The sequence below is a fragment of the Arenibacter palladensis genome (genome assembly GCF_900129275.1).
Taxonomy (GTDB): domain Bacteria; phylum Bacteroidota; class Bacteroidia; order Flavobacteriales; family Flavobacteriaceae; genus Arenibacter; species Arenibacter palladensis.
The window spans coordinates 61466-119136 of record NZ_FQUX01000002.1 but is presented as its reverse complement, the minus strand read 5'-3'; the positions used below and the strand labels follow the sequence as shown (position 1 = coordinate 119136).

The window sequence follows — 57671 nt, the reverse complement described above, 5'->3', positions numbered from 1 at the left end:
TTTCCGTATTTGGGTCCGCGCGTACAAAGCCTGGTGACAAATATTACGAATTGGCGGTAAGTGTGGCCAAGAGCATTGCCGAGGCCGGGTATGGAATTATTACAGGTGGTGGTCCAGGGATAATGGAGGCCGGGAACAGGGGAGCACATTTGGCAGGGGGCACCTCTGTCGGCTTGAACATTGATTTACCTTTTGAGCAACATGACAACCCTTATATTGATGGGGATAAAAGTTTGGATTTTGATTATTTCTTTGTCCGTAAGGTTATGTTCGTAAAATATTCCCAAGGCTTTGTGGTTATGCCTGGCGGTTTTGGTACGTTGGATGAACTTTTTGAGGCAATTACACTTATACAGACGAACAAAATAGAAAAATTCCCTATTATTTTGGTGGGCTCGGAATTTTGGAGTGGATTAATGGACTGGATAAAGGATGCCATGCTTAAAATGGGAAACATTAGCCCTGGTGATCTGGATTTGATACAAATCGTTGACACGGAAAAGGAAGTGGTGGACATTATAGATTCCTTTTACAAAGGCAATATATTGAGTCCTAATTTCTAAACACAAGATCCTTGAAGAAGTTGGAATACATTCGGAAACCTATTTTGTTGTTGATATTTTTATGTATCAATGGTCTTTCTATAGCCCAACATTCCAATAAACTTACGGCCACCTTGGACGTAGAAAGTAAAACCTTCAATATACAGCAGGAGATTATTTACGAAAATAATTCCAAGGATACCTTGGGGTTTATTTACTTTAATGATTGGGCCAATGCTTATGCGAATAAAAACACGGCATTGGCCAAAAGATTTTCTGAAGAATTTAAAAAAGGGTTACATCTAGCCAAGGACGAAGAAAGGGGAAATACCAAAATAACAAGTACCGTTGATGATAATTATCAAGGTTTGGATTGGGAGTATGCCCCTGGCAGGGATATTATTAAAATTAATCTGAACCATCCCCTGCCCCCAAAAGAGTCCGCTAAAATATTTATTACCTATAAGGTGAAGTTGCCTTCAGATAAATTTACCACCTACGGATATGATAACAGGGGTGGTTATTATTTAAAGGATTGGTACCTTACCCCTGCAGTTTATGATGGGGAATGGCACTTATATTCCAACAAGAATTTGGAAGATCTTTATACGGATATGGCCAATACGTCCATAGAACTCATTATACCCCAAAATTTATTTGCCGTCTCTAATTTTCATGAATTGGGCAAGAACCAGGAAGGGGATATTCAACATGTATATTTTCAGGGAATCAATCAAAAAAGTGGGGAAATCATTATTAGACCTTCCAAACAGTTTGTAAAGCATGTAACACCAGAGATCACCATATTTACAGACCTGCAGTCCACAAAGTACGATGAGATTTCTTCTGGGATATCCATCAATCGGGTAGCAAAATATATTTATGAAAATTTGGGGGATTTTCCACACAAACAATTACTGGTCTCCGAATTGGATTATAATAAGGATCCATTATATGGAATAAACCAACTCCCCAGCTTTATTAGGCCTTATGAGGAACAGTTTCAATTTGAAATGAAGTTTCTGAAAACAGCTCTCAATAGCTTTATAAAGGAAACCATGTTCCTGGATCCAAGAAATGAAAAATGGGTTACCGATGCTATTTTGAATTATCTAATGATCGGTTTTGTAGAGGAATACTATCCAGATCAAAAACTGTTGGGCAAATTATCCAGTATTTGGGGGGTACGAAATTTTCATTTGGCCAAAATGAATTTTAACGAACAGTATCCGCTGCTCCATATGTTGTCGGCCAGAAGAAATATTGATCAGTCCCTTACTACTCCCAACGATTCGCTCGTAAAGTTCAATCAAAAAATAGCCAACCGGTACAAGGCTGGGTTGGGATTGGCATATTTAGCCGATTATACAGGTAAAGAACATGTTGACCGCAGTGTGAAGGAATTCTACATCAACTATAGATTAAAACCAACCACAGCGGCAGATTTTAAATTTATAGTGGTAGAAAACTCGGACAAGGATATTAATTGGTTTTTTGATGAATATGTCTCAACAACACAAAAAATCGACTTTAAAATTAAAAAAGTCCGTAAAATGGAGGATTCTTTGGTGGTCATCTTAAAAAATAAGGAAGGCACCAATGTACCCATTTCACTTTTTGGGATAAAAAACGATACCGTAGTTTCAAATTATTGGTTTACGGATATAACAGATCAACAGGCCTTTAGAATACCAAAGAACGGGGAAGATCGTTTGGTTTTAAATTATGATCAGACCATCCCGGAATTTAACCAAAGGGATAATTGGAAATCTTTGAACGGCTTCTTTTCAAGTAACAAAAAGCTGAAGTTTCAGTTTTTTAAGGATGCCGAGGACCCTTACTACAATCAAATTTTTTATGTACCGGTATTGGGATTCAATAAGTATGACGGACTATCACCTGGCATGCGATTACACAACAAAACTTTATTGGAAAGGCCATTCGTTTTTGATCTGGCACCTACCTATGCCCCTAATGAAAAGACTTTTGTTGGTTATGGCAAGTTTAATTTCCGTAAATATCACGGTAAAAGCGGTCTGTACGTTACCAACTATTCCCTAAGGGGATCTACTTCCCATTTCCAGGAAAATTCGCGCTATAGTACCGTGAGTCCGTCTATAGGTTTTGGTTGGAGGCCTAGCAATCTTCTATTGAACAAAAGGGAAGCTTTGATATTTAGGTCTATTAGTGTTTTTAGGGACATAGATCCAAATTTACAGAGTTTAGGACTGGAAACAGATCCTGATTATAATGTGTTCAATGCAAAATATTATAATACCCACAATAATATAATCAATTATCTTTCTTGGTCTGTGGACGCGCAGTATTCCGATAAATTTACCAAGCTTGCGTATGAATTGGAATACCGGAAACTTTTTGAAAACAATAGGCAGTTTAATTTGCGATTTTTTGCCGGTAAGTTCCTAAGAAACGAAACGGCTGGAAGTACGGATTTCTTTAGCTTTTCCTTGGATAGGCCTACAGACTACTTGTTCGATTATGAATACTTGGGAAGATCTGAAGGGTCTGGAATATATAGTCAACAGATCATAGTTGCGGAGGGCGGTTTTAAATCCAAATTGGAAAACCCATTTGCCAATGATTGGATGGCAACCGTTAATACCAGTGTAAATATATGGCGATGGATAGAAGTATATGGTGATCTTGGTTTTGTGAAAAATAAAGGGTTAAAAGAACGCTTTGTATACGATTCCGGTATTCGTTTAAATTTGTTGACAGATTATTTTGAACTATATTTTCCATTGTACTCCAACAATGGTTGGGAGATTTCACAACCCCAATACGATCAAAAAATCAGATTTGTCATAACCTTTAGTCCAAGGACATTAACCGGATTATTTACTAGAAAATGGTTCTAAATAATTAATATATTCTCAAATATCGACACTATTATTACGATATTCTTAATAATTAAAAATACACCTCGATTTTCTTTAAAGAATTATTAATTATTATCCTCCACTATTGGTTGCAAAAACCATATTGATTTGATATTTTTGCGATAAACCATCAATAGCGTAATGAATATAGATTCCGAAGCAAGCAACGATATTTCATTTGACGATTTTCAATTACAAATATTGAAAGACTATGAAATAGCAGTTACGAGCAGGGAATGTAGCCTTTTGGGCAGAAGGGAAGTTCTGACAGGAAAAGCGAAGTTTGGAATTTTCGGGGATGGTAAGGAGCTTCCGCAATTGGCCATGGCCAGGTCTTTCAGGGATGGCGATTTTAGGAGCGGTTATTACAGGGATCAAACCTTTATGATGGCTTTGGGGCTACTTTCCCCAAAGGAATTTTTCCACGGCCTATATGCCACCACCGACATAACCAAAGAAACTATGAGTGCCGGAAGGCAAATGGGAGGTCACTTTACCACCTATAGTATAAATGAAGATGGCAGTTGGAGAGACCTCACCAAACAAAAGAATAGCAGCGCCGATATTTCCTGTACTGCAGGACAAATGCCAAGATTGCTTGGCTTGGCCCAGGCATCCAAAATATATAGGAACGTAAAGGTCAAAAACAGCGCCAAATTTTCCGATAATGGAAACGAAGTTGCCTGGGGAACCATTGGAAATGCCAGTACTAGTGAAGGTGTTTTTTTTGAAACAATAAACGCGGCCGGTGTATTACAAGTACCCATGGTAATTAGTATTTGGGACGACAACTACGGTATTTCCGTTCATGCAAAACATCAGACCACCAAGGAGGATATATCAAAAATCTTAATCGGTTTTCAAAGGGACAAGGACCATAAGGGCTATGAAATCTTAAAAGTTAAGGGTTGGGATTATACGGCCTTGATCCACGCCTATGAAAATGCTTCCGATATTGCCAGGGACGAACATGTACCTGTGATAATCCATATTACCGAACTAACACAACCACAGGGACATTCCACTTCGGGCTCGCATGAGCGTTACAAGAGTGAGGAACGTTTGCAGTGGGAAAAGGAAAATGACTGTAATAAGCGATACAGGGAATGGATATTGGAAAATAAAATTTCCACGGAAGAAGAATTAAAATCGCTTGAAAAGAACATAAAAAGGCAGGTTCGAAGTGCTCGAAAAGAGGCCTGGGAAGAGTTTTTAAGACCTCATAAGGAGCAGAAAAGAACGTTGGTGAACTTATTGGAAAATGCTGCCAATTCCAGTATGAACAAGCTTTTTATCACCAAATTAAAAAACGATCTAATCGCCATTGAAGAACCCATAAAAAAGGATATGGCTTCCAAGGCCAGAAAGGCAATGCGATATTTATTGGGGGAAAGCAGCAAGGAAAAAGATCTTTTGGCTGCATGGACCAAGAACTTTTTGGAGGAATCCCAAACCAAGTTCAGTTCCCATCTGTACAACGAGCAGAGCAACAATGCCTTGAATGTTACTGAGGTGAGACCGACTTATGATAAAGATCCCGAGCAAGTGGATGGAAGAATTATCCTTAGGGACAATTTTGACTCCCTTTTTGAAAGATATTCCCAAGCATTGATTTTTGGTGAGGACAGTGGCACCATAGGAGATGTGAATCAGGGCTTGGAAGGATTGCAAAAGAAATATGGAGAACTTCGGGTTGCAGATGTTGGTATTAGGGAGGCCAGTATAATTGGGCAAGGAATAGGAATGGCGTTGAGAGGATTACGCCCCATTGCGGAAATCCAATATTTGGATTACATATTTTATGCGCTTTTTACATTGACGGATGATTTGGCCACACTACTGTACAGAACGGTAGGGAAACAAAGAGCTCCGTTGATCGTGAGGACCCGTGGGCACCGATTGGAAGGAATATGGCATTCCGGTTCGCAAATGGGTGGATTGGTCCATTTACTGCGCGGTATGTATATTTTAGTGCCTAGGAATATGACCAAGGCAGCTGGTTTTTACAACACCCTTATGAAAGGAAACGAGCCGGCCCTGTTGATAGAGAGTTTAAATGGATATCGTTTAAAGGAACCTAAGCCAAATAACCTCGGGGATATATGTACTCCGATCGGAATTGTTGAAGTGGTTAGGGCCGGAACAGATATTACCTTACTTTCCTATGGTTCTACCTTAAGAATAGTATTGCAGGCCGCTGAAGAACTTAGGGAAGTGGGTATCGATGCGGAAGTTGTGGATGCCCAGAGCCTATTGCCGTTCGATTTACGACATGATGTACTAAAGAGCATTAAAAAAACAAATAGGTTGTTGGTTATAGACGAAGATGTTCCGGGAGGTTGTTCCGCCTATTTAACACATGAAATTATTGAGAAACAAGGTGCCTATAAATATTTGGACAGTGCCCCCCAAACACTTACAGCAAAGCCCCATAGGCCGGCCTATGCCACCGATGGGGACTATTTCTCAAAACCCAATTCCGAGGATATATTTGAAAAGGTATATTCCATAATGCACGAGTCCAATCCTACGGATTTTCCTAAATTGAGATAACCTGAGCGCTATTTTAAAGTTTCTAAAATATTGACCATCATATTTCCTTTTGTTATTAATAAAGTAATGGTTACTTTTATGCGCTTTAAATCTATTAATTTTTTATAAAACCTACCCCCCCCAAATGAAAGACCTAGGCCTACTATTTCTGCGCATTTCTTCGGCTATTTTAATGATGACCCACGGACTACCTAAATTTCAAAAACTTATTAGTGGTAATTTTGAATTTGGGGATCCCATTGGTATTGGTGCTGCCCCTTCCCTATTTCTTGCGGTTTTAGGGGAATTTATTTTTCCAATTTTGGTTATTATTGGTTTTAAAACACGTTGGGCAACAGTTCCTACTATAATAACCATGTTGGTCGCTGCATTGATCGTTCATGGTGCTGATCCCTTCAGTGTAAAAGAGAAGGCTGTTTTATTTTTGGTTGCCTTTATCTCAATACTTATGTTGGGTCCTGGAAAATATAGCTTAGACAAGAAGTAGTTCCTACTAAATATAAGTTTGTTGTAGCCTAAGCTTAACGCTTCCTTGGTTTTATACCAAAAGGGTTATTCCAATGCATTCCATATAGACACCTTTGATTAGTTTTCTAGCTATAGGACCAATCAATCCATACCGAGCCTAGAATATTTTGATCAATAGTTCTTTAAGTAAGTCTGCCTGTGATATATTAGAACCTACACCTTTGCCCTTAACATCCAATTCCCTTAAGCCGGAAATAATTTCACTAACGCGTCTCATGGGATAATTTCTAGCTGCTGTCTGAATTTCAGAAACAAAAAATGGTCTAATGCCCAGGGCAGTGGAAACACTCTTAGGGGAGTGATCCTTTAAACCGTGATATGAAAGCAATTGTATAAAAAAAGAGTACAAAAGGGTTACTGTTAGGACAAATGGATTGTCCTTTGGATTTTGGGCAAAATAATTGACAATTCTAGTTGCTTTTTCAACGTCTCTTTCCCCTATTGCTTTTTTTAGTTCAAAATTGTTGTAATCCTTGCTAATTCCAATATTGGATTCAATAACTTCTGGGTTGATTTCAACTCCTTTAGGGACAACCAAACACAATTTCTCCAATTCCTTATCAATCTTGCCCAAATCGGTGCCAAGGAACTCGACCAATAGATTGGCCGCCTTGAAAGTAATGCCGTAGCCCCGTGAGTGCAAGGATTTTTTGATCCAGTCCCCTACCTGATTTTCGTATAGCTTTTTACCTTCAAATATTACTCCCGACTTTTTAATGGATTTATATAGCTTCTTTCGCTTATCCAGCTTATTGTATTTATAACATAATACAAGGATGGTGGAAGGTTGGGGCTGATCGGCATAGGAAACAAGATTTTCAATGGTACGGGAAAGATGTTGTGCCTCCTTCACTATGACCACTTGGCGTTCTGCCATCATAGGATATCTCTTGGCATTACTAACGATGTCCTCGATGGTAATTTCCTTACCGTAAAGAACCACCTGATTAAATCCACGTTCTTCTTCGGTAAGGGCATTTTTTTCTATATACTCCGCAATCTTATCAATATAGTATGGTTCTTCACCCGTAAGAAAATATATTGGTGCTATATCTCCTTTTTTTATATTGCTTACAATTTGTTTTACCTCATCCATCTAAAAAAAATCATCAACTTTGCACAATGCAATCATTAAACTATCCGTCCTATCCCTTTCGATTCAAAAATAGGGAAAATAAAATCTATATTTTTGATGTGATACGCAAAAAATTTGTGGTTCTACAACCTGAAGAATGGGTAAGACAGCACGTAGTGCATAATCTAATTTCGGACAAGAATTATCCTAAGGCGCATATCAACGTGGAAAAGCAACTGCTTATAAATAATCTAAAAAAAAGATACGACGTGGTGGTCTTTAATCCAAACGGTAGTATTGAAATCCTGGTAGAATGTAAATCGCCCGAAACTAAAATTGACCAAGTGGTTTTTGACCAAATCGCCCGATATAACCTTTTGCTCAAAGCCAAGTATTTAATGGTCACCAACGGCTTGGATCATTTTTTTTGTAGTATGGATTTCGAGAGGGAGCAATATAGCTTTCTCAAGGACATTCCGGAATATAGACCTAGATAAGGGAGAGTAGCTATACCCAATTTTCCAATATAAATTAGGGACCGTGGATAGTGGTTGTCAAAATATTCATGGTCAATTATAAATTATTTCTTTACATTGCCAACTTAATCAGAACCTCTTAATTTGAATATATGCCTGTTATTTTGGGCATTATAGAAAATGTTGAAAATAGCAGTAGTTATACTTAATTGGAACGGGGAAGCACTTTTGGAAAAGTTTATGCCGTCCGTTACGGAATTCTCCAAGGAGGCTGATGTATATGTCGCCGACAATGCCTCTACAGATGATTCTATCGCCTTTCTTAAAAAGAATTATCCAGAGATAGGTATCGTCCAAAACTCGAGCAATGGGGGTTACGCCAAGGGATATAATGATGCCTTGCCCCACATAGAGGCAGATATATATTGCCTTTTAAATTCAGATGTGGAAGTGACCAAGGATTGGCTTACCCCAATAATAAAGGAATTTGAGGACAACCCTTTGGCATCCATAATACAGCCCAAAATATTGGATTATAAAAATAAGGCCCAATTTGAGTATGCCGGGGCCGCAGGAGGCTTTATTGATAAATATGGTTATCCTTTTTGCCGGGGGCGTATTTTTAATGAATTGGAAACGGATAATGGACAGTACAATGACGGAAAGGAAATATTTTGGGCTACAGGAGCATGTTTGTTTATCAAGGCGGATGTATTCCGGGAACTGAACGGATTTGACGAGGATTATTTTGCCCATCAGGAAGAAATAGACTTATGCTGGAGGGCTAAAAATAAGGGTCACAAGGTTTATTATGTCGGAGAATCGGAAGTATACCATTTAGGTGGCTCCACCTTAAGTAGCATGAATCCGAAAAAGACTTTTCTTAACTTTAGAAATTCCCTTTTTTCGCTTGTTAAAAACCTTCCCGCACGAAAAGTATTTCCAATAGTCGTCTTAAGATTGGTTTTGGATGGCTTAGCGGGACTGAATTTTATTTTTCAGGGTAGGTTTAAGCATTTCTGGGCAATAATAAAGGCCCATTTTAGTTTTTACAAAAATTTTTGGACTATCTACAAAAAGAGGGAAAACGCCTGTTTTACAGGGGATTATTATCTAATAAAATCTATTGTTTGGGCTTATTATATAAATCATGTAAAAATATTTAACAATTTAGTAAAAGATTAACTAAATTGGTCTCGCAAAATATTGCGTTTTATATAATTTTGCGAACATTAAAACGAACTAATTAAATTATAAATTATTAATTCTATTATCATAACTATGAGAAAAATCATTTTAGGCTGTTTAGGTATTACCCTTTTGTTGTCTTCATGTGTGTCACAGAAGAAGTATGCAGATATGGAAGCCAAGGCAAAAGAAGCACAAGATTTATTAAATTCCGCGACAGTTAAATTAAATACTTGTTTAGAAGATAAGGCTGCTGCAACTTCAAAAATGCAGACTTTGGAAGATCAGAATGCCTTCCTTAAAGCCAACAACCAAGACTTAATTAACAATATGGGTAACCTTACCACTCTTACAAGTAAAGGTGCCGATAACTTGGAGAAATCTTTGGAAAGTTTAAAAGAAAAGGATCTAACTATAAGAAAACTTAACGATGCCATTACTAGAAGGGATTCTGTAAACTTGGCTTTGGTACAAAGTTTAAAAGGTGTTCTTGGAAACTTGGATGATGAGGATATTGAAATCAGTGTAGAAAAAGGAGTTGTTTTTGTTTCTATTTCTGACAAACTTTTGTTTAGAAGCGGAAGCTTTAACGTAACTCAGAGAGCTAAGGAAATTTTAGGAAAAGTTGCTCAAGTGGTTAACAACAAACCAGATTTCGAATTTATGGTTGAAGGTCATACCGATACTGATCCATATAACAGCGGTGTATTATATGACAACTGGGATTTAAGTGTGAAGCGTGCTACTTCAGTTGTACGTATTTTACAAAAAGATTACGGTGTTGATCCTAAGCGTATGACTGCTGCAGGAAGAGGAGAATATATTCCTGTTTCCCCAACAGACAAAGCTAAGAACAGAAGAACACGTATAGTTGTACTTCCAAAAATTGATCAATTCTACAGCATGATCGAAGAAGGGATGAAAGATCCTAAGATCAACTAAGAATAACATATTCAACTTAAAAAGCGACCTTATGGGTCGCTTTTTTTTTGTTCTAAATGCAGTTAAAAATTTCTTTCTTCTTAAAAGATATCCAAACTCCCCTTTCCTTCCCTGACCACTATGGGTTCATCTTCAGAAAGATCTATTACCGTTGAGGCCATGTTGTCCCCATAACCCCCATCAATAACTATATCTACAAGATTTCTCCATTTTTCATAGATCAATTCCGGATCGGTAGTATATTCCAAAAGCTCATCCTCATCGCGAATGGAGGTGGAAACGATAGGGTTTCCCAGAGCTTCTACCAAAGTCCTGGCAATGGAATTATCAGGAATACGGATACCCACCGTTTTTTTCTTTTTAAATTCTTTGGGCAGATTGTTGTTCCCGGGAAGTATAAAGGTATAAGGTCCTGGTAGGGCACGCTTTAGAATTTTAAAGGTAGAGGTGTCTATTTGTCTTACGTAATCAGAAAGGTTACTGAGATCGGCACATATAAAGGACCAATTGGCTTTGGCCAATTTTACTCCTTTTATCCGCGCTATTTTTTCCAAGGCTTTGGTATTTGTAATATCACAACCTAGGCCATAGACTGTATCTGTAGGATAAATAATCAGCCCACCTTTACGCAGAACATCCACAACCCTCTTAATTTCCTTAGGATTAGGATTTTCAGGATATATTTTAATAAATTCAGACATATTATTGGTTCAAAATAAACGTTATCAATATAATAAATAATGTTTTATGTATAAGTTTCAGTTTATCCTACTTCTTGGATTCCTCTTTGTAATTTGCCATTCCTGTACGGAAGATCCAGTTGAAACCGGTACTGGCACATTGGAGGCCAAGAATATTATCGACTTGGAATATGGTTCCCATACCCATCAAAAATATGACATTTATCTTCCAAAAAACAGGACTAGCGAAACTAAAGTTCTGATTTTGGTACATGGAGGTGGATGGAATGCTGGTGAAAAATCGGAAATGAATGCCTTTAAAGATTTTATCAGGGAACAATTGCCTGACATAGCTGTGGTAAACATGAATTATAGATTGGCAGATGAAAACAATCCGCCCTACCCCATGCAAATCAATGACATAGGCCAATTGGTACAGGAATTATACGATAGAGCGCAGGAATTTCAGATTTCTAAAGAGATCGGATTTATTGGTTCTAGTGCCGGGGCACACCTTTCATTGTTGTGGAGCTATGCTCACGACACCAAAAAACAAGTCAATATGGTCTGCAGTATTGTTGGGCCTACCAACCTTTTGGACGAGGCATATATAAATACTCCCAATCAAGTTCTGAGGACCCTTTTGGATCAATTTGGAAATGATCCAGAGGTTTTGGAAGAGGTGAGTCCATTATACCAAGTAAAATCAACTTCTCCGGCAACTATATTGTTTTATGGAGCACAGGATCCGCTAATTCCCAATTCACAAGGAATAAGCCTAAAAGATAGATTAGTGGAACTAAATGTGGAACACCAATTTACACTGTACCCCAATGGAGGTCACGGCTGGGTTGGGTTGGACCTTTTGGATACTTCCATTAAATTAAAGGCTTTTATCCAAGAGCATTTATAACCTATCCTAGAATACCAGGTGTACACATGGTGCCCTTCGGAATCAGAGAACTTCCAATTTGGCAAACCTTAGTAAAAGCTTTTTAATGTCTCCCTTATCAAATTTAATTTCAGCTTTCCTATCATTTCCTACCCCTTCAATTTTCAGCACTTGCCCCCTTCCAAACCTAGTATGGTTTACCAAGGATCCTTCTGATAAATTCGGGTCTACCGCATTGGTGTTTCCAACGGGAGTACTGAGTTCGGGTTTTAGTTTACGGAGTTTTCGCAACTGATTTTCATTGGGCTTAACACCGCTGGGAGGTGTGCCTTGTACCGGTTTGTTCTGTCTCAATCTACTTTTGTCAACATCGCCAAAAATATCAACATCAATTAAGGGAGTGTATCTAGATTTCTGAACAGGTGTCAGGTTTTCAATATATTTTTCATCAATTTCTTCAATAAATCTACTAGGTTCAGCATCTACCAATTTGCCCCAACGATATCTATTTTGTGTATAGGTTAAATAGGCCTGCTTTTCCGCCCTGGTCAGGGCTACATAGAATAGGCGTCTTTCCTCTTCCAATTCACTCCTAGTATTCATACTCATTGCAGAGGGGAAAAGATCTTCTTCCATCCCTACAATGTAAACGTGAGGAAATTCCAGTCCTTTTGCCAAGTGAATGGTCATTAGAGCCACCCGGTCATCATCTCCGGTATCCTTATCTAGATCTGTTGCCAGTGCCACATCCTCCAAAAACTCCCCTATGTCGCCCTTGGCATCGGCCAATTCCTTTTGTCCTTCCACAAAATCCTTGATACCGTTCAACAACTCCTCAATATTCTCCATCTTGCCAATTCCCTCTGGAGTACCATCTTTTTTGAATTCCAATAAGACTCCGGATTTTTTGGCAACATGCTCTGCCAAGGTAAAGGCATCGGCACTTTCGTTCATGATCTGGAAGCTCTTGATCATGGCTACAAAGTCTCCCAATTTTCTTTTGGTACCGGAATTGATCTTTAAATCTATCCTTTCAAGGTTGTCCATAACCTCAAAAATTGAGCGATTATAGTGATTTGCGGCAACGGTAAGCTTATCCAATGTGCTCTGTCCAATGCCACGTGCCGGAAAATTGATAATACGTTTAAGTGCCTCTTCGTCCTTTGGATTGATGACCAATCTTAAATAGGACAGTACGTCCTTAATTTCCTTTCGTTGATAAAAGGAAAGTCCACCATAAATTCTATAGGGTATATCCCGTTTTCTAAGGGCATCCTCAATGGCCCTGGATTGTGAGTTGGTCCTGTACAAAACGGCAAAATTGCCATTGGGCAATTGATTCTGCATTTTATTTTCAAAAATGGATCCTGCCACAAATCTACCTTCCTCCGCATCCGTAGGGCTTCGGTGAACCTTTATTAATGGACCTTCGTCATTGGAGGTCCACACCACCTTTTCCAATTGATTTGTATTTTTGGAAATTATGGAATTGGCAGCATTCACAATATTTTTGGTAGACCTGTAGTTCTGCTCCAATCGGTACATTCCCACATTGTCGTAATCTTTTTGAAAATTTAAAATATTGCTAATGTTTGCCCCCCTGAAGGAATATATACTCTGGGCATCATCCCCTACCACACAAATATTTTGGAACCTGTCCGATAGTGCCTTAACGATCAAATACTGGGAATGGTTGGTATCCTGGTACTCATCTACCAGAATGTACCTAAACCTATCCTGATATTTGGCCAGGACTTCAGGGAATCTTGTAAGTAGTTCATTGGTCCGCAACAGAAGGTCATCAAAATCCATAGCACCCGCCTTAAAGCAGCGATCTACATAGTTCTGATAAATTTCTCCCATCCTAGGACGCTTGGCCATGGCATCTGCCTCTACCAAATCCGGATTGTTATAATATGCCTTTACGGTAATGAGGCTGTTCTTATAGGAAGATATTCTATTTTGTACCTGCTTGTATTTATAAATATCCTTGTCCAGGCCCATTTCCTTTATAATAGCGGATAGAAGGCGTTGGGAATCTTGTGTATCGTAAATGGTGAAATTGGAAGGATAGCCCAATTTGTCCCCATCGAACCTTAATAGCTTTGCAAAAACGGAATGAAAGGTACCCATCCATAGGTTCTTGGCTTCCGAGGTACCCACAATATCAGCAATACGCTTTTTCATTTCCCTTGCTGCCTTATTGGTAAAGGTCAGCGCCAATATATTAAAGGAATCCACTCCCTGGCTCATTAAATAAGCAATACGGTATGTCAATACCCTTGTCTTACCGGAACCGGCCCCTGCAATCACCATTAAAGGCCCGTCCTTATGCAAAACGGGAGCCTTTTGGGCTTCATTTAATTCGTTAATATAGTTCTCCAAAACGTATGTAGATATTAAGCTCGTTACGATCGGTGAATTTAACCATAAATAGCCTTATCAAAAAATCAACTTTAATATTTGTGATAATCCAACCGAGTTAATAGTTCTAATTTGAATATATTTATCCTTTAATACCAATTTTATGGGAAGTAATTCTTTTTATAATGTTACCCACTGTAAAACTATTAAAAACTATGTTCAATGTTTAAGAGAATTAAATCTTAGGCATCTAAAATTTTAAATCCCATTTAGTTGTATGAAGTTATATTTGATTCTACCAATGCTTTTATGGTTTTTGAACTCCACGGCCCAGAAATACAATTTTGAAAAGGAATATAAGGCTATTGAACCGAAGGTAATCGATTGGAGGAGGGATTTTCACCAAAATCCGGAACTATCCAATAGGGAGTTCAATACTGCTGAAAAAATAGCGGCCCATTTAAAATCCTTGGGGCTGGAGGTACAAACCGGAGTAGCCAAGACTGGGGTGGTTGGGATCCTTAAAGGCAATAAAAATGGAAAGGTAATCGCTTTAAGGGCTGATATTGATGCCTTACCCGTCACCGAAAGAAACGATCTTGCGTTTAAATCCACTGTTACCTCGGAATTTCTAGGTCAAGAGGTAGGTGTTATGCATGCCTGTGGTCATGATACCCATACCGCCATTCTTATGGGAGTTGCGGAAATCCTGTCCAAAAATAGGGACAAGATTAAAGGAACCATTAAGTTTATATTTCAACCCGCCGAAGAAGGTCCTCCTCCTGGGGAAGAAGGTGGAGCACTATTAATGGTTAAGGAAGGGGTTCTTAAAAATCCGGATGTGGATGCTATTTTTGGACTTCATATCAATTCCGCTACTCCAGTTGGGGTGATAAGGTATAAAACTGAAGGACTTATGGCGGCAGTGCAACGATTCGTTATTCGGGTAGAGGGAAAACAGACCCATGGCTCACAACCATGGAAGGGCATAGATCCCATTCTTATCAGTGCCAAGATCATAGATGGACTACAGACTATTATTAGTAGGGAAGTTGACCTTACCAATGAAGCAGCGGTAATCAGTGTAGGCAAGATTACAAGTGGTGTCCGTTTCAATATTATCCCCGAAACTGCGGAAATGATCGGAACCATAAGAACCTTGGACTACGACATGCAAAAACAGATTACCGAGAGAATGAAAGAAATGGTACCCGACATTGCCAAGGCATATGGCGGTACGGCCACTATTGAGATAAAAAGTAATACGGACATCACTTTTAACAATCCCGATTTGGTGGTGCAAATGTTGCCTACCTTAAAAAGGGTTGCCGGTAAGGATAATGTGCAAATACAAAAAGCCGTTACCGGAGGTGAGGATTTCTCCTATTTTCAAAACGAAGTACCTGGTTTCTTTTTCTTTTTGGGCGGCATGACCCCAGGAAACACGGCTTCTTTTCCACATCATACGCCCGACTTCAGTATAGACGAAAATGGAATGATTCTTGGGGTAAAGGCGCTTACGGAAATGAGTTTGGACTTTCTGAACCAATAATGTCTTTGATCAATTTATGAAGATGCTTAATTTATTATTGGGACAACTATACTTTGGAATCAAGCCTTATTTAGTATTCCATTATTCCTAAAATCGTTCAAGTCATCATTAAAAAAATAATTTAGAAAATGGATTCAATGTTAAACACCCTAGCTAGCCTACCATGGTGGGCATGGGTAATAGTGTTTTTAGCTTTGGTAGCTATAAGGGATATCTTTGTACAGAAAAATCACACCATTTCACATAACTTCCCTATAGTAGGACATTTAAGGTATTGGCTAGAGAGTATTGGCCCTGAGATGAGACAATACTTTGTTGCCAACAATAGGGAAGAACTTCCTTTTAACCGTATAGAAAGAGGTTGGATCTACGCCTCGGCGAAAAAGGAAAACAATTACGAAGGCTTTGGAACGGACAGGGACATTTATGCACATCAACATATTTTTGTCAAGAACCAAATGATGGCTTATAAACTTCCTGGAAGTCACCCTAACATAACCGATCCTTGTTTTTTACCCTGTGCCAAAATCATTGGATCTTACAACAAACGTAAAAAGCCCTATAGGCCTGCATCCGTAATCAATGTCTCCGCCATGAGTTTTGGGTCCTTATCCGCTGCTGCGGTAGATGCCATGAACAATGGAGTAAGAAAATCGGGAGCTTATCAGAATACAGGTGAAGGTGGACTTTCCCCCTATCATAAACAAGGTGGGGATGTTATATTTCATTTTGGAACTGGATACTTTGGTGTACGAAGTGAAGATGGTAATTTTTCTATGGATAAAATGAAGCAACTGGTTTTGGACAACCCTTGCATCAAGGCCATTGAAATTAAAATTTCACAGGGTGCAAAACCAGGTAAGGGAGGGGTATTGCCAGCCGCAAAGATAACCCATGAAATCAGCGAAATAAGGGGCGTTGTTATGGGCAAGGATGTATTGTCACCAGCTACCCATTCCGCTTTTAATTCCGTACCGGAACTAATGCAGTTAATTGAAGATATCGCCGAACAAACAGGCCTGCCAGTCGGCATAAAAGGAGCCATTGGCAAATTGGATCAGTGGGAGGAATTGGCCAAATTGATGATAGAAACTGGAAAGGGACCTGATTTTATAACTGTTGATGGAGGTGAAGGAGGAACGGGAGCTGCCCCTCCAAGTTTTGCCGACCATGTATCCTTGCCTTGGGTATACGGATTTTCCAGTCTTTATAAATTGTTTAAAAACTACGATCTAACAGAAAGAATAGTGTTCATTGGAAGTGGAAAATTGGGTTTCCCTGCAAAAGCGGCTATGGCATTTGCCATGGGTGTAGATTGTATAAATGTAGCTAGGGAAGCCATGATGAGCATTGGTTGTATCCAGGCCCAAGTATGCCATACCAACAGATGTCCGACCGGAATAGCTACCCAAAGTAAATGGTTACAGGGCGGAATAAATGTTCCTCTGAAATCTGATAGATTATCACAATATTTCAAAACCTTTAGAAAGGAATTCCTGGAAATAACGCATGCCGCTGGTTATGAACATCCCTGTCAGTTTACTATGGATGATATACAGGTAAATGTGGATGACAATGATTTGAACAGTTCGTTATCCTCTACTTATGGCTATAATAAGGCGGTAGTACCTTTTTCTGGAATACAGGATCTTTATAATTGCCCATATTTGGGAGGCAATGAGTATATGAAAAATAAGATTGGCCCTTAATCAAATATAATATTAATTTTGCACCTAAAATCAAATTGTATATCCTTGCAGTAACGCAACCAATTAGAATTACCCGAATATTCAAATAAACAAATTTTATCTATGAAAAGAATTTTTACCATTTTAGTTTTTTTAATGTACATATCCATTTCACAGGCACAAAGCAAAAAGGATCTTATCCTGGAAGTAGATGACCTAAGATCGAAGCTAAGGGAGACCGAAACGGCCCTGTCGGAATCCAAACGCGAAGAAAGAATTGCTTCTGCCAAAGTAGAGTCGTACGAAGCACAGGTAAATGAACTTAAGGAAACCAATGCGAATCTATTAAAAAACTTGAACAGTTTTACGGAAGCCTCCAATAAGAGATCCGACCATATAAATAGTACCCTGGAAAGCCTTGTTCAAAAGGAAGCGCAATTAAGGGTTATCAATGATGCACTAAGCAGCCATGACTCTATTACCCTAGCTGTTTTTACCCAATTTAAACAAACATTGGGTAGTGACCCCAAGATAACTGTTAGCAATGGAGCCGTAGCGGTTGTGATGGACAACAGTTATATATTTGGGGAGAACTCCAAGAATTATAAGGTACAGGACAAGGCCGAGGCCATTATTGCAAAGATTGGAAGTGTTTTAAAGGCCAACCCAACAATGGACATTCAAATTGTAAGCAATAGCAACTTGGTAGAATCCAAAGACAACAAATTGAATAATTGGGAGATTGGTACGCAACAAGCTGCTGCTATAGCCCGGATCTTGGAAAGCAAATATCAAATAGAGCCAAAGCGTATTGTAGCCACCGGGAAATCGGAATTAGGACTTTATAGTATAGAAACTGCTACCGAAATCATTGTACAACCAAGATTTTACGAATTCTTCAAACTGGTAAAAGAGAGCATGAAATAAGAAGATTTAATTTATGCAACCATCTATAGGATGTCTGGTGTATTAAATTAAAACAGATGAAATAGTCATCGAAACTTAAAAAGCGCTTTATGGCGCTTTTTTTTTGGACCTGGGTTAGATTGACCTAGAATATGGTTGGGACGGGTAAAAAAATTGAAACCCACCATAATTTTTGAGGGAATAAGCCGTTAATTAATCAACAAACCAAAAAATACCAATACAAAATGAGTGGAGATGAAATTTTTCAACTATTTGCCTATTTGTTACCCGCTGTAGTAACCGGAGTGGTCGCCTTTTATTTTTTTAGACTACATACCAGAAACGAAGAAGGAAGAAGACGCTACCTACTGCACAAAGACAGTCAAAAAAATACATTGCCCATTCGATTACAAGCATACGAAAGAATGGCCCTTTTCCTAGAGCGAATTGCAATTCCCAGCTTGGTGGTAAGGGTAGGACCAAAAAACAGCAACAAAAACGATTATGAAAATTTGCTGATCAAAAGTATTGAAAATGAGTTTGAGCATAATCTATCCCAACAAATCTACATGACGGATGAATGTTGGAATATAATTAAGGCAGCAAAAAGTGCTACCATTCAAATGATTAGGAAGGCGGGTATGAGCGAATCGGATTCGGCGGACAAACTCCGCGAGGATATTCTAAATGAAACCATGGAAAAAAGTTCTCCTTCGGCAACAGCTTTGTCCTTTGTTAAGAAGGAAATAGGAGAACTATGGTAACTATAGGTTACCTTGATCTGCGCTAGAAAATTTTTCCTCAGCGTACTTATACCCTTGTTGCCACCATAGTGACATCAGTTTCTTATTGAAAACCAAGGAGTTTTCGGTTAATTTAGTAGGGGTGTAATATAAATTTAATTGCACCCCATTATGTTTTGCTGCCAATACCCCTTCTGAAATGTCGTGGTATTCAATCTGGTCCAAAACAAAACCATAAATACTCAGCATAAGTGAAAATGGGTTTTTGCCCAAAACCTTGTTGTGTTCCATATTTTCGGACTCTAGGATAATGGCATCAATTTCCGTAGCCCCACGTCTAATGGCCTCCCTAATGGGAACAACGCATCCAAGGCCACCGTCACCATATTCAAATCCGTCTTTTTTCACCAAGGACATAAAAGGAATGTAGTTGCAAGAGATCCAGATCCAATCACAGAATTCATCATAGGAAAAATCCATAATGGATTTATATTCGATCCGGTTTTTGGAAAGGTTGGAAACTGTTACCACTATATCTTTTTTTCCTTTTTTTAACCTTCGGAATTCAGCTTCACTAAAATTCTTTCTAATAGTCCGTCTCAAAGCCTTGCTTTCCCCAAAAGTACGCTTGCTCTTCACAAATTGGAGAAAGGTATTTAGAAAGTTTATGGAGACATATTCCCTATCACCCTTTTTCCGAACTACAAATGGATTAAGGCTAAATATGGAACGTTGGCTAACGTTGGTATAAATATTATGTAGTTTATCTATTTGGTTTAATGCCAATTGTGGAATTAAGAGACTGCCCGTGGAGGTACCTACCAAAATGTCGTATTCCCGTTTTTCAATTTCCATGAGGTATTGAGCCACTCCACCTGCAAATGCTCCTTTACTTCCTCCCCCACTAATTACAAGTGCTTTCATAAAATCCCAGTCTCTATAAGGTTGGTTTCAGAGTTTTTATGCTTGGCGAAATTAAATCCACTTTCCCACCAAACCGTCATTTTTTCCTTTTCAAATATAAGGGAGTTGGTGGTAAGGACAGTGGGCGTATAATAGAAGTTGATAATTGCATTGTTATGGTTGGCTACAAACTTGCCTATCCTTATATTTTGTTGTTCTATTCTATCCAACATAAAGGCAAACATACTGGTAAGTAATGAAAATACATTCTTTGAGGGCATTCTATTTAATTGGGTAACCTCTGTTTGCAAAATTATGGCATCCACTACCTTGGCTCCTCTCCTAATGGCCTCTTCAATCGGAACCATACTGCCCAATCCACCATCGGCATACTCACATCCATTTTTCTTAACCAATGTCATAAATGGGGTATAATTACAGGAAACCCATATCCATTCACAAAATTCCTCATAGGTACAATCATTGATGGATTTATACTCTACTTGGTTTAATGATAAGTTGGAAACCGTTACCACAATATCCAAGGGACCATTTTTTAAATGCTCAAATTCCTCCATGGAAATCGTATTCTTGATCAATCGAAGTAAATTATGACTTTCTCCAAAAGTCTTGCTACCTTTGAAAAAATTTTTCATCACATTTATATGATGGATCCCGATAGTCTCTATGCCATATTTCTTTTTAATCACAAAGGGACAATTGCTAAAAATATCATGTTGATCCACAGAAGTGTACACCTCTCTGATCTTTTCAATTTTTTGCAGCGCGAGATGGGAAATCAAAAGACTTCCGGTGGAAGTACCTAAAAACAAATCGTAATTATGGTTCAATTCCTGCATCAGATATTGGGCCACGCCTCCGGCAAATGCGCCCTTGCTACCACCACCAGAAATTACCATTGCTCTCATTCTGAAATCAGTTTGTTGCTAATATAACGCAATTCCTCCTCATTAAATTTTACGCTCAGTCTATCTATTCTATCCCTATATTCCTTTTTTTTCAAAAGTTGGTCCAATAATGAACGGGCATATTTTCTAAACTGCCATGAATGATGCTGGCTTGCATTTACAAGGTCCAACAAATTGTTGTCTGACAAACCTATCAATTGCTCCAAGAATTGAAATGCCCCTTGCCGAACTTCAGTTGGGTATATTGGCGAGGTATATTCACTCAATTCCAGATAATACTCGTTGGTATTATTGGGTTCGTAATCCTTGGTCAGCAAGGCCAAGGAGAGCCATAATAAGCGAATATTCTTATTGGAAAAGCCTATGATGCCTTGGGTCTTGTTCAAATAATTGACCCTGTCGCCAGGGTAATTTATCCATAGCTTGTAAAGCATCGCCTCTTTGGTAATATAACTTGCATCTTCCAAAAGGAATTCAAATTCAGATTTTAGATCCAAGGGGATCTGTCCTACTGCAAGTGCTATGGCTTGACGGACCCTAACGTTATTGCTCCTTATTGCCTCACTTATAAAATCGTCGGATAGTGATTTATAATAGGTCTTGATAATTTGGGATTTTAATTGGTCGGATTTTGTGTTTCCCCAATACCTTTTTATTATGGATTCATTGTCTGTACTACTTGTCATTAATTCCTTTTGCAGCCCGAAGAAATTCCTCAAATCCTCTGATTCACGAACCAAACTTGTTTTAGCCTCACCAAAAGGAAATTCCTTATCCTCCAACCATCGATTCCGGAACGCATCCAAATCAGTATCACTGACCAACTCCATAATCCTGATAAAGTCATCCACAGTTGCATTTCTATATCCGTACGTTTTTAAATATTGTTGGATTCCCTGTCTAAAATATTCCTCCCCCAATTGTTCCCTCAACATATGCAACGCCCATGCTCCCTTTTCATAAAAAGTAAGGCTACTGGCTTTGGGATCAATTAGGGCCTCTCCCCTATCCTCTTGGGTCAAATCCTGTAAATGGATTGCCGATTCGTATAATTTCCAGTAATAATATTCATTACCAAAAAGCGCTCTCTCGGCCAACAAGGCATAATAGGTGGCAAAGCCTTCGTGAAGCCAGTGGCTACTGCCATCCACTTCGGTAACCAAATCACCAAACCACTGGTGTGCCATTTCATGGGCGTTTACATTTACATAGTTTCGATCCTTAAAAGCAATGGAATCCATAACAAAGGAATCCGAAAAAATTGTGATTCCCGTATTTTCCATACCTGCGTATAAAAAATCCCTAACCGGTACCTGCTTATAATTCTGCCACGGGTAGGGCACTCCTATCTCTTTTTCCAAAAAGTTGAAAATAGCGGTAGTATATCTATAGGTAGGTTCCACCATTGTACTATCACTGGGGTAGAAATAAAGGCTAATGGGAATCCCGGTACTTGATTCCACTTCTTTTTTACGGTAATCCCCAATGGCAAAAGCCAACAAATAGCTGCTCATTGGACTGTCCATATTAAAACTCCATTTTTTCAATCCGTCCAATTCTTTGGTCGTAACCAGGGCACCATTGGCTATGACTTCGTATGACTTATCAAAACTGATATCCAGATCATACTCCACCTTTTCGGTCATATCATCAAAACTGGGAAGCCAGTGACTGGTATATTTTCCTTGACCTTGGGTCCAGATCTGCTCGTTGCCAAGTACGTCATCCTTCCATCCTAAAAAATATACGGTCTGTTTGGGAAGGGCAGCATAGGTGATATCCAAAGTATAGGTTTTATTGGCCTTTAAACGTTTATGGACCACTATTTTTTTGCCGTAGTTGGTAGCCTTCACTTTTTTATTGTTGAGTGTGACCTCTATTAATTTTAAATTTTGGGCATCCAGAAAAACGGTGTCCACTTTTTGTAGTACCTTAAATTTATACGCCACAGATCCCGTGATGGTTTCAATTTTGGGATCTATTTTTATATCCACTTTTCCATGAATAAAATCTACCTTGTCCTGTTGCTGGGCAGAATGCACAAAGGTTATCAGAAAAATAAAAACAAAAAGGGAATGCTTCATACTTCAAATATAAGGCCTTGGTATTGCCTTTTTAAATAATTATGGCTTTAGGACTATAATTTTTTGAGCAGGGCTTGGGCCTTATTATATTCATCGGCCGATGGTGGAATTTCAACCAAAACCAGCTTACATTTATTGTAATTCTTTTGTTTTAGAAGTCCCAAAGCTTTTTGCCATATGGCCTCATTTTTATAAACCGAGCTGCCAGAGGCCACTTCGTCCAAATCTTTGTAGGCGTTCTGATAGTCCCCGGTTTCAATTTGGGCTATTCCTCTATACAACAACAATTCCTGATTGTTGGGGTCATTGCCCAAAAGTTCATTTAAATAAGCGGTAGCCTCTTTAAATGACTTGTTGTTGAAGGCGTTCTCTGCTTTTTTAGCCATTGGGTCGCCACTACTTCTCTGAACCAAGGAAATAGTGGGATAGGTTGCAAAATCATTATACCGGGGCTGATCTCTATCCATAAGAAAATAACCTCCAATAGTGATCAACAGGACAATTGCGGCTGCGTACTTCCAAATTTCAGTCTTGTAGCCCGAGGACGTTTTTTTGGTAAAATGCTCCTCGCTAAGGTTTTTGAGATTATTTTCGAAGGCGTTTAGGTCTTCTTGGTCGGAGAACTTTTCAGACAGGTATACTGAAGTTTCCTTGTAAGCTTCAAAAGATTCCTTAAAAGAGGTATCATCCAACAAACGCGCTTCAAAGGCTTTTTTAGCTTCCGAATCAAGGGTGTTGTCGAGATATGCTTCGTATAGTTCCAAATCCAATTCGTTCATGATTTTAGGCTTTTAGGTTTTTATATTCCGACGATTCCTGTACCATTCGCGTCAACTCTCCTATGCACAAGGATTTCTTTTTTCGGGCATAAGCATAGGTTACCCCAAGTTTTTGAGCTACTTCCTCCATCGACTTTATTTCGAAAGTTGCTTTTAATAGGTCTTTGCAGGCGTCCCCTAGTTTTTGAAACATGAGATCGAACACCAACTTCTTTTGTTGTTCAATATCAAATTCATCCGCCAGTTGCAGCGCATCGTCACTAATAGATACAACCTCTTCGTTTATTGTTACCTCCTTTAAAGAACTTTTTTTGATTTCGTTCAACCATCTCCGTTTACATAGTAGAAAAAAATAGGCATCGAACGGACAGGTTAATTTTAATCCTTTATGTTTGGCTTGTTTGTAAATTGCAACCAAAACCTCCTGGACAACATCTTTTGCAGCATCCTCATTACCGCTATTTTTAGTGATATACCCCACCACCTTTGGTACAAACCTGTCGTAGATGCTTTTGATCACCAACGGACTATTCATCAATAAACCCTCTATGTACTTCTGATCGGGATGGATGCTTGATCCTGCCATGAATTGAAAATTTTGCCTAAAATAAGAAAACTCTGGGTTCCTTTCTTGTAAAACAAAATATCGGCTACATAAAGCCCCCATAACCCCAGCTATTCTTTTTCTGGCTCCTTAAAGGTGTTGGCTGATGTTGTCCTAGGAAATTAGCTAATAATTGATAATGAAGGACCCTTGGTATCACCAAATAACTCCTCGCATCCTTATTAGAACCTAATAAAATGAAAATATTTTAATCCAATGGGGTAACAAAATCCAAAGCACATTGATATAAGGGTGAACAATCAAAAAATTCATTCTTAACGAAAAATAATAATCATGAAAAATTCAAAACAAATTTTAGGACTTTTTTTAATGACGGCTGCATTGATGACAAGTTGCCAAAAAGATGAAAATGGAGATAACGATTTTGACGTAACAATTGAACGGGCTTCTCCCCAAGATTTCACGGATCTTAAAGCTACAGCCATAGAAAATCTAACACAAACATTTCAAATAGATGTTGATGGTTCCGGAACTTTTACGACCGAAAAGGGTGTTGAGATAACTATCAACGGAAGCTGTTTAGCCAATAATGGCAATGCCGTTACAGGTATGGTAGATGTAGAGGTAGTAGAACTTTTTGACAGAGGCACTATGCTGGCCACCAATAAAACCACTATGGGTCTTTCTCCAACCGGAGGCAAAGAACTTTTGGTTACAGGAGGGGAATTCTTTATTGAAGCTACCCAAAATGGACAGCCTTTACAACTTATTTGCCCCATGCAAGTTCTCGTTCCAACGGCACTTACTGGAGGTGATGATTTTGGAATGACTTTATGGGACGGGCTTATAGGTATGGATTGTGCCATAGAAACCGGATGCGACGATGTTACCTGGGTAGAGCAAAAGCGTGATGGCCTAGGAGCGGGTATAGACATTGGTCAGGGTGCTGCAGGGCAATCATTATATGTGGCCTTCTTTAATAATTTCGGTTGGACCAACGTTGATCGTTTTTGGAGCGACCCTAGACCTAAGACCAAGTTATGGGCAGCAGTACCTGAAGGTTTTGACAACGGTAACTGTGCCCTGTACCTGTCCTACAATGGGGAAGCAGGTTCCCTTGCCAACTTGGACGCTTACGACTCTGAGACCGGATTATTTTCTGAGCATACCGGTATTATTCCAATTGGTCTAGAGTGTCATGTCATCTTTGTTAGTGAGGACAACGGCAATTGGGTATATGCTATAAACCCAGTAACCATAATTGCAGATGGCACCATAGTTATTGAAGAAAGCGACTTGAGCACGACCACCGAGAGTCAATTGATAGCCATGATAAACGGTTTGCCATAACAGGAACATAGTAAAATGAAGGGATGATATCCTCTAACTCATCCCTTTGTTTATGTGCAATACACAGAAAAAAAATTAATTCTATAAATAGGGTAACAAAAGCAAAGGGCTGTTGATATAGAAATATAAAACAATAAATAATATAATTTTTTAAATAACCTATTATGAAAAAATTGATGCTAATATTAGTTCTCGGAATTGTGTCCTGTACTCCAGATGACGGTGACCCTACAGTGTTCTGCGACAATTCCACTTCAGACTTCCAAACACTCTATCTAAATATGATCATTGCCGGGCATTCTGACAATGTAACGTACGACACTGAAATACACGAATATACTTTTGAACTATCGACCACCAAGGAAGTATGCGAAATTGGGTACCAAAGTCAACCCGGTATAGCCAATACACCATATGTGATAGAAATAGTGGACAACACTACAACAAATACCATTTACACCGGTTCCCATGTTTTCTCGTCTACAGGAACTTCATATGCCACACCTTCTGCTACCATTAACCTAGTAGCAGGAACCTCCTACACTATAAAACGAATTCAAACCAATTGGGGGAACAATATTGGGAATACTATTGGACGTTTGGCCACGACAAACACCATGAGCTTTCCCTATACATATGGTATAATGACGATTACAGGTTCAAATTTTCATCAAAACGGTGGACCGGCCATCGACTTTGGTGTCCCCTATATTGATATAATCTTTAAATAAACCCTTTATAAAACAGTTTTCGAAAAAAAAATAGAAATCAGGGGTAACAAAACTGAAGCCCTCTTTATATAAGGATGTATAATCATTAAATAAACAAATCTTAAAACAATCAATTATGAAAAATACTAGAAAATTATTCGGAATAATAGCAATGGCGGTTATAACATTGGCCAGTTGTTCAAGGGAAGAAGGCGATCAAACAGACGAACAGGGAATTCCGTTTCAAGCGGCCACACCTCAGGCATTTTCTGGCCTGAAAGCGGATGCCTTGGCAGAATTGACCCAAAATTTTCAATTCGACGCCTCAGAAACCGGAGTTTTTACGACCGAAAACGGGACCCAAATAAGCATTAATGGTACTTGTTTAACAAAAAATGGAAATGCCGTTACTGGCCAGGTAGCTGTTGAGATTGTAGAACTTTATGACAGGGGCAACATGTTGTTGACCAATAAAACAACAATGGGCAGAATGCCCGATGGAGGGAAAGCAATTATGATTTCCGGCGGAGAATTTTATGTCAATGCCACCCAAGGAGGCGAACAATTGAACCTAGGTTGTAGTATGCAGGTAATAATTCCTGTTGATTTAACGGGAGGTGCCGATAACGCAATGTCCTTGTGGAAAGGAACCATAGGAGAAGATTGCGATAATACCGTGGGATGTGACGATATAATTTGGGATGAAATTCGTGATGATGAAGGAAATATGCCTGGTATTGAAATCGGTAAAGGCATAACACAGGGAGACGCCTATTATACCTTTTTTCAAGAATTTGGATGGACCAATGTTGATCGTTTTGCAAGTGATCCCAGACCAAAAACAGGACTATTGGTTGATGTGCCGGAAGGTTTTAATGATGAAAATAGTGCTGTTTATATCTCTTATGATGGAGAGCCAAATGCCCTGGCCTTTTTGGATAAATACGATGAAGATCTAGAATTGTTTACGGAGCACTATGGTCAAATACCTATCGGATTGGAAGCTCATGTCATTTTTGTTAGTGAGGATAACGGAAACTGGTTATATGCCATAAAAGACGTAACCATTGTGGACAACGGCACAATTACCTTTAATTTAACGGAAACGGCAACTACATCGGATGCACAACTTAAGGCCTTGATCAACAATTTGCCTTAATAGTAAGGTGTACAATATTTGTTGATTTGGTTTTAAATTATATTTCAAGAATGGTGGCCGAAATACGGTCACCATTCTATAATTGCTTAATCCCACAAAAGAATTTTAACATATACCAAAGAGTTATAGAAAACGTTAGGTAGATGGGAGTTTTAAATGTTAAACCCAATTTCGCTCCAATGCAAAAACAACTCACATTACTTTTCCTGTTATTTTTCGGATCGATTATCCACGCCCAAGAACCGGTTGCCAAAGACACTGTAGTGCGCTACGCCAATATTGGCTATGATGCCAAAGGCAATGAGGTGTCCTTTCTCTCCGATACCCCACCATTACAACAAATAGCAGGGGCACCAAAGGCTTTTTATAGCTATTATTGGGAGTTTGGGGATGGCACTTATAGTACCGAAAAGGACCCAAAACATACCTATAAAAAAACGGGCAGCTATGAGGCAAAACTCTGGGCAACCAACAATTACGACACAGGGAAACCACCTGCCACCAGACCCAAAGAAGTGGTCATTAACGAAATTACAAAGACTGTAGACGATCTGGCTACCATGACCGACGATTTTATGTTGAAACGCAATCGTGAACCAATGATAGATGAAGAAATGGTCATGATCGTAAGCTACAAGAACACTAACAACTACTCCTCTTCAGGGAATATCCATCTGTTTTATAACGAAATTGCTTTTAAGAGCGATAATTTCTTAGAACCGGAAATTAGGATGCACCATGGTGAAACTTTGATTCCTACGGATGTAATGGTCTACAATAAGGATCATAATCCTACAAATACCTTTTTGACTTCAATAGAAAATGAATTGTTTTCTTATAGCAATCAGCCACAGGATTCCACAAAAAAAACCAACCTTCCGCTAAGTATGGAAGAAGCCAAACAGCTCTACCGCTCGCAAAAATCCATTTCATTCGAGAATATGCAGCCTGGCGAAGAAAGAAACTTATTTTTGACCATGCGTACCGCTCCCGAAATGATCAAGGATACCAGTGCCATTATTTCCGTTAGAGGTATTTATGTGCCCGATAATAATTACGGTGACCATACGGTAAAAGATATGGAAATGGAAATCGTGACCTCACATGATCCCAATAAAATGTCCTCGAACGGGGTATTGATGAACTACCGTTTGGTACGCTTTAAGACCTTAAAATACAAAATCAAATTTCAGAACAATGGGGAGGGTCCGGCAAGGACCATCCGATTGGAAACGGATATCCCTGACATGTTGGATATGTCTACCTTAAAATTGGAGGATCAATATCCGGCCTGCCCTATTTGTCCTAAAGAACCGGTGCGTTACAGTTGTTTGGATACCACTTTTCTGAAGAACAAGGCTATTTTCACCTTTAAAAATATTTATCTCCCTGGAACGGAACAGAAAAATGTACAGGAAAAAGATTCTACAAAAGGATTTGTAAAATACAGCATCCGTTTTGCAAAAGACTTCCACAAGCAGAAAACAAAGAGTCGCACTGCGATTATTTTTGATAAAAATGAACCTATTATAACCAATTACGCAACTACCCGGTTTACACCAGGTATTTCTATCGGGATCAAAGCGGGATATAATTATTATCCCAAGGTAGAAAACGCACAGAGCTATTTTCTAAGTGCCGTAGTTTCGCCATACAAACCTTACCGTTTCTATGGGCAGGCCGAATTTAGCAATAGTTTTAATTCCAACACAAGTACCACAAGTATGGACCAAATAGTTGACGATCCAAGAAATGGAAGCATACAGTTACAGCGCACCATTACCGCTACCGAACAAAAAAGTGTGAATTGGGAGGTACCTGTTTTACTTCGATATAATATTAATAATTACCTTGGTATTGGTGCAGGTGTGCAAACTAATATTAATGTGAGCAATACGACCCATAACAATGTAACCGTTGAATATTACGAAGGTGATTCGGACCAGTTTTTAATGGATAGCAAGACCGATACCAGTTCCGAGAAGGAATCCTTCACCAATTGGAGAACGGGTATATTGTTGGATTTTACAGCAGGATTTTCCAGATTGGGACCAAGTTTAGGTGCACGATATGTTATGAACAATAAAACAGATTTCAACTACTGGCAACTCTATGCCCTTTGGCGCTTCTAATTGAAAAACCTTAGAAAAATATTCGTCTGTATTGTTTGGACGCTTCCCTTCTGGAGTTCGGCCCAACTTTCTGCGGATGAACTTTACAAGGAATTGGACCATCTTGTGGCAAAACCAACGATTGAAAATCTCCAAAGACTTGAAGGTTATTGTGATAATTTCAACTTAACCGTCAAATCTTCCAATCAACAGCTTGCCTTGGTTATAGCCAGAGCTAATCTTGGATATTATTTCGAAAGATATGGGGATCTTTCCAAAAGTATCGACAACTATGAAGATGCCTATCATCGTTTCAAATCCAACCAATTATCGGATTACAATATTTATGAAAATGCAGCAGTGCCTTTAGCTGCCATTTATATACGCCAAGGCGACTATTTAAAGGCTGAAGAATTGTTGATTCAGTGCGCTTCCCATGCCAAAGACACTGCAGATAATTCCTTGTTGTTCAACACTGTACTCTCGCTTTCTGCCCTATACAATTCCACATCTAGATACGAAAGGTCATATTTATTGATCAATGAAACTTTAAAAAAGAAAGGCATTCCTCCTAGTATGGCAGCAGTTTTGAAGAACAATTTAGCTACCGCGTATTTTCGGGCCGGAGATTTTGAAAAGGCAAAAAAACTGCTTTCCGAAATACAAGTATTGGCGGGGGTCGATCTTGTTAACACCTATAAAAGCCTTGCCTATATAGCGCTCAAGGAAGCTAAAGCTGAAGAAGCCATGGAATATTTTGAAATGGCCAAGTCAACACTATTGAATAAAGAAAACGTATCCGCAAGGGACTGGGTAAACTTATTGGTGGAAGAGTCAGAATTACTATTGGAATTGGGTTATACCCTTGAAGCCCAAAACAACTTGCACAAGGCATTATCCGTACTGCTTCCCTCCCATTCTGGTCAGGACCTTCCCGATGAAACCATTTTATTTCCGGAGCGTAATTTTCTGCGCATTTTTGATATCTATGCGGCTACAACTGAATCTGTAAAGGATGCCTTGAGGGCATATGATCTGGCATTTTATGTGGCCAATTTAATACAACAGGACTATACCTCCCAGGAAACCAAAATTATACACCAAGCGGATATAAAGCATCGCACGGAAAAATGTTTGAACCTAATCTGGAAGCACTATTCTGACAGCAAGGATACAAATTGGGCCGAAAAGGCCTTTGCCTATGCTGAACAAGGAAAGGCTTCGGTATTGATGGAAAAAATGGTGCTTATTGGGCAAAATAATGAAAAAGCCAGTGCATTGGAAAACCTCCAAAGCAAACGTGATAAGATTACCGATCAATTATTACGGGCGCAATTCAAAAACCTGGATGGCAACATATTGGATGCTTTCATTTCCGAATTGGCAGATATTGACTGGCAAATTAAGAAGGTACGATCCAATTTACCTAAAATGCTTCGGACGGAGCTAGATCTAGTTGAATTGCAACAAAAGTTGAAATCTGATGAAGCGGTACTTCAATCTTATTTTTTGGGTGAAAAAAGCAACTATCATTTTACCATAGACAATTCTGGAATAAGAATGTACCGACTTCTCGAAACCGAAGAATTGTCCCCTTATATTTTAAAATTCGTACATCTATTTGATAGCCCCGAAGGCATAAATAATGATGTTCCCAACTTTACAAAATCTGCTCATGAGTTATTTGAGGTGCTACAATTGCGGTACGCCCTAAGAAATAACCACCTAGTGTTGATACCGGATGGACTACTTAACTTTCTTCCTTTTGAATCACTTTTGACAGAACCCACAGAAGGAACATCATTTTCCAAAATGCCCTTTTTGGCCGTATCCGAAAAAGTAGCATATGCGGTAAATGCCCAACAATATCTTACGTCAAAATCCAACGGCGGAAGAAAATCGGTTTTAGGAATTTTCCCCATTTTTAAAGGAAGTTCCGAGGAATTATCGTATTCCGAAGAAGAAGCAAAAGCACTCGGGGGCACAATGTCGACAGAATTGGTTATGGAGTCCCAGGCCACTAAAAACAATTTTATAAAGAAAGCGAAAAACCATGACCTAATTCATTTGTCCACCCACGCCGGTAGTGGTGACTTTATAATTCCTGCCTTTGTACAATTTTATGATGATCTGCTATATCTACCCGAACTACACAGTTTGGATATGAGTGGCAAGACTATCGTTTTAAGCGCCTGTGAAACCGGAATAGGCAAACTCCAAAAAGGGGAAGGAGCCATCAGTGTAGCCCGTGGTTTTCAGTATGCAGGTGCTTCCTCAGTACTTTTTTCACTTTGGAAAGTAAACGACCAGAGCACAGCCTCACTAATGTCGCGATTTTACAAATCCTTATCAACTACAACATCCGTGTTTGCATCAAATCATGCAGCAAAGCTGTCTTACCTACAGGATGAAAATGTACCTAATTCTAAAAAATCGCCCTATTATTGGAATGCTTTTGCCTATTATGGTGCTCTTGATTCCTATGACAAGACCAACAACAATTTTTGGTGGTGGGGTACTTCATTACTTTTTGTCGGATTCTTGGCAATAGTATTTGGCTTCAGGAAAAAACTACATTGAAGTATGGATGGTTTACTTTTTCTTTTATGAACATATAATATAAACCCATACTTGCAGTTGTTTGAGGGAACTGCTATTTTAGTCTGATCAAATTTAGGGTCGTGAAATCCGGTCGTCTTTTCTTACTTTGCAATAAAAGTTGATAGGACTTCTTATAATTAAGTATATCCCAATGAATTCCAATGTACTACAAACGCCTATTGTCTACCTGAAAGGCGTTGGTCCCAACCGTGCTGAGACCTTACAATCGGAGCTTGGAATACATACCTATCAGGATCTAATAAATCTTTTTCCCAATCGCTATATAGATAAAACGCAATATTATAAAATTGGGCAACTGCAACGAACCAGTTCCGATGTTCAAATTGTTGGGAAGATAGTCAACATTAAAACCGTTGAACAAAAAAGGGGAAAACGATTAGTAGCCAAATTTATAGATGATACCGGAGAAATGGAACTAGTCTGGTTTCGGGGACAAAAATGGATCAGGGAAAATCTGAAGTTGAACATTCCTTATGTTATTTTCGGAAAGGTCAATTGGTTCAATGGCTCTTTTTCGATGCCACACCCAGAAATGGAATTGTGGGAAGACCATGAAAAGGGCTTAAAAATATACATGCAACCCGTTTATCCTTCCACCGAAAAATTGGCCAACAAGGGGATAACCAATAGGGTGACCAACAAACTTATTCAACAATTATTTTTGGAGACCAAGGGCCGGTTTAAGGAAACCCTATCCCCTGGCCTTATTACTGAATTAAGCCTTATTTCTAAAGGAGAGGCACTTTTTAATATCCACTTTCCAAAGAATCAGGAATTATTGGCCAAGGCGCAATTTCGGCTGAAGTTTGAAGAATTATTTTATATCCAACTACAGCTGATTTCCAAAAATTTAATGCACAAACAGAAAATAAAGGGATTTAATTTTGATAAGGTCGGAACCCTTTTTAAAACCTTTTATGAGCATCATTTGCCATTTGAACTTACCAATGCCCAGAAAAGGGTTATTAAGGAAATTAGGGCCGATCTGGGCAGCAATGCCCAAATGAACAGATTATTACAGGGCGATGTGGGGTCTGGGAAAACCATTGTGGCACTTATGACCATGCTTCTTGCTATAGACAACGGTTACCAAGCTTGTCTAATGGCCCCTACGGAAATACTGGCCAACCAACACTTTATGGGCATAAAGGAGCTACTTGGAGATATAGGTGTTAACATAGCCCTACTTACGGGATCTGTTAAAAAATCGGCACGGAAGGTAATCCATGAACAGTTGGAAAATGGGGAGCTCCATATATTAATTGGCACCCATGCCCTGCTAGAGGATAAGGTTGCATATAAAAATCTTGGGCTCGCTATTGTGGATGAACAGCACAGATTTGGTGTGGCACAACGCGCCAAGTTATGGCACAAGAATGATGTTCCGCCCCATATTTTGGTTATGACCGCTACCCCTATTCCCAGAACCTTGGCAATGAGTTTATACGGCGATTTGGACATATCTACCATAGATGAGCTTCCCCCCGGTAGAAAACCCATAAAAACGGTCCACAGGTACGATTCCAACCGCTTAAAGGTATTCCAATTTATAAGGGACGAGATAAAAAAGGGTCGACAGGTATACGTAGTCTATCCCTTGATCCAGGAATCCGAGGCTTTGGACTATAAAGACCTTATGGATGGTTATGAAAGTATAGCAAGGGATTTTCCTATGCCCGATTATCAGATTTCCATTGTACATGGTAAAATGAAACCTGCTGACAAGGATTATGAAATGGAGCGATTTGTCAAGGGTGAAACACAGATCATGGTGGCCACAACGGTAATTGAGGTAGGTGTAAATGTTCCCAACGCCTCGGTAATGATTATTGAGAGCGCCGAACGTTTTGGGTTGTCCCAACTTCACCAACTAAGGGGCAGGGTTGGTCGCGGGGCAGATCAAAGTTTTTGTATTCTGATGACGGGACACAAATTATCCTCGGATTCAAAAATCAGGTTGGAAACTATGGTAGGCACCAATGACGGATTTCAAATTGCCGAAGTGGATTTAAAGCTACGTGGTCCGGGGGATTTAATGGGAACCCAACAAAGTGGAATTCTTAATCTAAAAATAGCCGATATCGTAAAGGATAACGATATTCTTAAGACAGCGCGGTACCATGCCCTTAAAATTTTGAGGGAAGATATTAGCTTACAAAAACATCCGGTTATACTCCATGCCTATACGCAACTGGTGAAATACAAAAATATTTGGAATTATATTAGTTGAGATTGCCAATAAAATTGGTCAATTAGTTTTATTACGGTTTTTAGGGGGCTTGCACACCTTGCAGTAATCGGAATATGCCTTAAGTTCGCTTTTTACCGCTTCATGTTCCTTTTTCAATACTTCCGGATTGTTGCCAAAATCAGTTTCTGAATAGACCCTTGAACTAATCTTGTCGCGTTCAGCTATCATTTTATCAAAATATGGTTGAAAAAAGGTGGCATCCGAAAAGGTTTTTTTGTTTTCGAATAGTTCCTTTCTAATCTTTCTGGCATAAAGCTCAGAGAGATCAAAATCAAATTTAACTAGATCCATTAGTCTTTTCGCAGCCAAACTATCCGAAGCCATTATTACTGCGGCATCCCTGTGAAAGGTACAATTCACCTTGGAATTGAAGTTCTTTGTAAACATAAACTCAACGTTGGACATTTGAAATTCAAAATCCAGTATAACACCTGAATGTACCAACTCTTTGTCTATATCCTCATTAATGGAAGTTTTGGCGCCTTGGAAATCCTTAATGTTAAAGGAGTAATCCGGCTCCCATTCAATGCTATTTACCTGTGAAAACAGGCCATTGGTAAGTATAAAAAAAAGTAGTGATAATCTAAATGACATATAATGGTTTACTATGGTGTACAATCAATCTATTTTTATGGATTGCTCGTTTCTATTTGTAATAGTAAATATAATAAATCTGTGATGTTTTGGAAGTTGCCACCAAAACGAAACATTGATTCACAAAAAAACCCTGTCATTTCTGACAGGGTTGTATTTCTGGGTGGAAGACCGGGTTCGAACCGGCGACCTCTGGAACCACAATCCAGCGCTCTAACCAGCTGAGCTACAACCACCATTTGTAAGCGGTGGCAAAGATAAATCTTTAGTTCTATCACACAAAATAATTTTAGGCTTATTTTATATCATTTCATAAAAGACTCATATAGCGAAATATACATTAATTTCCTTTCCTAAATATCGACCAAATACTCATTATACTGGACGAAACACACAAAAAACCACACTTTCACAACATAAATTAGCCTATTTTTTAAAGGAAAGATATTTTTATCAACAGTTAAATTAAGATAAATGTCTTTTAAAGCATTATATATAAGCTCACGGGAGATTAGATTAAAATTAACCGTATTCTGGTTACTCCTCTTCCTTTGTGGGGTCAATTTTGCCCAAGAAACCTCCATTGGGGAATTAAGGCAAAAAATTACCACCTTACGAAGTCAGAATAAACAGGTCAATAAGGATACCATATATATTGGATTATTAATGGATCTTGGAGCCAAGCTTAGATTCTTAAATCCGGATAGTCTTTTATTGCTTTCCAGTGAAGCCCAGAAATTAAGTAGTAATATAGACTATAAAAAAGGTGTTAGTGAAGCTTTATTCAACCTAGGAACCTATTATTCAGATATAGGCGAACATTCCAAAGCAATAGACAATTATGAAATGGCATTGGTAAATGCTAAAAAGGATAATAATCAAAACTTAGTCTTAAGGATCGGTAATGAATTGGCTAATGAAAACGTCTATAGTGGCAATTATTCAACGGCCTTGCTTGGCTATTTGGAGAATATTAAACTGGCAGAATCCTATGGCAATAGAAAAATGGAGTCTATACTTTATGAAAATGTAGCGGACTTATATGCTACCCAAAAAGATTATGATCAGGCCCTATATTTTTATAATAAAGTTGAAAAAATAAACTTAAAAATAGGAGATGACAAAAACTCCGCGGAAACTATGAGTAATGTAGCTTCCATTTATGCCGAAACTGGGGATTTCCAAAATGCCCTGTTTAAAATAAACCGAAGTATCAAAATTTTTGAACAAGGGGAGGTATGGGACTGGCTGGCCTATGCTTATGAAGTTAAAGGCAAGGTATACCTAAAACAAAAGCAATTTACAAGAGCATTATATTGGTACAACAAAAGTGTAGAATTGCATGAAAATCTTCAGGACGATCGTGGGATCATAGATTTGTACAACGGGATGGCCGAAGCTAATTTCGGATTGGAAAAGGACAGTATTTCACAAAATTATGCTATGATGGCCTATGAAATATCCTCTACTATTAAATCTATGGAGGGTATCAAGAAATGCTCCAACACCCTGTACAAAGTATATAAGAATCAGGAGAACTATGCTGCGGCCCTTAAATATCATGAAATTTTCAGGCAAATATCTGATACCCTGTCCAGGGATGAGAACAAGATGAGTATGACGATGTTGAAAACTGAAATAAGTCATAAAAATCAGCAGGAAGCATTGGTATTAAAAAATGAAAAAACCTTGGCCAAACAGCGTCTCTATATTTATATAGCCATACTATTTGTAATCATTATGGGCGCTATAGCATTTTTAGTGGTAAGGGGACAAAAAATCCTCAAAAAACTGAACAAGGAACTCGAAAGCCAAAAACAGGATCTTGAAGAAAGGGAGGCAGAATTATGGGAGACCAATAATACCAAAAACAAACTCTTTTCAATTATTGCACATGATCTTCGCGGTCCAATAGGTGCTTTGGAGGGATTATTAAAATTACTGAACAGTGGTGATATTAAAGAATCTGAATTTAAGGAGTTTATTCCGAAATTAAAGAACGACGTTAATAGTATTTCCTTTACCCTGAACAATCTACTCACTTGGGGCCAATCGCAAATGCGTGAAGCCACCACGGATCCTACCAATGTAGATCTAAATACACTTGTAGAGAATAATATTAACTTACTAAGTGAATTGGCATTTACCAAAATGATTACCATGGACAATTTAATCGTCAATAAGGCCATAATTTGGTCCGACGAAAATCAAATGGACATTGTTATTAGAAATCTTTTAAGCAATGCCCTAAAATTCACTCCCAACAACGGACATATTACTATAGGCTATGTAGACAGGCCGGATTATTTGGAAGTATTTGTAAAGGATAATGGCATTGGTATGGATGAGTATGTTCAGGAACAAATACTATCAAAAAATACCAATATTACCACTTATGGCACCAATAACGAAAAGGGAACCGGACTTGGTCTATCGCTCTGCAGCGAAATGGTCATAAAAAATGGCGGTACCTTATGGGTCAAGAGTGAAATTAATGAAGGTTCCACCTTCTATTTTACCGTTCCCAAGGGAAAAAAACAATTCCAAAAATCGGCCTAAATAAGGCTGTCAAGGCTTTTAACCGCAACGAATCTTTCAGTAGTAAAACCTTCCCCATAGGCTATGCCGATCATTCTACCCAAGTCCCTTGATCTATAAACCACACTATCTATAAAGTTTTTGCTACTAATGGGTGTTTCAGGTTCCTTACTTTTAGGGTCATAAAATTGGGAACTATACGCCATTATTGCCTGTACCTTTACATCTATATATTCCGATACATCTACTACAAAGTCCGGTTCAAGGTTTTTCCATTGAATGTAATGATGTACCAGTTTTGGTCTCCAGGCCTCTTGCCACTGCTCTTCCCCGTCAATTTTAGTGTCTATTTTTATAAGCCCGCTTAGGAAGCAGGAATCACTTACCAATTTGCTGCCCTTGGCATGATCTATGTGCCTATCTTCTATAGCATTGCACAAAACCGTTTCGGGCCTGTACTTTCGGATCATTTTTATTACTTCCAACTGATGCTGTCTGTCATTTGTAAAAAAACCATCGGCAAATTCCAGATTTTCGCGTACAGCTACCCCTAAAATATTAGCAGCCGCTGCGGCTTCCTTATCCCTAATTTCGGCAGAGCCACGGGTACCTAATTCCCCCCGTGTCAAATCTACGATACCTACTTTTTTGCCATTGGCCACTTCTTTTGCTATGGTAGCCCCTGCCCCCAATTCGGCATCATCAGGATGCGCGCCAAATACTAATATGTCTAATTTCATTTAATCTATGTCTACTTTGTTCTCGAAAGCTTTCAATTAAACTCTCGTAAATCTCCACTTTCTATAATATAATCCTCGAATATTGGGCGAAAATAAATCTAAACGGCCAATTTCCTTTCTTTCCTTACTGTTTCCAAAGCCTGTTCCAAATCTGCAATTAAATCCTCTGTTTCTTCTATTCCAACAGAGAAACGGATCAACCCATCTGCAATTCCTTGTCGCTTTCGCTCTTCAGCACTTAAAAGGGAATGTGAGGTTAAGGTTGGGGAAAGCACCGTACTTTCCACTCCCGCCAAACTCATGGCAGGTTTTATTAATTTTAGTGACTTTTGAAATTTGGAAGCATTAAAATCGGCATTTAACTCAAAGGATAGCATGCCTCCGAAGCCCTTCATCTGTTTTTTTGCGATGTTGTGGTCTGGATGTGAGGGTAGGCCAGGATAATATACAGCAGATATATCTTTGTGCCCATACAGGTATTCGGCCATGTGTTGTGCATTTGCATTTTGGGCCCTAACCCTGATTCCCATGGTCTTAATGCTCCTTTCCAATAGCCAAACGGTGTAATCGCTAAGACTACCCCCGAAATTTTTGGCCAAACTGAATATCTTTTTAATATTAGCTTCTGTTGAAGCTACGGCTCCAGCACAAATATCGGAATGTCCACCCATGTATTTTGTAGCGCTATGGATTACCACATCTATGCCAAAATCAACGGGATTTTGATTCACCGGGCTGGCAAAAGTATTGTCGATCATGGATATAAGACCATGTTTTTTAGAAAGGTCGGCCACTGCCTTTAAATCTATAATGTTCAATAATGGATTGGATGGGGTCTCTATATAAATTACCTTGGTGTTTTCTTGAATTTTTGCCTCAAAGTCCTCAGCCTTAAAACCATCGGTAAAAGAGTACGATATCCCAAATTTTTCAAATTCTTCAACTATAAGATTATAGGTGCCGCCATAAATGATCTTTTGTACTACTATATGGTCTCCAGCCTTTAAAAATGCTAAGAGGGAGGTACTGATAGCGGCCATACCGCTACCAAAAATCAATGCCGCTTCGGCATGTTCCAGTGCCGCTATTTTTTTGGCCAAGGCCACTTGGTTGGGAGTGTTGAAATATCGTGGGTAGCGTTTAACATCAATGTCCTCAAAGGCATAGGCAGTTCCCATATACAGTGGCGAAATGGCCCCCTTGAACTCCTTGTCCTCCAGCTGTCCGAAATGGGTACAGATGGTATTAAGTCCCTTTTTTTGCTGTTTCATTCTATCTATTTAAATTGATTAAGATGATGGTGGATAAAGTTACAAAAATAGCTTATACCTTAATTTCTTTCCATTTACCCTTTTTAAAGAGTATGTAACTAACTATGGTAAGCAAAACCTCGGCTATTGAAATGGCCAAAAATACCCCAACAGCCCCAAACTTAAAAGTTATAGCCATTATATAAGCAAAAGGAAGCTGTAACACCCAGAAAATTAAAAAATTAATCTTAGTAGGGGTATTTGTATCCCCTGCTCCATTAAAAGCCTGTGTCAATACCATACCGTAAGCATAAAACACATAACCTGCAGCAATAATCTGTAGGCACAGAGTGCCATATTCTACAACTTGTGGTGTGCTATTAAAGGATAAAATAATATCTTCTGCGAAGAATAAATATATCAAGGAAATTGAAAACATAAAGATGGCATTATACTTGCCAGTTTTCCAAACAGATTCTTCGGCCCTATCGGGTTTGTTGGCTCCCAAATTTTGGCCAACAAGAGTGGCGGCCGCGTTGCTCATTCCCCACGAAGGCATTAAGGAAAACATTATAACCCTTATAGCAATGGTGTAACCGGCCAAGACTTCACTTCCAAATTCGGACATAATCCTCATTAAAAATATCCAACTAGACGTACCAATCAAAAATTGGGCAATACCGCCAGCTGATACTTTTATGATGTTTGTCATTACTTTAAAGCGGATTACTATATCCGAAATACCAATTTTGATCTTGCTCCATCCAAAGAACAAAATTATCAATTGAAACAAAACTGCAGTTCCCCGGCCAATATTGGTAGCAATTGCAGCCCCCATAACTCCGTATTCAGGAATTGGACCCCATCCAAAAATAAAGATTGGATCAAGAATTATATTTAGACCATTGGAGAGTACCAGGATCCACATGGCAACCGAGGCATCCCCTGCTCCCCGGAAAATGGCATTTATTAAGAAAAGCAGTAGTATAGTGATATTACCTCCAATCATCAGTTGGGTGTAACCATGGCCCTCTCGTATTAGTTCAGAACTTCCGCCCATTAAACTGAGGATTTCCTTGGAATATATAGCTCCAAATATTCCGGTAATAATAGCCACAGTAATTCCCAATATGATAACCTGTACCGCCGATTCCCTAGCTCCCTGTAGATTTTTTTCACCAACCCTTCTGGCCACAATTGCCGTTGCAGCCATACTTAAACCAATGGCTAGGGCATAAATCAATGTAATCACCGATTCTGTGAGTCCTATTGTTGCTACTGCATTAACACTAACCCTGGATACATATGCAATATCTACCAAAGCAAAAATAGATTCCATTAACATTTCCAATACCATAGGTATGGAAAGCATAAAGATTGCTTTTCTGATACTTCCAGAAGTAAAATCAGTATCCTTGCCGGTCAAAGCTATGATAAAGTACTTGTATAATTTACCTAAGGTAAGTTTGTTAGTATCCGGCATGTGTAAAGAATTATGTTATATGAAGAAAATAAACGCTGGCAATAATCAAAAATCCATCAAATGAATTCTTAACATTCCATCTATGATATCTAAAAAAACATAATCGCTTTACTTCATATTAAAACAAAATTGCTTTAAAATTAGAAAAGTTTAAAATTACTTGGCATAATATTTTTTATTTCTCCAGTAACTTACTGCTCCCAATAGCAATACCCCAAAAACGGTATAATAAATAAAAGTGGGCGTAATTACCTGTGCGCCACTGGCATAACTATGAAGTCCTACTAAATAGAAATTCACCCCAAAATAGGTCATCATAATACTTCCAAAGGCAACTACGCTTAGAAAATTGAACATCCATTTACCTCGTAGACCTGGAATCAACCTTGTATGAATTACAAAAGCATAGATCATTATTGAGATCAAGGCCCATGTTTCCTTTGGATCCCATCCCCAGTAGCGACCCCAACTTTCATTGGCCCATTGTCCTCCCAAGAAATTTCCAATAGTCAACATAACCAGACCTACCGTTAAGGAAAGCTCATTGATGATGGTAAGTTCCTTGATGTTCAGGTCCATTTTTTCCTTATTCTTACTATTGGTCATGATGATCAACAAAAGGCTGACTACACCCAAGATCATGCCCACGGTGAGGGGGCCATAACTACCTACAATTACCGCAACATGGATCATTAACCAATAACTATCCAATACCGGTACAAGATTGGCTATTGACGGATCTACCCAACTCTGATGGGCAATCCATAACAGCATGGATGTCACAAAAGTAGCCGCGGCGACCGTCATATCACTTTTTTTGCTGAAAAGAAGCCCCATACCCAAAGTTGCCCAGGAAACATATAGGATACTCTCATAGGCATCGCTCCAAGGAGCATGCCCAGATATGTACCAGCGCATTCCCAATCCAAGGGTATGCAAAACAAAAAACACATAAATGAGGACTTTGATCCCGGCTATGCTAAAACGAAGAGCTTTTCTATCCTTAATAATTTGGAATACCAGTAGCACAAACATTAAGAGCCCAACCAAGGCATAATACTTATATAGCTTATTATAAATATCTGCTTTATTGTAAAATACTTCCGCGTTAATTTTGCTTTCAGAGGGCAATACCTCACTACCGTGGTTTTCTTGATTCTTTTTAAAGGCGGCCAACAATTTATCGGCTTCGGAATAGTCGCCGGTTTTTACTGCTTTCTCCAAGCTCATTAAATAGAAGGGAACGGCATTCTTTATAAAATTGGCATATAGGGAATCCGATACCTGATATTGGCCACCCCTATATTCCACTGCCGAGATCCATTTATTATTGTCGTCATTGAGCAATGGAAATATCTTGACTATTTCACCTCCCAATGCCCTATTCAACAACACCAGTCGTTCGTCCAAACTCTTAAAGTCCTTTTGGTATTGGTTAGGGGTATTGGTGGCATAGGCTTCTTGAAGGTAGGCACTTAATTTGTATTGTCCTTTTTCATCAAAGAAATCTGTAGCCTTGGCAAACTTTTTACCATGTTCCAGACCTATGATCTTACGGATACTGTCATTTTGCCCTTTTTTATCCAAGGCAATAAATTCTGCATAGTACCAAACCCTTGGATTTAGCATCATCGATAGAAATACTTGATCGGAATTGAAGTCGGTATATTTGTCCTTTAGACTTAATTTTCTCAATAGTTCGGAAGAAAACGTATTTATGGGTTTCATTCTTCCACCGGCATCCTGAATTACCAGTTTCCCAAAAGATGCAGCATGTTCCTTGGAAGGAGTCATGGCGTGCAACAATGAATCTACCTGCTGGGCAGTAGGGGTATTGTCGTGTGCATGTGAATCTGTCTCTACATTTTCCTGCGCCATCATATTTAATGTGCTTCCTAGGATAAATAGTACAGCCAATTTGGATCTTTTATTTTTTAGTTTCTCCAAGGACGCACCTAGGCTTTTAAACCTGGTCTTACCATAAAACATAATGCCCATGAGTCCGGCATACAACAAAAAATATCCAATATAAGTTATCCAAGTACCCCAAAAATCATGGTTTACAGATAGTACAGTGCCTTTTTCATCTGGGTGAAAACTAGCTTGAAAAAAACGATATCCCTTGTGGTCCAAAATATGGTTCATGTATATATCGTAGTCAAAAGGACGTTCGTCCTCAATGGTAACCTTGCTCATAAAGGACGCATAGCTGTTCTCGGTTCCCGGATGTTTTTCGGCAATAAAATCGTTTAATTTAATTCCAAAAGGCAAGGTGTAAACCTTGGAACCGTACGAAATGTTAAAGTCCAAACCTCCTACCTCAAATTCCCCGGAAAAATTTGCCACACCCTTTGCTCCCAATAATTTTTTGCGCACTGTTTCACCATTGCTGCTTATATCCACGATCAAGGCATCCAGGTCGTTCTCTGTTTTCTCATTTTCTGGTACGGGAATTACCCCATATGATCCCTTGATAATTGGCTCAGGAATTACAAATTGCATTCCTGCAGTAGTGTATAAAGATCTTAATTGCAGGGTTTGAAGGCTATCTTTCAACAATTCTCCCTGCAATTGATCGGCCATTCTCATAAACTGTCCTTCGAAAGGGGATTTAATCTGATAATTACCATCGGACTCAATAATATTTATAGCTCCTTCGGTCATTTTGTTCAAGGAAAACAAAACATTGTGTATACTGCTAACCTCTCCGCTTTCCAAATAATGCTCATGACGTTGTCCGTCACCTGCTTCTACAATTTTTAAGTATTCCTTTCCATCGGAGTCTTCGACCAAACCTTCTTTTGCGCCTTCAATAAATCCGGCATAGGATATGGTAAATGGTTGTCCGTTAAAATCGGAATTCCAGGGCAAATTGGATTTTATAGCTTCTGTGGTAACCAATATATCGTCTTCCAAAATCTTCCGTTTGGGCTCGTTGCTTATTTCCCCATCCACATAAACGGTAAGGTAGGTTTTGTCGGAATAAAATACATTTTCCGTGTTCCCTTCCCTTATTGGCATCATTCCTTCAAAACTTATATACCGGGTAACAAATGCCCCAAGTATTATTAAAATCCAAGAGAGGTGTAAAATAAGTATTGCCCATTTTTCCTTTTTTAAAAGATTATAACGAGCAATATTCCCAACAAAATTAATGACAAAAAAGACCATAATGGCCTCGAACCATGTAGCGTTGTAAATCCATATTCTTGCGGTTTCCGTGCTGTACCAGCTTTCTATAAAAGTACCAAAGGCCATGGCTGTAGCAAAAACAATAAATAAAACGGCCGTTAAACGTGTGGAAAAGAAGATTTTTTTTAGGAGTTCAATCATTTTGGCAAGAAAGGTTTGATTTAAACATGCAAAAATACATTTTTATAAGAGTTTAATTATTAAATGTTTTGTTAATTGAGTATTTACCCGCCAAACGGGATTGGCATACTCTGATGTTTGCCCGCTGGTTTATATATTGCAGATCTGCCAGTGGCTACATTCATTTACATTGGGATACATATCCATGGTTTAGGTTACAAAAAATTATATAAATAAATTCCTATAAAGACCAAGCAGTGTTTTGCTATATAAAGGGAGGAATTAGTATTTCTACATCTTAGTTTAAATTTACTGCAATTCATTGCAGTAAGTACTTGCAGTCAAAATAGGTCAACATTGGCCGCCAGCTTCAGACTTATTCAAACATCGATATTCAAAAAACTTATCGCCCATAAACCTTTAATTTTGATTTAATATTTACTTTTGACTATGATATCTATTGTTTTATTGGGAACTGGCAATGTTGCCAAACATTTGTTCAACGCCTTTTTGGGTGTTGATGAATTAGATGTGTTACAGGTAATAGGCAGGAACGAAGGCCACCTATCCCATTTTAGGAATAAGGTTGCTACGGGAACGGATTTTACAAAAATTACGGACGCAGATATTTATATTATTGCCGTAAGTGATGATGCCATTGCCCAAGTGGCACCTTATCTAAAGGAGAAAAAAGGTTTAGTGGTCCATACCTCCGGAAGTGTAGCCCTAAAATCCCTTGGAGATCTAAACAATACAGGGGTCTTTTATCCACTGCAGACCTTTAGTCAGGGCAAAACCATAGATTTTAAAAATGTGCCCATCTGTATAGAGGCCGAACATAAAATGGATATAAACCTCTTGAAAAAATTGGCAGGACTCATTAGTTTGGAAGTACACGAGATAACGAGCGAGCAACGGAAATCGCTTCACCTAGCGGCAGTATTTGTAAATAATTTCACGAATTATCTTTTTACGATAGGCCACGACATTTGTACTGAAAATAATTTGCCATTTTCCATGTTGAGGCCTTTAATTAAAGAAACCGTGGAAAAACTAGAAGAGCTATCTCCCTCAGAAGCCCAAACCGGACCGGCGAAAAGAAACGATGTGAAGACTATGGAAAGCCACTTAAATCTGCTAAAAAATAAAAATTATCAGGATATTTACAGCTTGTTAAGCAAATTGATAGGAGAAAAATATGGACAAGAGTTATAAGGAGCTGCTACAGGACATAACCACTTTTGTATTTGATGTGGATGGCGTATTTACAGATGGCAAAATTATGATCACCTCAGACGGTGAAATGTTAAGGACTATGAATGTTCAGGATGGTTATGCTGTAAAGGTGGCCATTCAACAAGGTTATAATATCTGTATCATTTCCGGTGGTACCAACGAAGGCGTTAGGTTAAGATTAAGGGGCTTGGGAGTTACCGACATACATATGGGGGCCCATCACAAAATAGACCCTTTTGACGAATATTTGGATATATACAATATAAACCCACAGCATGTTCTCTATATGGGTGATGACATCCCCGATATCCCCCCTATGAGATTGGCGGGTATTCCTTGTTGTCCACAAAATGCTGTCCCTGAAGTAAAGGCCATGTCCAAATACATTTCGCATAAATACGGTGGAGACGGCTGTGTTAGGGATGTTATTGAACAGGTTTTGAAAGTGAGAGGACACTGGGCCGAAAATTTTAGCGCCAAGAACGATTAAGATTATGTCCAATAACAAACTAAAGGAATATCGGGTAATACTTGCTTCGGCCTCTCCTAGAAGACAGCAATTCTTTAGGGAAATGGAAATAGATTTTACCGTAGATCCAATACATGTAAAGGAGATATATCCCGATCATTTAAAGGGTGCGGAAATTTCGGATTATCTGGCAGAATTAAAAGCTGGTGGATATCCAAAAAAGTTAGAGCCCAAGGATATCCTCATCACTTCCGATACCGTGGTTTGGCATAACAGTTTATCATTGGCAAAACCTGCCGATGAAAAGGAGGCGTTTTCCATGTTAAATACACTCTCTAACGATTGGCACGAAGTAATCACCTCTGTTTGTTTTACAACGAACAAAAGTCAACAAACTGTAAGTCAATCTACAAAGGTGAAATTTAAGCCATTGAGCCATTGGGAAATTGAAAATTATATTCAGAACTATAATCCGTTCGACAAAGCTGGCGGTTATGGCATACAGGATTGGATAGGCCTAATCGGGATTGAGGAAATACAGGGTTCCTATACCAATGTGGTAGGATTGCCGACCCAATTGGTTTACAAAACGTTAATGGCCATGGTAGGTTAGCTTATTTTGAATAATTTTAGAAAAAATTAATTTCTATGCAACGTCTGTTTACCTTCATTTTTGCACATATTTTATTGTTATTGGTTCTTATTAGTGCTTGTAAGGAAAATGATAAAGATTCCGAAAATATTTCTTTGGTAGGTAATGATAAGGAAATGTCCGAGCCTAAATCGGTCAAAACTCCCTTATCCGAAGAGTTCAAAGAGTATTGGTATTCTGGGAAAGCCGAAATAACTTCTTATAAGTTGGAACAGGCCCGTTATGGTGAACTAAGGGATGGAAATGCGGTTTTAATTTATGTTACCGAGCCTTTTTTAGCGGACAAACAGGTGAAAGCCGATCAATCAAATCCGAATAATGTTTCCGTATTGAAACTTAATAGTACCAAGAAATTCCTTACCGGTATCTACCCCTACTCCATAATGAACAGTAGTTTTTATCCTGTATCGGATAATCAGCACGCCATTAAACTAACCGCCTCGGTTCAGGAATGGTGTGGTCAGGTATTTACGCAATTGAACAACAGGGATAAATTTGAGATAAAATCTTTTTCCTATTTTGAGAGCGAAGGGGATCAAACCGTTACTTTGGACAAAACGCATTTAGAAAATGAAATATGGAACAAAATAAGGATCAATCCAGACAACCTTCCGGCAGGCAACATTAAAATTGTGCCTTCCATGGAATATTTACGCTTGGCACACAAACCTTTAAAAGCCTATGATGCCAAGGCTGAACTCAATACTAAAACGGATCTTTACACTTATTACATTAACTATCCGGAATTGGAAAGAACGCTGGAAATTAGCTTTTCCAAATCCTTCCCACATACTATTGAAAATTGGTCCGAAACTTATAAAAGCGGATTTGGACCCAATGCCCAAACACTTACTACCAAGGCAACGAAAATAAAAACATTAAAAAGGGCTTATTGGCAGGAAAACAAAAATAGTGATGTATTTTTGCGCGACAGTTTAGGATTATAGATTTTATGGATACACTATTTTTTGAATACAAGAACGAACTCTTAGGGACGGCTATATGCCTGTTGGTCCTATTGATTTTGAAGTATCTAGGCACTAAAGCCATAAAAAAAGTTGGAAAAATCAGCGACATCAATGAGGTACGTACTAGGTTGATCATAAAATACTCCACTGTTGGCCTTACTACTTTTGGAATAGTTGCACTGATTCTTATTTGGGGTGTAGAAATGAAAGACATCGGCCTTGTTTTTTCCTCAGTTTTTGCCGTTATAGGAGTGGCCCTTTTTGCCCAATGGTCCATATTGAGCAATGTTACTGCAGGGGTTATACTATTTTTCTCGTTTCCATTTAAAATCGGGGATAAAATTAAAATAATGGATAAGGAAATTGAATTGCCAAATGAAGTCTATCTTATAGAGGACATTAGGGCTTTTCATATCCATCTTAGAAGGAATAACGGAGAACTTTTTACCTACCCCAATAATATGATGCTTCAAAAGGCCATAGCTTTGGCACAAACCTATGAGGACTCCTTGGAAAGAAGTGAAGTACTTTAAGGTGTTAAAGTAGTTGTAAAAATTACAGCTACGGATTTTATATTTTTATATTTGGGAACCAACTAAAACTGAAATAATATGCGCCTTCCTTGGGTATTCTTTTTGGGGATACTACTTTCTTGCCAACTTATTGACGCTCAGGCACCAAAAAAAAATACTTCCTCGGACATATATCATTCCATTCAAAAATTGAATTTTTTGGGGTCGGCCCTTTATATTGCTGCACACCCCGATGATGAAAATACAAGGCTAATCTCCTATCTATCCAATGAAGTAAAAGCTAAAACAGCCTACTTATCCCTCACCCGTGGAGATGGAGGTCAAAATTTAATAGGTTCCGAACTGAGGGAATTGTTGGGAGTTTTGCGTACCCAAGAGTTATTGGCTGCCAGGCGTATCGATGGCGGGGAACAATTTTTTACAAGGGCCAATGACTTTGGTTACTCCAAGCATCCAAATGAAACCCTTAAGATTTGGAATAAGGAGGCCGTGTTAAGTGATGTTATCTGGATTATACGCAATTTTAAACCAGATGTTATCATTAATAGATTTGATCACAGATCGCCAGGTTCCACCCATGGCCATCACACCTCTTCGGCCATGCTTAGTTATGAGGCCTTCGATTTGGCCAACAATCCAAATATATATCCGGACCAACTAAAAAGTACGGACTTATGGCAACCAAAAAGGCTATTTTTTAATACCTCTTGGTGGTTTTATGGAAGTGAGGACAAATTTCAAAAAGCGGACAAATCCAAAATGATAGATCTCGATGTTGGGGTCTATTATCCATTAAGAGGCGTATCCAACAACGAAATAGCATCACTTGCCAGTAGCCAGCATTTGTGCCAAGGTTTTGGTAGATTGGCAACCCGGGGAAGTGAGAACGAGTATATAGAGCTTTTAAAGGGCGACCTCCCCAAAAATAAATCCGATATTTTCGACGGAATAAATACTTCTTGGTCAAGGGTCAAAGGCGGGGAAGCCGTGGGGAAGATTTTATATGAAATTGAAAGAAATTTTGATTTTACCCAACCAGCAAAACACCTGCCGCAACTTATTGAAGGATACAAGGCCATTTTGAAATTGCAGGACGAGCATTGGAAAAGAATTAAGAAAAAAGAGTTGGAGGACATTATCCAATCGGTTTGTGGACTTTATTTGGAAGCAACAGCCGAAGAATCCAACACATATCCCGGAAGTAGTATCGCAATTAATATAGAAGCATTGAATAGAAGTATTGCTGATATCAATCTTATATCTGTTTACACGGGCACGGATAATCATATAAACAAAAAACTAGCACTTAAAGAAAATAAGAAAGAGATATTTCAAATAAATATAAATGTTCCGAGCAATAAGGACTACACAAGTCCCTATTGGTTGAACAATAAAGGAACTACTGGAATGTATACGGTAAAGGACCAAAATCTAATTGGAAAACCGGAAACTCCCAATGCCTTTGAGGTGAATTTTGAAATGGAATTCAACGGATTCACCTTAAATATTACAAAACCAATTGTTTATAGATACTCCAAACCCGAAAAAGGGGAAATCTACCAACCCTTTGAAATATTGCCGGAGGCAACGGCAAGTTTTAAGGATAAGGTAATCATTTTTGCCAGTTCCGAACCCAAGGAAATCCCCGTTACTATTAAAGCACTTAAAGACAATGTAAAGGGGGAACTGCAGCTGTGTTTTGGAAAGGGTTGGAAAGTTGATCAAGAAATAAAATCCTTTGAAATTGCAAAAAAGGGAGACCAACGAATATTGAATTTTATATTAACACCCCCTACCAAAGAAGATGAAAATTATATTTCCCCAATTATTAAAGTGGATGGCAAGGAAATCTCTAAAGAATTGATAGAAATATCCTATGACCATATTCCCAAACAATCTGTGCTATTGCCTTCCGAAACCAAAGTGGTTAGATTGGACATTAACAAGAATGGGGAAAATATAGGGTATATAAACGGGGCTGGGGATGAAATACCCGAAAGTCTTAAACAAATAGGATATAAGGTAGAATACATAGACCCTAAAACCATTCAAGCTGGTTCCTTGACCAAATATGATGCAATTGTTGTTGGCATAAGGGCGTACAACGTAGTGGATGAATTAAAATTTAAGCAGCGCTATTTATTGGATTATGTAAAAGAGGGTGGCAACCTAATTGTTCAGTACAACACAGCTGGCAGAAATGGATTGGACATGGATAACCTTGCCCCCTACCCTTTATCCATTTCACGCGATAGGGTTACGGATGAAGCCTCCAATGTGAGCATACTGGCCAAATCGCATGCCTTGGTCAATTATCCAAATAAAATAACCCAAAACGATTTTAATGGCTGGGTTCAGGAACGCGGTCTATATTTTCCGGATCAATGGTCCAAAGAGTTTACCCCTATACTTTCAATGAACGATGAAGGGGAAGCAAGCTTAAATGGCAGCCTTTTAGTTGCACCATACGGGAAGGGGAACTATATTTATACGGGATTGAGCTTTTTCAGGGAATTACCGGCCGGTGTAACAGGTGCTTATAGACTGTTTGCCAATATGCTTTCCCTAAAACAGGAAAGTCAAAAATAAAAAACAAATAACAAGAATAGTTATGTTCGAGAAATTTGATTGGAAAAAGGAGTATACGCTAGTGCTAGCACTGAATATCATCTATATAATTGTTTTTTATTTAATAATGACAGGAAACCGATAAAATGGCTGCAATAGATTGGATCATACTTGTCGGAACCCTTATTTTCATTGTTGGATACGGCGTTTGGAGAACAAAGGGAAGTAAGAACGTAACGGACTACGTCCTTGGCGGTCACGATGCCAAATGGTGGACCATAGGACTTTCCGTAATGGCTACACAAGCAAGTGCAATAACATTTTTGTCCACTCCAGGACAGGCATTTCATGATGGAATGGGGTTCGTTCAGTTTTATTTTGGCCTGCCATTGGCAATGATTATTATATGTCTTGTTTTTGTCCCCATTTATCATCGCCTCAATGTATATACCGCCTATGAATTTTTGGAAAATCGCTTCGATTTAAAAACAAGGACGCTGGCGGCCTTATTATTTTTAATTCAACGTGGTCTTGCCGCCGGTATTACCATTTTTGCACCTTCTATTATTCTTTCGGCCGTATTGGGCTGGGATTTAAGAACCCTAAATATTTTGATAGGTATCCTTGTTATCATTTATACCGTTTCTGGGGGTACCAGGGCTGTGAGTGTTACACATAAACAACAAATGTTCATTATAATGACAGGAATGTTTATCGCATTCTTTTTTATACTTGGTTATTTGCCGGAGGACATTACTTTTAGCAAGGCACTGAAGATTGCCGGGGCCAGTGATAAATTAAATATTTTAGACTTTAGTGTCAACACCACAAGTCGCTATACCTTTTGGAGTGGAATTACTGGTGGACTATTTCTTGCCCTGGCCTATTTTGGAACAGATCAGAGTCAGGTACAAAGATATCTTTCCGGAAAAACGGTAAGGGAAAGTCAGCTTGGACTTATTTTTAATGGATTATTAAAAATACCAATGCAATTCTTTATATTATTGGTGGGCGTAATGGTATTCATTTTTTTCCAGTTCAACCACTCTCCTTTAAACTTTAATCCGGCTGCTACCAGTGCCATAATGGAATCTTCCTATTCCGAAGACTATAAGATATTGGAAGAAGAACATTTAGTCTTGGAGAGCGAAAAAAGAATGGCCCAAAATAAATTCTCCGGAGCCCTGGATCTTAAGGAGTACGATGCCATTGAAGATGCCAAACAACACATTGTAAGTATAAACAATAAGGATAAGGAAAATAGAAAGGCGGCCCAAGCACTAATTTCTATGGCCGATGATAGTGTGGAGACCAATGACAAGGATTATGTGTTTATCCATTTTATTTTAAATTTTCTACCCAAGGGACTTATTGGTCTACTATTGGCGGTTATACTTTCGGCGGCCATGTCCTCTACTGCCTCTGAATTAAATGCTTTGGGTACGGTTACATCTTTGGATTTATACAAGCGAAATAAGAAAGGTGAATTTACCCAGGCACATTATGTAAAGGCCTCAAAATTATTTACCCTTCTGTGGGGTGTTATAGCCATTGCAATTGCCTGCGTGGCCAACCTATTTGATAATCTCATTCAATTAGTCAATATTATAGGGTCCATATTTTATGGAAACGTTCTAGGTATTTTTCTGATTGCCTTCTTTCTTAAATTCATAAAGGGCAATGCCGTTTTTGTGGCTGCTTTGATAACACAGTGCATCGTAATAATAGGTTGGAGTTACGACTGGATGTCCTATTTGTGGTTAAATGCTTTTGGGTGTTGTTTGATAATAGTTTTGGCAACAATATTGGAAGGATTTGACCGTCTTTTAAAAAATCCCCCAATAGAGGCATAATATTTCTCTTCATTTTGATGGTATTGGTAATGGTTACCCATAATTAAATCATCATCGATCCTTCATATGACCGCATTCATGTAGGTTTAATGGTGTGTATATAATGAAATTTTATCAAGTCCACGAAAAATTTAGGTGATTTGTTAGGATTATTTATATATTTAATGTTAGCAAACTGTTAAAATTTGCTTCTTATGCCAAAAATTCTACTCTCGTATCTACTACTATACTATAATGATTAAGGAGAAATACACTATAAAGGACATAGCCCAAATGGCAGGTGTTTCCAAGGGAACAGTAGATAGAGTATTACACAAACGCGGTAAGGTTTCCAAAAATGCTTTTGAAAAAGTTGATAAGGTACTTAAGGAAATAGACTATAAGCCCAATCCAATTGCCAGGAACCTTAAGAGAAACAAAACCTATAGTATACATGTTCTACTTCCGGACCCCAATAAGGATCCCTATTGGATTCCTGCCAATGAAGGAGTTATAGAGGCCTCAAATCAATTTACCCCTTTTGGAATACTTATTAGGAAATATTTCTACGACCCTGCCGAGAAATCGTCTTTTATGGAGCAATCAGAGGAAGCTATCCGGTCAAGACCTGATGTTCTTTTAATGGCACCCATCTTTGAAAGCGAATCACAAGTGGTTTTAGGACAGTGTTGTGAAGCCAAAATTCCAGTGGTTCTTTTCAATAATCATATTAATTGTTTTAAGGAACAAATTTTTATTGGCCAAGACCTAAAACAAAGTGGCAGGGTTGCAGCAAGTTTAATGGAGAAAATAATTGGAAAGAATGATGGCATAGCCATTATCCATATCAATAAAGAACCCCACATGCAATCCAAGGAGAATGGGTTTGTAGAATTTTTTAAAGAAAAGTCGGATAGAAATCATATTATGGTTTCCAAAACTTTTAATTCTGCCGAAAAAAATCGTTTTAGCCATGAAGTATCCCTATTCATAAAAAACAATCCTGAAATTAATGCATTTTTTGTAACCAATTCAAAGGCATATATGTTGGTTGAAGCTTTTCAAGAACTTAAAAAAGATAATGCGGTTATAATAGGATACGATTTATTAAAACCTAATATTAAGTATCTTGGGCAAGGGGATATAAAGTTTTTAATTCACCAAAAACCTAAGAGACAGGCTTTTCTGAGTGTTAATTATTTGGCCGAACATTTTCTTTTTGGAAAGCCCTTACCTCCGCACGAGTTCCTTCCTATAGATGTTATTACTACAGAAAATGCTCATTATTACCTTTAATTAGGTTGATAAAACATACAACTATTCAGGATTGACCTTAAAATAATTAAGGTTTTATTCAATGTGCTCGAACACATTTGTACCTATACTATTTGTTTTATTAAAAAAAAAGATTAATTTCACTCTTAACTTAATATTAACAAACAACTAATTTATTAACTCAAACAACTTTATTATGGTCAAAAAATTGCTATTATTTTTTGTACTAGTGTTCGGAGCCTATCCGTTACTGGCGCAAAGCAAAACGGTGACAGGTACGGTCACTGATGCTACGGATGGTTCCCCTCTACCAGGTGTAAACGTGCTTGTACAAGGAACCACAACTGGATCTCAGACTGATTTTGATGGAAATTATTCCATTGAGGCAGCAAGCGGTGATGTATTGGTATTTTCATTTCTTGGAATGAAAACCCAATCGGTAACTGTAGGTGCATCCAATACTATTAATGTATCTATGCAGGAAGATGCGGAACAACTGGGCGAAGTGGTTGTAACGGCTTTGGGTATTACAAAAGAACAGCGTAAAGTTGGATATGCCGTTACCACTGTTGATGCCGAAAATTTCACCAAGGCCAGGGAGGTAAACGTTGCCAATTCTTTGGCAGGACGTGTAGCTGGGGTTAACATCAAGGGAACAAGTAGTGGTCCAGGTGGTACTTCCAAAATTTTCTTGCGTGGTCTTTCAAGTACATCTGGAGGATCTCCTTTATTTGTAATCGATGGGGTCCCTTTAGATAATACTCAGCGTGGTAGTGCCGGCCAATGGGGTGGTGCCGATGGAGGTGATGGTATTGGGAACATTAACCCTGATGACATTGAAAAAATGACCGTTCTTAAAGGTCAGTCTGCATCCGCTTTATATGGCTCTAGAGCTTCAAACGGTGTGATTTTAATTACGACTAAAAAAGGAAAAAAAGGTTCTGATTGGGAGGTTTCATACAACACTAATTATACAGTGGAGCAAGGTGTGGATTTTACCGATTTTCAAAAGGAATATGGCCAAGGTGTTGGTGGTATAAAACCTGTTACTGCACCTGACGCGCGTACCACTGCCAGATCATCTTGGGGAGCCAAATTGGATGGTAGTCAAGTGGTGGGTTTCGATGGAAACCAGTACACCTATGATGTTGCCAAAAATAATTATCTTGATTTTTATAGGACCGGGAGTAATTTTACCAATACCGTTGGTGTAACCAAAGGTTTAGGTGATGGTTCCTTCAGGGTATCGGCTTCCTACTTGGATGCAAAATCAATAGTTCCCAACAGTGGAGTTAAAAGGTATAATTTTACTTTTAGCGCTGATCAAAACATTACCGATAAACTGAATGTTTCGGCTCAGATTTCCTACATCGATGAACAGACTGACAATCGTCCATTATTGAGCGATGGTCCTAAAAACCCAAACAACTTCCTGTTTTTAGCACCTAATGTGGATCCCACAATTTATGCTCCCGGATATGACCCTGTCACCGGTGCTGAAACTGTATTTAGTGATGACATCTACGTTACCAACCCATATTTTATAGCGAATCAGGGAGTAAATGATTTTGGAAGGAAAAGAACCATCTCTATTTTGTCCACAAAATACAACTTTACTGAAAACATATATGCCATGGTACGTATGGGTAATGATGTTGGACATGATTCAGACTTTCAAGTTGATCCCTGGGGATTGGCCTATACAGGAGACCTTAAAGGTGGCCTAGGTCGTAAAGGTCAATCTGAAACTACTGAATTTAACCTAGAAGGGTTGTTAGCTGGATCTTTCGTTATTACTGATGACTTTGAATTGGACGCCTTATTAGGTACCAATTTAAGGAAAAATAGATTTGAAACCGTTGGCGTAGGCGGTGGCCGCTTTGTTCTACCTTATTTATATACTCCCGCAAATACGGAGACTCAATCAAGAAGTTATGGGTTTAATGAAAGGGAAGTACAGTCGGCTTACTATTCCTTGGATTTTAGTTATAAGAGATATTTAACGTTAAGTACAACCGGACGATATGATACGTATTCGACCTTACCTGCTGGAAATCGCGATATCTTTACCCCTTCTGTGACAGGTGCGTTCACCTTTTCGGATCTTATAAATTCAGAAAGTCTTTCGTATGGTAAATTTAGGGCATCCTATGCAGTTACTAGTGGAGAACCGGCGGATCCTTATTTAACACAGGTGTATTACAATTCTGGGAACACTTTTAATGGAATACCTACAGGTTCTTCCCCTACTAGTTTACCTAATACGTTAAAACCATTTACTATTAGTGAGTATGAATTTGGACTCGATGTCAAGTTTTTTCAAAATAGATTGGCATTTGATATTTCTTATTTTGATAAGAAAACCAAGAATGAGATTCAAAATGCACAATATTCTATTTCATCAGGGTTTTCTTCTGGTGTAATTGGAAATGGATCTGTTCAAAATAAAGGTTTGGAAGTTTTGGTTACAGGTGTTCCTATTCAGAATGATGATTTCTCATGGACAACTTCGTTGAACTTAACAACTTTGAAAAATGAGGTATTGAAAACAGACTTGGCCGACAACCCCATTAATTTAGGACAGAATAGAGGTACTTTAGGCAATGCCGTTACCTCGTTTGTAGTTGGTGAGGCCGGCCCTCAGATCAGAGCATACGACTATACCTATGATGCCAACGGTAACATAGTAGTAGATGCGGCTGGGCTTCCTGTACGAGGAGAATTTAAGAATTTTGGTTCGGTTCTACCAAATCTTTACGGAGGCTGGAATAACGACTTTAATTACAAAGGATTCAACCTATCCTTTTTGATAGATTATAGTTTTGGAAACAAAGTGCTTTCTGCCACCGAGTACTATTCTACTTGGAGAGGTTTGAACAAAACGACCCTAGTAGGTCGTGAAGGTGGGGTAACCACCAACGGGATTACAGCAGATGCAGAAGCATATTATAAGGCTCTTGCTCAAAATATTACCGGTACAAGTGTTGTTGATGGAGACTTTATTAAATTAAGACAATTAGTATTGGGGTATTCTTTGCCATCAGATTTGTTTCAAAATACAAATGTACTTAAAGGTGTAAATATCTCCTTGGTTGCTAGAAATTTGGCTATCCTTATGAGGAATGCTAAGAATATTGACCCTGAGAACAATTTTGGCGCCAATATTAATTATACTGGTATCGAAGGAACAAGTTTGCCATCTACTCGTAGCATAGGGTTAAATGTTAATTTTAAATTACAATAATTATGAAAAGATATCTTAATATATTTTTTATAGGGTTCTTACTGATTTTATCATCATGCGATGATAATTTCGATGAAATAAATACTGACCCCAACAGAGCAGGTGCGGATATATTTGATCCCAACCTAATTTTGCCAAATGTTCTGGCAGGATATGCCAATACCACAGTAGGCTACAGCGGATCTATTTTGTTCCAGAGTATGTGGACACAAACTTTGGCTTCCACCACGACCGGTGGTGCCAATTACTATTCCAATGGGGACAAATATGTAGCTTCAGGGAGTATAAATTCCTATATACAGAATGTTTGGAACAGTGATTTTGCTAATGCATCTAGGGCAGACCAAATGGAGAAATTATCCAGTGAAAATCCAGATTTGGTCAACTTGCAGGCTTTGGGTAAAATGATGAAAGTCCTGAATTTATCATTCATCACCGACATTTATGGTGATATTCCTTACTCTGAAGCATTAATGGCCGAAGAA

Annotated in this window: 42 protein-coding genes and 1 tRNA gene (2 of these 43 running past the window's edge); 29 read left to right on the top strand and 14 right to left on the bottom strand. The window is 38.6% G+C overall.

Going from position 1 to position 57671, the window contains the following annotated elements:
* The 4 genes from BUA60_RS06560 to BUA60_RS06545 form a co-directional block, all read left to right on the top strand.
* Positions 1-563: the 3' portion of an LOG family protein gene (locus BUA60_RS06560; RefSeq protein WP_072860978.1), read on the top strand. 124 nt of this gene lie to the left of the window's left edge; only the last 563 of its 687 coding nucleotides appear in the window; its start codon lies beyond the left edge, outside the window; its stop codon occupies positions 561-563.
* Positions 564-574: 11 nt separating this feature from the next.
* A complete protein-coding gene (locus BUA60_RS06555; RefSeq protein ID WP_245802503.1) occupies positions 575-3421 on the top strand; it encodes a gluzincin family metallopeptidase in 2847 nt (948 codons plus the stop codon).
* Between the two features lie 162 nt (positions 3422-3583).
* Positions 3584-5995, top strand: a complete 2412-nt coding sequence (locus BUA60_RS06550; RefSeq protein ID WP_072860977.1) for an alpha-ketoacid dehydrogenase subunit alpha/beta — start codon at positions 3584-3586, stop codon at positions 5993-5995.
* Between the two features lie 124 nt (positions 5996-6119).
* The gene (locus BUA60_RS06545; RefSeq protein WP_072860976.1) at positions 6120-6482 is read left to right on the top strand and encodes a DoxX family protein; all 363 of its coding nucleotides are present in this window, start codon (positions 6120-6122) and stop codon (positions 6480-6482) included.
* Between the two features lie 138 nt (positions 6483-6620).
* Here BUA60_RS06545 and holA read toward each other — a convergent pair whose 3' ends face one another.
* On the bottom strand, positions 6621-7619 hold the full coding sequence (gene holA / locus BUA60_RS06540) for a DNA polymerase III subunit delta (RefSeq protein ID WP_072860975.1): 999 nt from the start codon (positions 7617-7619) through the stop codon (positions 6621-6623).
* A gap of 26 nt (positions 7620-7645) precedes the next feature.
* Between holA and BUA60_RS06535 the strand changes: the two genes are divergently transcribed.
* The 3 genes from BUA60_RS06535 to BUA60_RS06525 all read left to right on the top strand — a co-directional run bounded on the left by BUA60_RS06535 (position 7646) and on the right by BUA60_RS06525 (position 10204).
* Positions 7646-8095: a type I restriction enzyme HsdR N-terminal domain-containing protein gene (locus tag BUA60_RS06535; protein ID WP_072860974.1), complete on the top strand. Its 450-nt coding sequence runs from the start codon at positions 7646-7648 to the stop codon at positions 8093-8095.
* Positions 8096-8254: 159 nt separating this feature from the next.
* The gene (locus tag BUA60_RS06530; protein WP_072860973.1) at positions 8255-9259 is read left to right on the top strand and encodes a glycosyltransferase family 2 protein; all 1005 of its coding nucleotides are present in this window, start codon (positions 8255-8257) and stop codon (positions 9257-9259) included.
* A gap of 96 nt (positions 9260-9355) precedes the next feature.
* Positions 9356-10204 carry an OmpA/MotB family protein gene (locus tag BUA60_RS06525; RefSeq protein WP_031443860.1) on the top strand — a complete coding sequence of 283 codons (849 nt, stop codon included), beginning with the start codon at positions 9356-9358 and terminating at the stop codon, positions 10202-10204.
* Between the two features lie 80 nt (positions 10205-10284).
* Here the strand turns inward: BUA60_RS06525 and BUA60_RS06520 are convergent, their stop codons facing one another.
* Complete coding sequence (locus BUA60_RS06520; protein WP_072860972.1) at positions 10285-10905, bottom strand: L-threonylcarbamoyladenylate synthase; 621 nt, start codon at positions 10903-10905, stop codon at positions 10285-10287.
* 46 nt (positions 10906-10951) lie between these two features.
* Here BUA60_RS06520 and BUA60_RS06515 point away from each other — a divergent pair, with 46 nt between their 5' ends.
* Complete coding sequence (locus BUA60_RS06515) at positions 10952-11797, top strand: alpha/beta hydrolase (protein ID WP_072860971.1); 846 nt, start codon at positions 10952-10954, stop codon at positions 11795-11797.
* Between the two features lie 42 nt (positions 11798-11839).
* Here the strand turns inward: BUA60_RS06515 and BUA60_RS06510 are convergent, their stop codons facing one another.
* Positions 11840-14161, bottom strand: coding sequence for an ATP-dependent helicase (locus BUA60_RS06510; protein ID WP_072860970.1), 2322 nt, complete (start codon positions 14159-14161; stop codon positions 11840-11842).
* Between the two features lie 256 nt (positions 14162-14417).
* Between BUA60_RS06510 and BUA60_RS06505 the strand changes: the two genes are divergently transcribed.
* The 4 genes from BUA60_RS06505 to BUA60_RS06490 all read left to right on the top strand — a co-directional run bounded on the left by BUA60_RS06505 (position 14418) and on the right by BUA60_RS06490 (position 19050).
* Complete coding sequence (locus tag BUA60_RS06505) at positions 14418-15692, top strand: amidohydrolase (RefSeq protein ID WP_072860969.1); 1275 nt, start codon at positions 14418-14420, stop codon at positions 15690-15692.
* 128 nt (positions 15693-15820) lie between these two features.
* Entirely contained in the window at positions 15821-17401 is a 1581-nt protein-coding gene (locus BUA60_RS06500; RefSeq protein ID WP_072860968.1) for an FMN-binding glutamate synthase family protein, read from the top strand.
* A 102-nt stretch (positions 17402-17503) separates the two neighbouring features.
* Positions 17504-18307 carry an OmpA family protein gene (locus tag BUA60_RS06495; RefSeq protein WP_084532516.1) on the top strand — a complete coding sequence of 268 codons (804 nt, stop codon included), beginning with the start codon at positions 17504-17506 and terminating at the stop codon, positions 18305-18307.
* 224 nt (positions 18308-18531) lie between these two features.
* On the top strand, positions 18532-19050 hold the full coding sequence (locus tag BUA60_RS06490) for a DUF7935 family protein (protein ID WP_072860966.1): 519 nt from the start codon (positions 18532-18534) through the stop codon (positions 19048-19050).
* Here the strand turns inward: BUA60_RS06490 and BUA60_RS06485 are convergent, their stop codons facing one another.
* The 5 genes from BUA60_RS06485 to BUA60_RS06465 are packed head-to-tail and all read right to left on the bottom strand — an operon-like array spanning position 19051 to position 24310.
* Complete coding sequence (locus BUA60_RS06485) at positions 19051-19953, bottom strand: patatin-like phospholipase family protein (RefSeq protein ID WP_072860965.1); 903 nt, start codon at positions 19951-19953, stop codon at positions 19051-19053. It lies immediately after the preceding gene.
* Positions 19950-20861 carry a patatin-like phospholipase family protein gene (locus BUA60_RS06480; RefSeq protein WP_072860964.1) on the bottom strand — a complete coding sequence of 304 codons (912 nt, stop codon included), beginning with the start codon at positions 20859-20861 and terminating at the stop codon, positions 19950-19952. Before BUA60_RS06480 ends, BUA60_RS06485 begins: the two co-directional genes overlap by 4 nt.
* Positions 20858-22945, bottom strand: coding sequence for a M1 family metallopeptidase (locus tag BUA60_RS06475; RefSeq protein ID WP_072860963.1), 2088 nt, complete (start codon positions 22943-22945; stop codon positions 20858-20860). Before BUA60_RS06475 ends, BUA60_RS06480 begins: the two co-directional genes overlap by 4 nt.
* A 53-nt stretch (positions 22946-22998) precedes the next feature.
* The gene (locus BUA60_RS06470) at positions 22999-23724 is read right to left on the bottom strand and encodes a hypothetical protein (RefSeq protein WP_072860962.1); all 726 of its coding nucleotides are present in this window, start codon (positions 23722-23724) and stop codon (positions 22999-23001) included.
* 4 nt (positions 23725-23728) lie between these two features.
* Positions 23729-24310, bottom strand: coding sequence for an RNA polymerase sigma factor (locus tag BUA60_RS06465; RefSeq protein ID WP_072861582.1), 582 nt, complete (start codon positions 24308-24310; stop codon positions 23729-23731).
* A gap of 312 nt (positions 24311-24622) precedes the next feature.
* Between BUA60_RS06465 and BUA60_RS06460 the strand changes: the two genes are divergently transcribed.
* The 6 genes from BUA60_RS06460 (at position 24623) to recG (ending at position 34471) form a co-directional block, all read left to right on the top strand.
* Positions 24623-25639, top strand: a complete 1017-nt coding sequence (locus BUA60_RS06460) for a hypothetical protein (protein WP_072860961.1) — start codon at positions 24623-24625, stop codon at positions 25637-25639.
* Positions 25640-25803: 164 nt separating this feature from the next.
* Positions 25804-26370 carry a hypothetical protein gene (locus BUA60_RS06455; RefSeq protein ID WP_072860960.1) on the top strand — a complete coding sequence of 189 codons (567 nt, stop codon included), beginning with the start codon at positions 25804-25806 and terminating at the stop codon, positions 26368-26370.
* Positions 26371-26485: 115 nt separating this feature from the next.
* Positions 26486-27508: a hypothetical protein gene (locus tag BUA60_RS06450; RefSeq protein WP_072860959.1), complete on the top strand. Its 1023-nt coding sequence runs from the start codon at positions 26486-26488 to the stop codon at positions 27506-27508.
* Between the two features lie 179 nt (positions 27509-27687).
* Positions 27688-29640, top strand: coding sequence for a PKD domain-containing protein (locus tag BUA60_RS06445; protein ID WP_072861581.1), 1953 nt, complete (start codon positions 27688-27690; stop codon positions 29638-29640).
* Positions 29641-32199, top strand: a complete 2559-nt coding sequence (locus BUA60_RS06440) for a CHAT domain-containing protein (protein WP_072860958.1) — start codon at positions 29641-29643, stop codon at positions 32197-32199.
* Between the two features lie 172 nt (positions 32200-32371).
* Entirely contained in the window at positions 32372-34471 is a 2100-nt protein-coding gene (gene recG, locus BUA60_RS06435; RefSeq protein ID WP_072860957.1) for an ATP-dependent DNA helicase RecG, read from the top strand.
* 18 nt (positions 34472-34489) lie between these two features.
* On the opposite strand, the gene BUA60_RS06430 is transcribed toward recG, so the two are convergent.
* Positions 34490-35086, bottom strand: coding sequence for a hypothetical protein (locus BUA60_RS06430; RefSeq protein ID WP_072860956.1), 597 nt, complete (start codon positions 35084-35086; stop codon positions 34490-34492).
* A 161-nt stretch (positions 35087-35247) separates the two neighbouring features.
* Positions 35248-35323: transfer RNA gene (locus tag BUA60_RS06425), tRNA-His, on the bottom strand.
* A 237-nt stretch (positions 35324-35560) separates the two neighbouring features.
* Between BUA60_RS06425 and BUA60_RS06420 the strand changes: the two genes are divergently transcribed.
* Entirely contained in the window at positions 35561-37645 is a 2085-nt protein-coding gene (locus BUA60_RS06420) for a tetratricopeptide repeat-containing sensor histidine kinase (protein ID WP_072860955.1), read from the top strand.
* Here the strand turns inward: BUA60_RS06420 and bshB1 are convergent.
* The 4 genes from bshB1 to ccsA form a co-directional block, all read right to left on the bottom strand.
* On the bottom strand, positions 37642-38364 hold the full coding sequence (bshB1, locus tag BUA60_RS06415; RefSeq protein WP_072860954.1) for a bacillithiol biosynthesis deacetylase BshB1: 723 nt from the start codon (positions 38362-38364) through the stop codon (positions 37642-37644). The genes BUA60_RS06420 and bshB1 overlap by 4 nt on opposite strands.
* 98 nt (positions 38365-38462) lie before the next feature.
* The gene (locus BUA60_RS06410; protein WP_072860953.1) at positions 38463-39635 is read right to left on the bottom strand and encodes a trans-sulfuration enzyme family protein; all 1173 of its coding nucleotides are present in this window, start codon (positions 39633-39635) and stop codon (positions 38463-38465) included.
* Between the two features lie 52 nt (positions 39636-39687).
* On the bottom strand, positions 39688-41097 hold the full coding sequence (locus BUA60_RS06405; RefSeq protein ID WP_072860952.1) for an MATE family efflux transporter: 1410 nt from the start codon (positions 41095-41097) through the stop codon (positions 39688-39690).
* A gap of 156 nt (positions 41098-41253) precedes the next feature.
* On the bottom strand, positions 41254-44430 hold the full coding sequence (ccsA, locus tag BUA60_RS06400) for a cytochrome c biogenesis protein CcsA (RefSeq protein WP_072860951.1): 3177 nt from the start codon (positions 44428-44430) through the stop codon (positions 41254-41256).
* Between the two features lie 429 nt (positions 44431-44859).
* Between ccsA and BUA60_RS06395 the strand changes: the two genes are divergently transcribed.
* The 10 genes from BUA60_RS06395 to BUA60_RS06350 all read left to right on the top strand — a co-directional run.
* Positions 44860-45624, top strand: a complete 765-nt coding sequence (locus BUA60_RS06395) for a Rossmann-like and DUF2520 domain-containing protein (protein ID WP_072860950.1) — start codon at positions 44860-44862, stop codon at positions 45622-45624.
* Positions 45608-46135, top strand: coding sequence for a KdsC family phosphatase (locus BUA60_RS06390; protein WP_072860949.1), 528 nt, complete (start codon positions 45608-45610; stop codon positions 46133-46135). Before BUA60_RS06395 ends, BUA60_RS06390 begins: the two co-directional genes overlap by 17 nt.
* A 4-nt stretch (positions 46136-46139) precedes the next feature.
* A complete protein-coding gene (locus tag BUA60_RS06385) occupies positions 46140-46727 on the top strand; it encodes a Maf family protein (RefSeq protein WP_072860948.1) in 588 nt (195 codons plus the stop codon).
* Positions 46728-46762: 35 nt separating this feature from the next.
* A complete protein-coding gene (locus tag BUA60_RS06380; RefSeq protein WP_072860947.1) occupies positions 46763-47713 on the top strand; it encodes a septum formation inhibitor Maf in 951 nt (316 codons plus the stop codon).
* 5 nt (positions 47714-47718) lie between these two features.
* Positions 47719-48267 carry a mechanosensitive ion channel domain-containing protein gene (locus tag BUA60_RS06375; RefSeq protein ID WP_072860946.1) on the top strand — a complete coding sequence of 183 codons (549 nt, stop codon included), beginning with the start codon at positions 47719-47721 and terminating at the stop codon, positions 48265-48267.
* Between the two features lie 78 nt (positions 48268-48345).
* Positions 48346-50856, top strand: a complete 2511-nt coding sequence (locus BUA60_RS06370) for a PIG-L family deacetylase (protein ID WP_072860945.1) — start codon at positions 48346-48348, stop codon at positions 50854-50856.
* Between the two features lie 125 nt (positions 50857-50981).
* Positions 50982-52688: a sodium:solute symporter family protein gene (locus tag BUA60_RS06365; protein ID WP_072860944.1), complete on the top strand. Its 1707-nt coding sequence runs from the start codon at positions 50982-50984 to the stop codon at positions 52686-52688.
* Positions 52689-52922: 234 nt separating this feature from the next.
* Positions 52923-53963, top strand: coding sequence for a LacI family DNA-binding transcriptional regulator (locus BUA60_RS06360; RefSeq protein ID WP_072860943.1), 1041 nt, complete (start codon positions 52923-52925; stop codon positions 53961-53963).
* Positions 53964-54138: 175 nt separating this feature from the next.
* Positions 54139-57186, top strand: a complete 3048-nt coding sequence (locus BUA60_RS06355; RefSeq protein ID WP_072860942.1) for a SusC/RagA family TonB-linked outer membrane protein — start codon at positions 54139-54141, stop codon at positions 57184-57186.
* Positions 57187-57188: 2 nt separating this feature from the next.
* Positions 57189-57671, top strand: the beginning of a protein-coding gene (locus tag BUA60_RS06350; RefSeq protein WP_072860941.1) for a SusD/RagB family nutrient-binding outer membrane lipoprotein. The gene runs 1119 nt beyond the window's last position; the window shows 483 of its 1602 coding nt (coding positions 1-483); its start codon is at positions 57189-57191; the stop codon falls past the right edge of the window.

Bases quoted from the DNA above. Each gene is read 5' to 3' on its own strand.
- BUA60_RS06550 (WP_072860977.1), top strand. From the start codon at position 3,584: ATGAATATAGATTCCGAAGCAAGCAACGATATTTCATTTGACGATTTT.
- BUA60_RS06545 (WP_072860976.1), top strand. From the start codon at position 6,120: ATGAAAGACCTAGGCCTACTATTTCTGCGCATTTCTTCGGCTATTTTA.
- holA (WP_072860975.1), bottom strand. From the start codon at position 7,619: ATGGATGAGGTAAAACAAATTGTAAGCAATATAAAAAAAGGAGATATA.
- BUA60_RS06535 (WP_072860974.1), top strand. From the start codon at position 7,646: ATGCAATCATTAAACTATCCGTCCTATCCCTTTCGATTCAAAAATAGG.
- BUA60_RS06530 (WP_072860973.1), top strand. From the start codon at position 8,255: ATGTTGAAAATAGCAGTAGTTATACTTAATTGGAACGGGGAAGCACTT.
- BUA60_RS06525 (WP_031443860.1), top strand. From the start codon at position 9,356: ATGAGAAAAATCATTTTAGGCTGTTTAGGTATTACCCTTTTGTTGTCT.
- BUA60_RS06520 (WP_072860972.1), bottom strand. From the start codon at position 10,905: ATGTCTGAATTTATTAAAATATATCCTGAAAATCCTAATCCTAAGGAA.
- BUA60_RS06515 (WP_072860971.1), top strand. From the start codon at position 10,952: ATGTATAAGTTTCAGTTTATCCTACTTCTTGGATTCCTCTTTGTAATT.
- BUA60_RS06505 (WP_072860969.1), top strand. From the start codon at position 14,418: ATGAAGTTATATTTGATTCTACCAATGCTTTTATGGTTTTTGAACTCC.
- BUA60_RS06500 (WP_072860968.1), top strand. From the start codon at position 15,821: ATGGATTCAATGTTAAACACCCTAGCTAGCCTACCATGGTGGGCATGG.
- BUA60_RS06495 (WP_084532516.1), top strand. From the start codon at position 17,504: ATGAAAAGAATTTTTACCATTTTAGTTTTTTTAATGTACATATCCATT.
- BUA60_RS06490 (WP_072860966.1), top strand. From the start codon at position 18,532: ATGAGTGGAGATGAAATTTTTCAACTATTTGCCTATTTGTTACCCGCT.
- BUA60_RS06485 (WP_072860965.1), bottom strand. From the start codon at position 19,953: ATGAAAGCACTTGTAATTAGTGGGGGAGGAAGTAAAGGAGCATTTGCA.
- BUA60_RS06480 (WP_072860964.1), bottom strand. From the start codon at position 20,861: ATGAGAGCAATGGTAATTTCTGGTGGTGGTAGCAAGGGCGCATTTGCC.
- BUA60_RS06475 (WP_072860963.1), bottom strand. From the start codon at position 22,945: ATGAAGCATTCCCTTTTTGTTTTTATTTTTCTGATAACCTTTGTGCAT.
- BUA60_RS06470 (WP_072860962.1), bottom strand. From the start codon at position 23,724: ATGAACGAATTGGATTTGGAACTATACGAAGCATATCTCGACAACACC.
- BUA60_RS06465 (WP_072861582.1), bottom strand. From the start codon at position 24,310: ATGGCAGGATCAAGCATCCATCCCGATCAGAAGTACATAGAGGGTTTA.
- BUA60_RS06460 (WP_072860961.1), top strand. From the start codon at position 24,623: ATGAAAAATTCAAAACAAATTTTAGGACTTTTTTTAATGACGGCTGCA.
- BUA60_RS06455 (WP_072860960.1), top strand. From the start codon at position 25,804: ATGAAAAAATTGATGCTAATATTAGTTCTCGGAATTGTGTCCTGTACT.
- BUA60_RS06450 (WP_072860959.1), top strand. From the start codon at position 26,486: ATGAAAAATACTAGAAAATTATTCGGAATAATAGCAATGGCGGTTATA.
- BUA60_RS06445 (WP_072861581.1), top strand. From the start codon at position 27,688: ATGCAAAAACAACTCACATTACTTTTCCTGTTATTTTTCGGATCGATT.
- recG (WP_072860957.1), top strand. From the start codon at position 32,372: ATGAATTCCAATGTACTACAAACGCCTATTGTCTACCTGAAAGGCGTT.
- BUA60_RS06430 (WP_072860956.1), bottom strand. From the start codon at position 35,086: ATGTCATTTAGATTATCACTACTTTTTTTTATACTTACCAATGGCCTG.
- BUA60_RS06420 (WP_072860955.1), top strand. From the start codon at position 35,561: ATGTCTTTTAAAGCATTATATATAAGCTCACGGGAGATTAGATTAAAA.
- bshB1 (WP_072860954.1), bottom strand. From the start codon at position 38,364: ATGAAATTAGACATATTAGTATTTGGCGCGCATCCTGATGATGCCGAA.
- BUA60_RS06410 (WP_072860953.1), bottom strand. From the start codon at position 39,635: ATGAAACAGCAAAAAAAGGGACTTAATACCATCTGTACCCATTTCGGA.
- BUA60_RS06405 (WP_072860952.1), bottom strand. From the start codon at position 41,097: ATGCCGGATACTAACAAACTTACCTTAGGTAAATTATACAAGTACTTT.
- ccsA (WP_072860951.1), bottom strand. From the start codon at position 44,430: ATGATTGAACTCCTAAAAAAAATCTTCTTTTCCACACGTTTAACGGCC.
- BUA60_RS06395 (WP_072860950.1), top strand. From the start codon at position 44,860: ATGATATCTATTGTTTTATTGGGAACTGGCAATGTTGCCAAACATTTG.
- BUA60_RS06390 (WP_072860949.1), top strand. From the start codon at position 45,608: ATGGACAAGAGTTATAAGGAGCTGCTACAGGACATAACCACTTTTGTA.
- BUA60_RS06385 (WP_072860948.1), top strand. From the start codon at position 46,140: ATGTCCAATAACAAACTAAAGGAATATCGGGTAATACTTGCTTCGGCC.
- BUA60_RS06380 (WP_072860947.1), top strand. From the start codon at position 46,763: ATGCAACGTCTGTTTACCTTCATTTTTGCACATATTTTATTGTTATTG.
- BUA60_RS06375 (WP_072860946.1), top strand. From the start codon at position 47,719: ATGGATACACTATTTTTTGAATACAAGAACGAACTCTTAGGGACGGCT.
- BUA60_RS06370 (WP_072860945.1), top strand. From the start codon at position 48,346: ATGCGCCTTCCTTGGGTATTCTTTTTGGGGATACTACTTTCTTGCCAA.
- BUA60_RS06365 (WP_072860944.1), top strand. From the start codon at position 50,982: ATGGCTGCAATAGATTGGATCATACTTGTCGGAACCCTTATTTTCATT.
- BUA60_RS06360 (WP_072860943.1), top strand. From the start codon at position 52,923: ATGATTAAGGAGAAATACACTATAAAGGACATAGCCCAAATGGCAGGT.
- BUA60_RS06355 (WP_072860942.1), top strand. From the start codon at position 54,139: ATGGTCAAAAAATTGCTATTATTTTTTGTACTAGTGTTCGGAGCCTAT.